Annotated in this window: 58 protein-coding genes, 1 tRNA gene and 1 riboswitch (1 of these 60 running past the window's edge); of the genes, 31 read left to right on the forward strand and 28 right to left on the reverse strand. The window is 62.2% G+C overall.

Annotated features, from left to right (window positions below; translation table 11 throughout):
* On the forward strand, window positions 1-207 hold a 207-nt coding region (locus O1W68_RS19790), incomplete at its 5' end, for a hypothetical protein (RefSeq protein ID WP_269306491.1).
* A gap of 25 nt (window positions 208-232) precedes the next feature.
* Here O1W68_RS19790 and O1W68_RS19795 read toward each other — a convergent pair.
* Entirely contained in the window at window positions 233-538 is a 306-nt protein-coding gene (locus O1W68_RS19795; protein WP_269306493.1) for a GNAT family N-acetyltransferase, read from the reverse strand.
* Between the two features lie 134 nt (window positions 539-672).
* Here O1W68_RS19795 and O1W68_RS19800 point away from each other — a divergent pair, with 134 nt between their 5' ends.
* Both O1W68_RS19800 and O1W68_RS19805 read left to right on the forward strand, forming a co-directional pair.
* Entirely contained in the window at window positions 673-1446 is a 774-nt protein-coding gene (locus O1W68_RS19800; protein ID WP_084346486.1) for a hypothetical protein, read from the forward strand.
* 240 nt (window positions 1447-1686) lie between these two features.
* Window positions 1687-1995 carry a homoserine dehydrogenase gene (locus tag O1W68_RS19805; RefSeq protein ID WP_186630000.1) on the forward strand — a complete coding sequence of 103 codons (309 nt, stop codon included), beginning with the start codon at window positions 1687-1689 and terminating at the stop codon, window positions 1993-1995.
* A gap of 7 nt (window positions 1996-2002) precedes the next feature.
* On the opposite strand, the gene O1W68_RS19810 is transcribed toward O1W68_RS19805, so the two are convergent.
* A complete protein-coding gene (locus tag O1W68_RS19810; protein WP_269306496.1) occupies window positions 2003-2368 on the reverse strand; it encodes a helix-turn-helix domain-containing protein in 366 nt (121 codons plus the stop codon).
* 57 nt (window positions 2369-2425) lie between these two features.
* Between O1W68_RS19810 and O1W68_RS19815 the strand changes: the two genes are divergently transcribed.
* Window positions 2426-3067 carry an FMN-dependent NADH-azoreductase gene (locus tag O1W68_RS19815; RefSeq protein WP_269306498.1) on the forward strand — a complete coding sequence of 214 codons (642 nt, stop codon included), beginning with the start codon at window positions 2426-2428 and terminating at the stop codon, window positions 3065-3067.
* Between the two features lie 2 nt (window positions 3068-3069).
* On the opposite strand, the gene O1W68_RS19820 is transcribed toward O1W68_RS19815, so the two are convergent.
* The 4 genes from O1W68_RS19820 to O1W68_RS19835 all read right to left on the reverse strand — a co-directional run bounded on the left by O1W68_RS19820 (window position 3070) and on the right by O1W68_RS19835 (window position 6353).
* Window positions 3070-3795 (reverse strand): ABC transporter ATP-binding protein, encoded by a 726-nt coding sequence (locus O1W68_RS19820; RefSeq protein ID WP_269306499.1) that lies wholly within the window; start codon window positions 3793-3795, stop codon window positions 3070-3072.
* Window positions 3792-4532 carry an ABC transporter permease gene (locus O1W68_RS19825; RefSeq protein ID WP_269306613.1) on the reverse strand — a complete coding sequence of 247 codons (741 nt, stop codon included), beginning with the start codon at window positions 4530-4532 and terminating at the stop codon, window positions 3792-3794. The genes O1W68_RS19820 and O1W68_RS19825 overlap by 4 nt, the downstream gene beginning before the upstream one ends.
* Before the next feature lie 70 nt (window positions 4533-4602).
* The gene (locus O1W68_RS19830) at window positions 4603-5616 is read right to left on the reverse strand and encodes an ABC transporter substrate-binding protein (RefSeq protein ID WP_269306501.1); all 1014 of its coding nucleotides are present in this window, start codon (window positions 5614-5616) and stop codon (window positions 4603-4605) included.
* Window positions 5613-6353: a TenA family protein gene (locus tag O1W68_RS19835; protein WP_269306502.1), complete on the reverse strand. Its 741-nt coding sequence runs from the start codon at window positions 6351-6353 to the stop codon at window positions 5613-5615. The genes O1W68_RS19830 and O1W68_RS19835 overlap by 4 nt, the downstream gene beginning before the upstream one ends.
* Window positions 6347-6446, reverse strand: a riboswitch (TPP riboswitch). It overlaps the preceding gene by 7 nt.
* Before the next feature lie 144 nt (window positions 6447-6590).
* Between O1W68_RS19835 and O1W68_RS19840 the strand changes: the two genes are divergently transcribed.
* A complete protein-coding gene (locus O1W68_RS19840; protein ID WP_269306504.1) occupies window positions 6591-6998 on the forward strand; it encodes a hypothetical protein in 408 nt (135 codons plus the stop codon).
* Between the two features lie 52 nt (window positions 6999-7050).
* Here O1W68_RS19840 and O1W68_RS19845 read toward each other — a convergent pair whose 3' ends face one another.
* On the reverse strand, window positions 7051-7716 hold the full coding sequence (locus tag O1W68_RS19845; RefSeq protein WP_269306506.1) for a hypothetical protein: 666 nt from the start codon (window positions 7714-7716) through the stop codon (window positions 7051-7053).
* Window positions 7717-7804: 88 nt separating this feature from the next.
* Here O1W68_RS19845 and O1W68_RS19850 point away from each other — a divergent pair, with 88 nt between their 5' ends.
* Window positions 7805-9364, forward strand: a complete 1560-nt coding sequence (locus tag O1W68_RS19850) for a carboxylesterase/lipase family protein (protein WP_269306508.1) — start codon at window positions 7805-7807, stop codon at window positions 9362-9364.
* 63 nt (window positions 9365-9427) lie between these two features.
* Window positions 9428-10945 (forward strand): ATP-dependent DNA ligase, encoded by a 1518-nt coding sequence (locus tag O1W68_RS19855; protein ID WP_269306510.1) that lies wholly within the window; start codon window positions 9428-9430, stop codon window positions 10943-10945.
* A 17-nt stretch (window positions 10946-10962) separates the two neighbouring features.
* On the opposite strand, the gene O1W68_RS19860 is transcribed toward O1W68_RS19855, so the two are convergent.
* From O1W68_RS19860 to O1W68_RS19870, 3 genes are all read right to left on the reverse strand, one after another.
* Window positions 10963-12345 (reverse strand): FAD-binding oxidoreductase, encoded by a 1383-nt coding sequence (locus O1W68_RS19860; RefSeq protein ID WP_269306512.1) that lies wholly within the window; start codon window positions 12343-12345, stop codon window positions 10963-10965.
* A gap of 67 nt (window positions 12346-12412) precedes the next feature.
* Entirely contained in the window at window positions 12413-12925 is a 513-nt protein-coding gene (locus O1W68_RS19865) for a DUF3558 domain-containing protein (protein WP_269306514.1), read from the reverse strand.
* A 9-nt stretch (window positions 12926-12934) separates the two neighbouring features.
* On the reverse strand, window positions 12935-13528 hold the full coding sequence (locus O1W68_RS19870) for a DUF3558 domain-containing protein (protein ID WP_269306516.1): 594 nt from the start codon (window positions 13526-13528) through the stop codon (window positions 12935-12937).
* 124 nt (window positions 13529-13652) lie between these two features.
* Here O1W68_RS19870 and O1W68_RS19875 point away from each other — a divergent pair, with 124 nt between their 5' ends.
* Window positions 13653-13964, forward strand: coding sequence for a hypothetical protein (locus tag O1W68_RS19875; protein ID WP_269306518.1), 312 nt, complete (start codon window positions 13653-13655; stop codon window positions 13962-13964).
* Here O1W68_RS19875 and O1W68_RS19880 read toward each other — a convergent pair.
* Both O1W68_RS19880 and O1W68_RS19885 read right to left on the reverse strand, forming a co-directional pair.
* A complete protein-coding gene (locus O1W68_RS19880) occupies window positions 13961-14599 on the reverse strand; it encodes a Type 1 glutamine amidotransferase-like domain-containing protein (protein WP_269306520.1) in 639 nt (212 codons plus the stop codon). The two genes, O1W68_RS19875 and O1W68_RS19880, sit on opposite strands and share 4 nt — an antisense overlap.
* Window positions 14596-15036 carry an HIT family protein gene (locus O1W68_RS19885; protein ID WP_269306523.1) on the reverse strand — a complete coding sequence of 147 codons (441 nt, stop codon included), beginning with the start codon at window positions 15034-15036 and terminating at the stop codon, window positions 14596-14598. Before O1W68_RS19885 ends, O1W68_RS19880 begins: the two co-directional genes overlap by 4 nt.
* A 335-nt stretch (window positions 15037-15371) precedes the next feature.
* Between O1W68_RS19885 and O1W68_RS19890 the strand changes: the two genes are divergently transcribed.
* Genes O1W68_RS19890 through O1W68_RS19900 form a run of 3 tightly spaced genes read left to right on the forward strand, consistent with a single transcriptional unit; the run spans window position 15372 to window position 18207 of the window.
* Window positions 15372-16448 carry a Re/Si-specific NAD(P)(+) transhydrogenase subunit alpha gene (locus O1W68_RS19890; RefSeq protein ID WP_269306615.1) on the forward strand — a complete coding sequence of 359 codons (1077 nt, stop codon included), beginning with the start codon at window positions 15372-15374 and terminating at the stop codon, window positions 16446-16448.
* Window positions 16448-16786 (forward strand): NAD(P) transhydrogenase subunit alpha, encoded by a 339-nt coding sequence (locus O1W68_RS19895; RefSeq protein ID WP_269306524.1) that lies wholly within the window; start codon window positions 16448-16450, stop codon window positions 16784-16786. Before O1W68_RS19890 ends, O1W68_RS19895 begins: the two co-directional genes overlap by 1 nt.
* On the forward strand, window positions 16786-18207 hold the full coding sequence (locus O1W68_RS19900) for an NAD(P)(+) transhydrogenase (Re/Si-specific) subunit beta (RefSeq protein ID WP_269306525.1): 1422 nt from the start codon (window positions 16786-16788) through the stop codon (window positions 18205-18207). The genes O1W68_RS19895 and O1W68_RS19900 overlap by 1 nt, the downstream gene beginning before the upstream one ends.
* A gap of 64 nt (window positions 18208-18271) precedes the next feature.
* On the opposite strand, the gene O1W68_RS19905 is transcribed toward O1W68_RS19900, so the two are convergent.
* The gene (locus O1W68_RS19905) at window positions 18272-18973 is read right to left on the reverse strand and encodes a hypothetical protein (protein ID WP_269306526.1); all 702 of its coding nucleotides are present in this window, start codon (window positions 18971-18973) and stop codon (window positions 18272-18274) included.
* Between the two features lie 90 nt (window positions 18974-19063).
* Complete coding sequence (locus tag O1W68_RS19910; RefSeq protein WP_269306527.1) at window positions 19064-20254, reverse strand: MFS transporter; 1191 nt, start codon at window positions 20252-20254, stop codon at window positions 19064-19066.
* Window positions 20255-20552: 298 nt separating this feature from the next.
* Between O1W68_RS19910 and O1W68_RS19915 the strand changes: the two genes are divergently transcribed.
* Window positions 20553-20930 carry a hypothetical protein gene (locus O1W68_RS19915; protein WP_269306529.1) on the forward strand — a complete coding sequence of 126 codons (378 nt, stop codon included), beginning with the start codon at window positions 20553-20555 and terminating at the stop codon, window positions 20928-20930.
* A gap of 70 nt (window positions 20931-21000) precedes the next feature.
* Window positions 21001-22026 carry a phosphotransferase family protein gene (locus tag O1W68_RS19920; RefSeq protein WP_269306530.1) on the forward strand — a complete coding sequence of 342 codons (1026 nt, stop codon included), beginning with the start codon at window positions 21001-21003 and terminating at the stop codon, window positions 22024-22026.
* Here O1W68_RS19920 and O1W68_RS19925 read toward each other — a convergent pair.
* Window positions 22023-22487, reverse strand: coding sequence for an acyl-CoA thioesterase (locus tag O1W68_RS19925; protein WP_269306532.1), 465 nt, complete (start codon window positions 22485-22487; stop codon window positions 22023-22025). The two genes, O1W68_RS19920 and O1W68_RS19925, sit on opposite strands and share 4 nt — an antisense overlap.
* 6 nt (window positions 22488-22493) lie before the next feature.
* Window positions 22494-23693: a benzoate/H(+) symporter BenE family transporter gene (locus O1W68_RS19930; protein ID WP_269306534.1), complete on the reverse strand. Its 1200-nt coding sequence runs from the start codon at window positions 23691-23693 to the stop codon at window positions 22494-22496.
* Window positions 23694-24107: 414 nt separating this feature from the next.
* Here O1W68_RS19930 and O1W68_RS19935 point away from each other — a divergent pair, with 414 nt between their 5' ends.
* Window positions 24108-24404 (forward strand): hypothetical protein, encoded by a 297-nt coding sequence (locus O1W68_RS19935; protein WP_269306536.1) that lies wholly within the window; start codon window positions 24108-24110, stop codon window positions 24402-24404.
* Here the strand turns inward: O1W68_RS19935 and O1W68_RS19940 are convergent.
* The 3 genes from O1W68_RS19940 to O1W68_RS19950 all read right to left on the reverse strand — a co-directional run bounded on the left by O1W68_RS19940 (window position 24393) and on the right by O1W68_RS19950 (window position 26940).
* Complete coding sequence (locus O1W68_RS19940; RefSeq protein ID WP_269306538.1) at window positions 24393-25205, reverse strand: shikimate 5-dehydrogenase; 813 nt, start codon at window positions 25203-25205, stop codon at window positions 24393-24395. The genes O1W68_RS19935 and O1W68_RS19940 overlap by 12 nt on opposite strands.
* Before the next feature lie 36 nt (window positions 25206-25241).
* Window positions 25242-25907 (reverse strand): HNH endonuclease family protein, encoded by a 666-nt coding sequence (locus tag O1W68_RS19945; protein ID WP_269306617.1) that lies wholly within the window; start codon window positions 25905-25907, stop codon window positions 25242-25244.
* A 115-nt stretch (window positions 25908-26022) separates the two neighbouring features.
* Window positions 26023-26940 carry an NADP-dependent oxidoreductase gene (locus tag O1W68_RS19950; protein WP_269306540.1) on the reverse strand — a complete coding sequence of 306 codons (918 nt, stop codon included), beginning with the start codon at window positions 26938-26940 and terminating at the stop codon, window positions 26023-26025.
* Between the two features lie 184 nt (window positions 26941-27124).
* On the opposite strand from O1W68_RS19950, the gene O1W68_RS19955 reads away from it, so the two are divergent.
* The 7 genes from O1W68_RS19955 (at window position 27125) to O1W68_RS19985 (ending at window position 36156) form a co-directional block, all read left to right on the forward strand.
* Window positions 27125-29938: a DEAD/DEAH box helicase gene (locus O1W68_RS19955; protein ID WP_269306542.1), complete on the forward strand. Its 2814-nt coding sequence runs from the start codon at window positions 27125-27127 to the stop codon at window positions 29936-29938.
* Window positions 29938-30696 carry an SWIM zinc finger family protein gene (locus tag O1W68_RS19960; protein ID WP_269306544.1) on the forward strand — a complete coding sequence of 253 codons (759 nt, stop codon included), beginning with the start codon at window positions 29938-29940 and terminating at the stop codon, window positions 30694-30696. The genes O1W68_RS19955 and O1W68_RS19960 overlap by 1 nt, the downstream gene beginning before the upstream one ends.
* 75 nt (window positions 30697-30771) lie before the next feature.
* Window positions 30772-32277 (forward strand): CoA-acylating methylmalonate-semialdehyde dehydrogenase, encoded by a 1506-nt coding sequence (locus tag O1W68_RS19965; RefSeq protein ID WP_186630026.1) that lies wholly within the window; start codon window positions 30772-30774, stop codon window positions 32275-32277.
* A 6-nt stretch (window positions 32278-32283) separates the two neighbouring features.
* On the forward strand, window positions 32284-33423 hold the full coding sequence (locus O1W68_RS19970; RefSeq protein ID WP_269306547.1) for an isobutyryl-CoA dehydrogenase: 1140 nt from the start codon (window positions 32284-32286) through the stop codon (window positions 33421-33423).
* Window positions 33420-34478, forward strand: a complete 1059-nt coding sequence (locus O1W68_RS19975; RefSeq protein ID WP_269306549.1) for an enoyl-CoA hydratase/isomerase family protein — start codon at window positions 33420-33422, stop codon at window positions 34476-34478. The genes O1W68_RS19970 and O1W68_RS19975 overlap by 4 nt, the downstream gene beginning before the upstream one ends.
* Complete coding sequence (gene mmsB, locus O1W68_RS19980) at window positions 34475-35374, forward strand: 3-hydroxyisobutyrate dehydrogenase (RefSeq protein WP_269306551.1); 900 nt, start codon at window positions 34475-34477, stop codon at window positions 35372-35374. Before O1W68_RS19975 ends, mmsB begins: the two co-directional genes overlap by 4 nt.
* A gap of 5 nt (window positions 35375-35379) precedes the next feature.
* Window positions 35380-36156, forward strand: a complete 777-nt coding sequence (locus O1W68_RS19985) for an enoyl-CoA hydratase (protein WP_269306553.1) — start codon at window positions 35380-35382, stop codon at window positions 36154-36156.
* 79 nt (window positions 36157-36235) lie between these two features.
* On the opposite strand, the gene O1W68_RS19990 is transcribed toward O1W68_RS19985, so the two are convergent.
* The 5 genes from O1W68_RS19990 to O1W68_RS20010 all read right to left on the reverse strand — a co-directional run bounded on the left by O1W68_RS19990 (window position 36236) and on the right by O1W68_RS20010 (window position 40603).
* On the reverse strand, window positions 36236-36769 hold the full coding sequence (locus O1W68_RS19990; RefSeq protein ID WP_269306556.1) for a MarR family winged helix-turn-helix transcriptional regulator: 534 nt from the start codon (window positions 36767-36769) through the stop codon (window positions 36236-36238).
* Window positions 36770-36870: 101 nt separating this feature from the next.
* Complete coding sequence (locus tag O1W68_RS19995; protein ID WP_269306559.1) at window positions 36871-37461, reverse strand: class I SAM-dependent methyltransferase; 591 nt, start codon at window positions 37459-37461, stop codon at window positions 36871-36873.
* Between the two features lie 48 nt (window positions 37462-37509).
* Window positions 37510-38655: a sulfotransferase family protein gene (locus tag O1W68_RS20000; RefSeq protein WP_269306561.1), complete on the reverse strand. Its 1146-nt coding sequence runs from the start codon at window positions 38653-38655 to the stop codon at window positions 37510-37512.
* Window positions 38656-38663: 8 nt separating this feature from the next.
* A complete protein-coding gene (locus O1W68_RS20005) occupies window positions 38664-39446 on the reverse strand; it encodes an SDR family oxidoreductase (protein WP_269306563.1) in 783 nt (260 codons plus the stop codon).
* Window positions 39443-40603 (reverse strand): hypothetical protein, encoded by a 1161-nt coding sequence (locus O1W68_RS20010; RefSeq protein ID WP_269306565.1) that lies wholly within the window; start codon window positions 40601-40603, stop codon window positions 39443-39445. The genes O1W68_RS20005 and O1W68_RS20010 overlap by 4 nt, the downstream gene beginning before the upstream one ends.
* A 91-nt stretch (window positions 40604-40694) precedes the next feature.
* Here O1W68_RS20010 and O1W68_RS20015 point away from each other — a divergent pair, with 91 nt between their 5' ends.
* The 4 genes from O1W68_RS20015 (at window position 40695) to O1W68_RS20030 (ending at window position 45543) form a co-directional block, all read left to right on the forward strand.
* Window positions 40695-41591 (forward strand): helix-turn-helix domain-containing protein, encoded by an 897-nt coding sequence (locus O1W68_RS20015; RefSeq protein ID WP_269306567.1) that lies wholly within the window; start codon window positions 40695-40697, stop codon window positions 41589-41591.
* A gap of 93 nt (window positions 41592-41684) precedes the next feature.
* On the forward strand, window positions 41685-42596 hold the full coding sequence (gene cysD, locus O1W68_RS20020) for a sulfate adenylyltransferase subunit CysD (RefSeq protein ID WP_331283599.1): 912 nt from the start codon (window positions 41685-41687) through the stop codon (window positions 42594-42596).
* A complete protein-coding gene (cysC, locus tag O1W68_RS20025) occupies window positions 42596-44437 on the forward strand; it encodes an adenylyl-sulfate kinase (protein ID WP_269306572.1) in 1842 nt (613 codons plus the stop codon). Before cysD ends, cysC begins: the two co-directional genes overlap by 1 nt.
* Complete coding sequence (locus tag O1W68_RS20030; protein WP_442972420.1) at window positions 44431-45543, forward strand: 3'(2'),5'-bisphosphate nucleotidase CysQ; 1113 nt, start codon at window positions 44431-44433, stop codon at window positions 45541-45543. The genes cysC and O1W68_RS20030 overlap by 7 nt, the downstream gene beginning before the upstream one ends.
* Here O1W68_RS20030 and O1W68_RS20035 read toward each other — a convergent pair.
* Together O1W68_RS20035 and O1W68_RS20040 are read right to left on the reverse strand one after the other, a co-directional pair.
* Window positions 45540-46424, reverse strand: coding sequence for a hypothetical protein (locus O1W68_RS20035; protein ID WP_269306576.1), 885 nt, complete (start codon window positions 46422-46424; stop codon window positions 45540-45542). The genes O1W68_RS20030 and O1W68_RS20035 overlap by 4 nt on opposite strands.
* A 35-nt stretch (window positions 46425-46459) precedes the next feature.
* Window positions 46460-46532: transfer RNA gene (locus O1W68_RS20040), tRNA-Arg, on the reverse strand.
* 143 nt (window positions 46533-46675) lie between these two features.
* Here O1W68_RS20040 and O1W68_RS20045 point away from each other — a divergent pair.
* The gene (locus tag O1W68_RS20045) at window positions 46676-49066 is read left to right on the forward strand and encodes a phosphoketolase family protein (protein ID WP_269306578.1); all 2391 of its coding nucleotides are present in this window, start codon (window positions 46676-46678) and stop codon (window positions 49064-49066) included.
* A 19-nt stretch (window positions 49067-49085) separates the two neighbouring features.
* Here the strand turns inward: O1W68_RS20045 and O1W68_RS20050 are convergent, their stop codons facing one another.
* Both O1W68_RS20050 and O1W68_RS20055 read right to left on the reverse strand, forming a co-directional pair.
* Entirely contained in the window at window positions 49086-49781 is a 696-nt protein-coding gene (locus O1W68_RS20050; protein ID WP_269306580.1) for a DUF305 domain-containing protein, read from the reverse strand.
* Entirely contained in the window at window positions 49778-50698 is a 921-nt protein-coding gene (locus tag O1W68_RS20055; RefSeq protein WP_269306581.1) for a DUF3105 domain-containing protein, read from the reverse strand. The genes O1W68_RS20050 and O1W68_RS20055 overlap by 4 nt, the downstream gene beginning before the upstream one ends.
* Window positions 50699-50920: 222 nt before the next feature.
* On the opposite strand from O1W68_RS20055, the gene argS reads away from it, so the two are divergent.
* The 5 genes in view from argS to thrB are tightly spaced (at most 17 nt apart) and all read left to right on the forward strand, a layout consistent with a single transcriptional unit that may run on beyond the window.
* Window positions 50921-52573 (forward strand): arginine--tRNA ligase, encoded by a 1653-nt coding sequence (argS, locus tag O1W68_RS20060; protein ID WP_269306583.1) that lies wholly within the window; start codon window positions 50921-50923, stop codon window positions 52571-52573.
* Window positions 52570-53991: a diaminopimelate decarboxylase gene (lysA, locus tag O1W68_RS20065; protein WP_269306584.1), complete on the forward strand. Its 1422-nt coding sequence runs from the start codon at window positions 52570-52572 to the stop codon at window positions 53989-53991. The genes argS and lysA overlap by 4 nt, the downstream gene beginning before the upstream one ends.
* Window positions 53988-55292: a homoserine dehydrogenase gene (locus tag O1W68_RS20070; protein WP_269306586.1), complete on the forward strand. Its 1305-nt coding sequence runs from the start codon at window positions 53988-53990 to the stop codon at window positions 55290-55292. Before lysA ends, O1W68_RS20070 begins: the two co-directional genes overlap by 4 nt.
* Entirely contained in the window at window positions 55289-56356 is a 1068-nt protein-coding gene (thrC, locus tag O1W68_RS20075; protein ID WP_084346439.1) for a threonine synthase, read from the forward strand. The genes O1W68_RS20070 and thrC overlap by 4 nt, the downstream gene beginning before the upstream one ends.
* Before the next feature lie 17 nt (window positions 56357-56373).
* Window positions 56374-56525: the 5' end (the start) of a homoserine kinase gene (thrB, locus tag O1W68_RS20080; protein ID WP_269306589.1), read on the forward strand. 781 nt of this gene lie beyond the right edge of the window; only the first 152 of its 933 coding nucleotides appear in the window; the start codon lies at window positions 56374-56376; its stop codon lies off the right edge, out of view.

The following is a 56525-nucleotide window of genomic DNA, read 5'->3' on the forward strand; positions in this document are numbered from 1 at the left end:
AGTAGGACACCGCCGAACATATTTTGCAGTGAAGCCCCCAACCGTCAGGTTGGGGGCTTTTCTGTGTTCATCCCCCCTTTTTTTTCTTTTGCTGCCGCCCGCTGCAGCGAAAGCGTCGGTGCATTCATACGGGTGCTTGATCGTCGCTTCGATGGCATCGTCGCCACTGTCGCTTCGATGGCGCTTCCACGCTATTTGATCGTATGAATGGACCATTCAAACGATAAGTGGGCTATTTTTCGTCGGTTGATGCAGACGACTGGAGTAGATCGTCATACCGACCCGCACTCGACTCGATGAACTCTCGAACGAACCAGCATGCCGGGATTACGGAGAACCCGCCTGCCCGGCTGTCTTCGAGGACGTGCTCTGTCAATACCGCAGCGAGTCCGTGGCCGCGATGCTCGGGAAGTGTCACCGTGTGATTGAACGTTCGCACGCCTTCGGACTGTAGGTAGTCGGAGAATCCGGCAAGTGATTCGTCGAGGTATATCTCGAATCGATGCTGCGCTGGCAGGTGGGCGATGCGGCGTTCCATAATGATCGATTGTGCACGGGTTCCTGTCGAGGTGGTTGGGCGACTAGGCTGAGGTGGACATACGAGTCGTGCGCGCCGCCCGTCGTAGGCACTTCTCATCATCTGCACGGGTAAGCAGACCAGAGGTGGCATAGGTGGAAGATGTATCGGAGCAGGGAATCAGGGCCTTCATCGGCGCTGTTGTATTGCGCGGCGGTCGGGCCGAACGGCTGACGACGTCGCGGCGTAATCCAGTTCAGGTCTGGGGTGTCGACGGTTCGAGCTGCGTGGTTCGGGTGCGGTCCAAGGCCGTAGGCGATTGGAAAGCTCGACGCCAGGACGAGTCGTTGGCAAGTGACGACACCGGATCGTCTTACTGGGTGTTCGTTGATCTGGGTGCTTCCGAGCCGTCGTTCTTCATGGTGTCTTCCGAAGAGATGGCGGCTGATATCCGCGGCGAAGTGGACCTGTGGGTACAGGATTCGCCGCTTCGAACTCGAACCGGTCACCACGCTATCGCGGTGGGACGAGTCCAACACGGACGTAACAAGTGGTCGCTGTTGGGTCTCCATGCGGCAGCCGATCCGAAGCTCGAAGAGGAAGCTCGCGCCGCCGCTGTCCACCGGGCCAAGCCGGCCGTGCGTCGCGGCCCGTCGAAGAAAGCTGTTGCAGCCGAGGAAGAGATCCCAGATCTGCGGGTCAGGGTCGTCGCCGATTTCGACGGCTACCGTCTCAGCGCCCGATTCGACCCGTCCAACAAGCGCCTCGAGATCATGCAGGGGCCGATGGAGGGTCGGAGGTTCGATGACCCCACTCAAGCTGCCAGCGCTGTCGCCACACATATAAGCGGCGATATCGAGGTAAGGGACGGCTGGAAATTCTGGGAATTGGACACTCCAGAGCGACTTCCGCTAGGGACTCTGCAGTAACGTACGCGAATCGGCTGATCTGGTTATTGTGATCGCTCACAACGATCTCAATAACCGGCATCGGGTCGTGTTTAGGTCGCTATCGTTGGGTGAAGAACAGGTTTTAGTTATTCGAATCTCGACACCCCTCACTCATGCGATCTTACTGATGTCGGAGTTTCGTCAACACTCTCGCCGGCTGTACTCGGCCGTACGTGGCGACAGTGGGTGGGTTGTCGACCCGCAGGAGAGGTCAGTCCAGTGGAGCAGTCGTCCCTTCACGCATCACGTTTCGTGATTTTGGTAGCGCAGTTCGTCGACCATCGGATCACGGCCGACTACTTCTCTTCGCAATTCCGGAACCTGGAGCGATCGGATGCCGAACACCTCGATCGGGATATAGCGACCGTTGTGGGCAAGCTGTCGGTGGACGTGGGGGCATATCGAGGAGATGTGAATCTTCTCGGTGTCGACTACATCGATGCAAACCAACTGTGGCGGGCATCAGGCGAAGCGTTCCGTGACCTCTTGACATTGCAGTCGGAGCTGCTCGGGCGCCAAGCCGGCTGACACGACGCTAGGGTGTGAACTTCTCCCGATGCCGTATGAGGTCTTCCAAGCGAAAGCGTCGGTGGGTTCCACGCATCTCGACGGTCAGTGACCCTGCGTCTGCGAGTTTGCGAACATATGTGTCGGATACTCCGAGGAGGTCTGCCGCCTGTGATGTGGTGAGCAACTCGCTGACCGGTCCGATCGTCACAGCGGTCCCTGACGCGAGTTGTCGGAGTAGTTCCATCACCGCGCGCCGACCGGACTCGTCGATATCGAGGTCGACTCCGTCCAACGCCAGGTGCGGAGTTCGTCCGTCCGCATCGGAAATCGACGACGTGACTCGACGCGCGTCCTGAGGTGAGAGCGCCGCTGCGATGTACCGGTGGTCCATGTCTGAACCCTACTGCGGCATATCCTGTTCGGTACCCCACGATCCCAGGAGTGCTCCATGCCGCAGTTGCTGCATCTCGATTCGTCCGCTGACCTGAATAACTCCGTTTCGCGTGCGGTCACGGCGCATTTTTCGGATGTGTGGCATGAGCAGAGTCCTGATCACTCGGTGATCCATCGCGATTTGCACCGAGATCCGCTGCCGCATCTTCCGACGTCAGCGATGCATTGGGCCCCACATCTGCGGACTCCGGACGAGGTTGTGGCGCCCGACGCCGAGGCACTGCAGAAGACATTGATCGACGAGGTGGTCTCGGCTGACGTCGTGGTGATCGGTGCTCCGATGTACAACTGGTCGGTTCCGTCGACGCTGAAGGCATGGATCGACTATGTCCATGTTCCCGGTGTCACGGTTCCGTTCGACGGTCCGACTCGTCCGCTCGAAGGCAAGCCGGTAGTAGTGGTGTCGAGTCGTGGCAACGAGTATGGGCCGGGGACACCGGACTTCGGTACCGATTACGCCGTTCCGGTGCTACAGCAGGTTCTCGGCACCGCGCTCGGAATGGATCTGTTCGTTGTCCTCGTCGACCTGACGTTGTCGACCCGGGTGCCCGTGATGGCGCCCCTGGTTCCGCGGTCCAGAGACAGCCTGGACGCAGCATGGGTCGCGGTCTCGGACCTTGCGGCACGGCTGGGCTGAGATCAGCGGCCGGTGCTGCCGATCAATACCTCCAGCAGTTCTGCTTCCAGCGCAGCGAAGTGCGGTGTCGTGACGACGTCGAGTTTTCGTGGTCTGGGGAGCGATACTGTCACTTGCCGTCGTACATGTGCCGGCTTGTCGGATAAAACGATCACCCGATCCGAGAGATAGACAGCTTCCCGGATGTCGTGGGTGATCATCAGGACAGTCCATCGGTAGTCGAGCCAGACTTCCTGCAGCCACGCTTGCATCCCGGTGCGTGTCAGCGAATCCAGGGCTCCGAACGGCTCGTCGAGCAGTAACACCTCGCGTTCTTGAATCACCGTGCGCAGCATTGCTGCTCGCTGCCGCATCCCACCGGACAATTCGGAAGGCCGCGCTTTCTCGTATCCCTCGAGCCCAAAGGCGGGAAAGAGTTTCTGCGCCTGGACACGCGCTTGTTTCTTGCTCATTCCTCGAACCTCGAGGCCGAGTGTCGTGTTGTCGAGCACGGTGCGCCACGGAAACAGCAGGTCCTTCTGTGGCATATAAGCGCACGGGGGTGCCTCGACGATTCCGCTGTCGGGGGTGTCGAGACCAGCAATCATATTGAAAACTGTGCTCTTGCCCGAGCCGCTCGGACCGATGACGGAAACGAACTCTCCGGGTTCGACGTCGAAGCTGACTCCGTCGAGAATTGTCCGATCGCCGTAGGACTTCGTGAGTCCGGACAGATGCACGGCCGTCATCGCGGCCGACTGTCCTGCGCCCATGGGGCGACTACCCGTTCGACGGCGTAGGTCAGAAGGAAGAGCGTCACGCTGATGACGGCGGTGACGAACACCGCGGCCAGGACGAGGTCGGTGCGGAACGAATTCTTCTGCTGGCTCATGTATATCCCGAGTCCGGCGCTTGCTCCTGCGTATTCGGCGAAGATGGCACCCACGACGGCGTATGTGATACCGATACGAAGCGAGGTGAAGAAGCGGGGCATCGCAGAGGGCAGCCGAATATATCGAAACTGCTGCCAGCGGGTTGCGCCCATACTGGCAAGGAGCGCGCGCGCATCTCGGTCGGCTGCCGCGAATCCTTCGATGAGGCCGATGGCCATGGGGAAGAACGTGGCGAGCGCGATCACGAGAATTTTGGGAAGTAGTCCGAAGCCGAACCAGATGATCAGTAGTGGGGCGATAGCGATGATCGGAAGAGTCTGCGAGATCACGAACAGCGGCACCACTGCTCGTCGGAGCCATGGTGAGAAGTCGACAGCGACGGCGAGTGTCCAAGCGACCAGCAGCGATACCGCAAATCCGAGAACGGTGACTTGTAGAGTTGCTGCCGCCTGTTCGGCGATGGCTTCGCGCTGCGACCAACCCTGAGCCACGATTCTCGACGGCGAGGGCAGTACCTGCGGTCGGATCCCGCTGAGTTGGACGTAGACCTGCCATCCGATGACGAGCACCACGACGATGGTGACCGACGGCATGGCCCACCTGACCGCAGCCCCGATTCGCGGTCTACGCTTCGCCGGCCGTTCGACAGCGCCGAACGCCGCGCTACTGAGCGCCGAGGTAGTCATCGGTGAAGTAGGTGGACCAGTCGGGCTCGGTGTCGACGGCGTTGCCGGCTTCGTCGACCAGGACACCGTTCTCGTACAGGAATTTCGAATATTCGGTCCATTTGTCGAGGTTCTGTCGTCCGACTGCGCCCGACTCGTCCAGCATGTAGTGGTCGGCGAGCATCTGTTGGCTTTCGAAGACCAACTGCTCGTCCGTGAAGACTCCTGGATTCGCATCGATGATGTCCTGCGCGGCGCGGACCGGATCGTCGGCCGCGAGTTGGTAGCCGCGTTGAAGCGCCTGGACGAACTGCTTGGCCTCGTCGGGATGGCTTGCCAGCCAGTTTTCGTTGCCGTTGACCGTGAGGGTGTAGGCGTCGGGGAAGCCGTAGTCGGTGTAGTCGAAGTATTTCATCGGATTACCGCTGCGCTCGGCCTCGATACCCTCCCACGCCAAATAGGACACGGTGAAGTCGGCTGTGCCCGAATACACTGCCTCGTAGGCCGACGTTCCGAGCACGACGGTCTCGTACTCACCTGCGCCGCCGTCGTTCTGAATGACCTGGCGTAGTCCTGCCTTCTCGCCGGTATCGCCGAAGCCTGCGTAGACCTTGCCGTCCAATGCTTTCGGGCTCGGTATGTCTGCGCGATCGGCTTTGACACCGATTCCGGTGGCCCAGTGTTGTAGCGGAGCCAGTACCGAAATAATTTGGGCCCCGGCAGTTTTCGCGAATGTAGTCGAACTCTGAGTGCTGATGCCGAACTCGGCATTGCCCGCGTCGACCAGCGTGTCCGGAGAAGTGCTGTTGTAAGGCAGTACTTCGACGTCGAGTCCGGCGTCGGCGAAGTACCCCTCCTGAATGGCAACGTACAGCCCGGTGTGGTTGGTGTTAGGCGTCCAGTCGAGTGCGAAGCGGATGATGTCGGAGTCAGTGGATTGTGCACACGAAGTCAGTGAAGTAATGGTCGCGACGGCAACTGCGATGGCGCCGACCCTTCGGAAAAGTGTCACAGTGCTACCTCCAACGCAGCAATCTCGGAAGAGGGAAGTGGCCACGGTGTCGGGTGAAGTGCACTGTCCCAGAACATCGATTCGTACCGCGTCGCGATGACGAACGAGTCGATCATGGCGCTTCGTTGAGCATCGGTAGCGAGCCGAGCGGCGTCGTCCACCAGGATGCGCGCGCAATCGACGGCATCACGGAACTCATCGGATTCGTACGCCGAAACCCATTGTGCGTAGGGATGATTCGGATCATGATGGAGAACCCGTTTGGCCGATGTCGAAAGGCGAACGGCCACGTCGGCATAGATCCAGAAGCATGGCAGGATCGCCGCCGCCGCAACGGGATAGGGCTCGGTGGCGGCGGTTGCTACCAAGTACGAGACGTACCCGAGGCAGGTGGGTGAATGCGTGGCCTGCGCGTTCGTCGTGGGGAGCGCGTCACCGGAGAGCAGTGACTCGTGAAGCGTCGCCTCCTCGACTGCGCTCGCCGCGGAGGTGGCCCAAAAGGCGGCAGTCGCAGTATCCGGCGCTTTCGATGCCAGAATGGCCAGCGCCTTCGCGTATCCCGCCAGATACAGCCGATCTTGCTCGAGATACGTGCGGAACGCGTCGAGCGGCAAAGTGCCTTCGCCCAGCAGTGTCAGAAATTCGAGTTGGTCGATCGAGTGACGCAACGAAGTCGTTGCGGTCCACATCAGATCCGTGTGACGGACAGAGTCCATCGAGTTTACAGGCGCAGTCATCGCCTTGACATCCCTTCGTCAGCATTACCTGCATCAGGTTCGACGGGTGTGATCTCAGCATCCGCATGTACGGACGCACCCCGTGTCAGAACATCGCCGACCCTAGCACCCTTGGTCGGCGATGCAGTGTGAGCGGGCCGTAGACCTCTCCACGACCAACCCTGTCGCCTATGACCGAACAGGTAGGTGGTGGCCGATCCTGTGATCGTGCGTACAACGGGCGCTTACGATGGCGGCATGAGTGCACCGAGGAGATGGACGAAGTCAGCAGCAGTCTTGGGTTTCACGGCCGCGGCGTTACTCGCAGGAAGCGGAATTGCGACTGCCGACGAGTGGCCGCCGATACCGAATTACCCGAGTCCGAGCGTTCCGTTCGAGACAAAGGGCTTCCTGACGCCGACCGATCCGGCCTATTGGAATCCCTTTCTCGCCGAGAATCGGCTGACGTCGCCGTACGGAACGAGCACCAGGATCGTCTGCACCGCTTTTCACGGAGTGCTCACCGGATGCTGGCAGGCCGACGCACAAGGCAACCCACACAAGTTGGTTGCGCTTCCGTTCGACTTCCCGAACGTGACCGGATCCTCGATGCCAGGAGGTGGCCCGCAGCATTTCGTCTATCCAGGATTCATACCCGGAATCTGATCTGATTTCGTGAGGTCGCCCGCGCTTGCGGAACACCCCCTCGGAATAGCGGCTACTTCAGCTCGAATGCCTTGTCCGACACCGTGAATCTATGGCCGACCTGATCCAGGCAGGTGACCCCGGACGACTCTTCGACTCGGCATTCGAGCCCATTGGAACGTCCACTTCCAGGTACGGCGAGTGTGACGCCGTACGGCAATTCCTTCGCCGTCCCGTCGAATCGATGAAAGCGTGGATCGCCAGAGCTGAGAAACCTGGCAGGGGATCCGGCAGTGATCTCGATGGTGTTGGGAGCGACCGAAGACTCCGGAGCACCACTTCCCGCCACTCGCGGGGCCGAGCGAGGGAACTCACCGTGACACCCAGCGACGGAGGTCTCGGTGACGACGATCGCGCATTCGAACTTGCCACTCGGGCTGGCGAAGTAGAAGAACCCGGCAGTGCTTTCGTACTGGGACGGGTCGGCGGTCGGTGGAGGACTGCTCGTCGTCGACTTTTCGGGGGTCGACTTTTCGGGGGTCGACTCGGTGGTTGTCGGGGCGGGCGAGGTCGTCGGCGAGAGTGGAGTCGCGGGAGTCGTGCGGACCACTGACGGTGGGTCGGTGTCGACGGTGGCAAGTGGCGCCGTCGCACTGCCGTCGACATCGGACCCGCATCCGAAAAGAACCAGGACGGACGCTGCAGCCACGGCAGCGCCGTATGCGCGTAGTCGGTTCATATTGCCAGCTTAAAGCGGACGGGCAGGTCTCAGTAATTGGTACCTTGACCGGTATCGGATGTGCCTACGTCGGATACGGAGGAACGCCATGACCGAAGTCGAGCAAGCCGGCATGTGGACATGTCAGGTGCACACTCCGGACGGCGATGTGGTCGGGTACCGCGACGGCACGCACTTCGTGTGGAAGGGAATCCCATACGCGGCTCCGACCGCAGGCGATTATCGCTTCAGGTCTCCGCGGCCTGTGGAACCGTGGGCAGGAGCCCGGGATTGTCGACGTTTCGGTGATGTCGCACCCCAGGGCAAAGCTAATCCGGTGCCGATCGATCCGGCGATCCCGATGTCGGAGGACTGTTTGTCGGTGAATGTCTGGGCTCCCGAGCCCGACGGTCGACCTCGGCCGGTGATGGTGTGGATTCACGGGGGTGCCTACTCGCTCGGTTCCGCCGCACAGAGCGTCTACGACGGCAGGCGGCTGGCCGAACTCGGTGATCTGGTGCTCGTCACCGTCAACTACCGCGTCGGGGCTTTCGGATTCCTCGACTTGTCGTCGTTCTCCACAGCGGAGACGGTCTTCGAGACGAATCTCGGCTTGCGTGATCAGATCGCGGCACTCGAATGGGTGCAGCGGTGCGTGGAATCGTTCGGTGGTGATCCGTCGAACGTGACCGTGTTCGGCGAGTCCTCAGGCGGCGCGTCGGTCACGACACTGATGACCTCGCCGAAGGCCGAGGGACTGTTTCATCGCGCTATCGTGCAAAGTGCGCCCGCGACGTCGGTGTACGGACCGGAACGCGCGGCGGCCGTGGCCACGAGATTCCTCGAACTCGTCGATATCACTCCGGATCGAATCGGAGAGTTGAAAACCGTCGACTTCATGCGGCTCGTGGAGGCGGGCGACACCCTGTGTTACGAGGTTCCGACGCGGGTGCCGGGCACATTGGGGCTCGCGCCGGTGGTCGACGGAGATATCGTCCCGCGGTATCCAGTGGCAGCGTTCCAGAAGGGATACTCGCACCGCATCCCGTTGATCATCGGAACGAATCACGACGAGGCATCGATCTTCCGATTGATGAAGTCACCGTTGATGCCGGTCACGTCGGACACCGTCACAGAGATGTTTCGTGCGATCGCGAACGATCACTCGGACCTGCCGGCGTTCCGGATCGCAGAAATCATGTCGGCTTATCCGGATCGATCGAAATCAGCTGGTGCACTTGCGATGTCGCGAGATGCCGGATTCCGAATGCCGACCATGTGGATCGCGGACGCACACAGCAGGTTCGCGCCGGTCTGGATGTATCGATTCGACCATGCGACACCGATGCTGAAAGCTGCTCGTATAGGCGCGGGGCACGCGACCGAGTTGCCTTATGTATTCGGCAATTTCGGAACGTTGAATCGAGATCCGACATTCTGGCTCGGTGGCCGTAAGGCAACGACTGCAGTGTCGCTTCGTGTGATGAAGCGATGGGTCGCCTTCGCTCAGCACGGAGTCCCAGCCACCCTCGACGGTGCGAAGCATTGGGCGCCGTACGTCGAGCCGACGCGCTCCACACTTGTCATCGACGCCCCGGATTCTCTTGTCGAAGATCCGGACGCCGCTCTCCGCGCGGCATGGGGAGATCAAGTACTCGGCTTCACCTGACGATGCCCGGGGTCGGTGGTTCGAGGTGGATTGAGGTGGTCCACTTCTGGATACTCACATCTGGTGTTGTTCATCCGAATCGTCGAGACCTCGTTGGCCGTGGGTGCCACTCGCTCCCGTAAGGCCAAGACCGAGGCGCTGAGGCTGTTGCTCACCGAGGTCGACCCGTCCGAGATTGCCACCGTCGTAGCGTGGCTGTCCGGTGAATTGCCGCAGGGCCGAATCGGCGTGGGCTGGCGGACCTTGGCCGATATCGACGTCGATCCGTCGGACAAGGGGACACTCACCGTCGCCGAGGTCGACACGAAGATCACGAAAATTGCCTCGACCTCTGGTCCGGGTTCGAGCGCCCGGCGTCGCGAGGTCCTGACGGATCTTCTTGGGCGGTCGACGAGCGACGAGCGAGTGTTTCTGGTTCGGTTGCTGACCGGCGAGTTGCGCCAGGGTGCGCTCGAAGGTGTCATGACCGACGCAATTGCTGCGGCGGCGGGACTGAAAATCGACCCGGTCCGACGGGCATTCATGCTCTCCGGGAATCTATCGGCAACGGCGTCCGCTGCACTCGCCGGAGGCGAGACTGCGCTGGCGGCCTTCGAACTCGAGGTGGGACGCCCCGTGCGTCCGATGTTGGCCTCGCCCGTGGAGTCGTCGGCCGCGGCATGGACCGAATTCGCCGGCGAGGTGAGTTTGGAGTACAAACTGGACGGTGCTCGCATCCAGGTCCATCGAGCGGGTGAAGATGTGCATATCTACACCAGGACCCTGCGGGAGATCACCGACAGCGTGCCAGAGCTCGTCGAGTTGATCCGGGCGTTGCCGTGCACCAGCGTCGTACTCGATGGGGAAACCCTCGCACTCACCGACAGCGGCAGACCGCGTCCTTTTCAGGAGACGATGAGTCGGTTCGGTGCCCAGAGTGCCCACGAGTTGCTGCTGCAGCCGTACTTCTTCGACTGCCTGCATCTCGACGGCGTGGATCTGCTGGACGAACCGCTCGAACGGCGGCGGGCAGCACTCGAACAGGTTGCACCCACTCATCGGATTCCGTCAGTGGTACGCCCGGCCGCCGAGGCCGTAGAAGAGTTCTTCGAGGAGGCATTGGCCGCCGGACACGAGGGTGTGATGGTCAAGTCGTTGTCGGCGCCTTACGCCGCTGGTCGACGCGGCCGCACGTGGCTGAAGGTCAAGCCCGAGCACACGTTGGATCTGGTGGTGCTCGGTGCGGAATGGGGCTACGGCAGGCGGACGGGCCGGTTGTCCAATCTGCACCTCGGGGCGCGCGATCCGGACGGTGGGGATCCGATCATGGTCGGCAAGACATTCAAGGGGCTCACCGATGCACTGCTGCGATGGCAGACCGACGAGTTTCCGAAACACGAGAGTTCTCGTGACGAGCACACCGTGTACGTTCATCCCGATCTTGTCGTCGAGATCGAACTCGACGGCGTGCAGCGGAGCACTCGCTACGCAGGCGGAGTGGCGCTGCGATTCGCCCGGGTGCTCCGATACAGGCCCGACAAGACACTTGCGGAAGCCGATACGATCGATACCGTTCGCGCGCTCCTCCTGCCGTCCACCTGAGCGCTCGACGAGCTACGTCAGAGGATCGCGCCGGGATTGAGAATGCCGCTGGGATCGAGGGCGGTCTTGATCCGTTGAGTGAGCTGCATAACGTCCGCTCCTACCTGGTCGGGCAGCCATGCCTTCTTCAGCCTGCCTACTCCGTGCTCGCCGGTGATGGTGCCGCCCAAGGTCAGTGCCAGGTCCATGATCGCCCCGAATGCGATGTTCGCCCGACGCGTCATATCGGCATCAGCAGGATCGAACACGATGAGCGGGTGAGTGTTTCCGTCTCCGGCGTGGGCAATGACCGCGACGAGTACGGCGTACTTTTCGGAGATTCGTTCGATACCTTCGACCAGATCGGGTAGCGCCGGAAGTGGCACACCGACGTCCTCGAGAAGCAGACTGCCGAGACGTTCGACAGCGGGAATCGCGAATCGCCTTGCAGCAGCGAAAGCCTCGCCCTCGTCCGGATCTTCGGTTGTGAAGACTTCGGTTGCACCAGCCTCGGTGCACGCGGCCGCCATGATCTCGATTTCATGCGCGCGGTCGTCACCGGGGGAGTCCGAACGGGCAATCAGCATCGCTGCGGCTCCGCGGTCCAGGCCCATGTTCATCGCGTCCTCGACCGCGCCGATCGACGCTCGATCCATGAACTCGAGCATCGATGGCCGAAGCGAGCGGGTGATCGCGAGGATGGCTGTGGTCGCGTCACGAACCGAGGAGAACGACGCGACGACGGTGCTGGCCGGCGGTTGGGCCGGAATGAGGCGCACGGTGATCTCGGTGATGATGCCGAGCGTTCCCTCGCTGCCGATGAATAGTTTGGTCAGTGAGAGGCCTGCAACATCTTTCAGGCGCGGTCCGCCGAGTCGTACCGCGGTGCCATCGGCGAGAACAACCTCGAGACCGAGCACATAATCGGCGGTCACCCCGTATTTGACGCAGCACAGACCGCCAGCGTTCGTAGCAGCATTCCCGCCGATCGAACACATCTCGAACGATGACGGATCCGGCGGGTACCAGAGCCCATGTTCGGCAGCAGCCTTCTTGACTTCGACGTTGAACAATCCGGGTTGGGTGACCGCGATGCGGGTGACCGGATCGACCGTGATGTCACGCATCAGTTCGGTGCTGAGCACGATTCCGCCGTCGACGGCCGTCGCGCCACCGGACAGTCCGGATCCAGCTCCCCGAGGAACTACCGAAATACGATGTGTGCTGGCCCATTTCATGACGTTCTGAACATCGAGAGTGCAGGTGGCTCGAACTACCGCCAGGGGTGTTCCGGCATCCGGGTCCTTGGCCCAATCGCGGCGGTAGCCCTCCATCAGATCAGGATCGGTGAGGACCGCGCCGTCGGGCAACGACCGCTTCAACTCGAGCAGCCGCGGATCCAGTTCGATCGGTGCACTCATCGCTCATCCTCGTCTCGATCTCGGCTCTCGCTGTCGAGGGTATGGGTCGGATGGGGATCGCGAGTCGTTACTGATTGCGTTGCAGCGTCAGTTCGGCGAGCTTCGTCGCACCTACGCAGGGGTCGACGGCCCCGCCGCGATATTGCACCCACCAGGTGATTACGCCGGTATACGCGGCGGTGATCCCACACGATGCGGGATCACCCGGCCGGCGTGAGAGAAAAGCGTTCGTACCGGCAACCGTGACGGGTTCGACTGCGTAGTTCAGCTGTTCGGCCAGTGCCCGCTCACGACCGAGAGAATTGTTCTCGAACCAGGCGAATGTGACGTCGACCAAGCCTGCGGCCCCGGTGCCCGTCCACATGCACACTGCACCGTAGAAGTACTGTTCCACGACATCCGCCTGGACGGATTCGGCGATCTTGTCGTTCGGGACGGCCGTGCATTCCTGCAGCAATTTGTCGAACTGCGAATCGCCGCCCAATCCGGCAGGAGTGGGTGTTCCTTCGATGGTGGTACTGCAGCCGGTGAGTAGCAATGTTGCTGTCACCGCGGCAACTCGCGTGCGAGTTCGGTTCATCGCTCTCACCTATTTCGCATTCGCTACGGTTGCGCGGGCCAGGTCCTCGACAACCTCGCAACTGTCCCGAGGGGGTACTGCAAAGGCATAGTTCAGCGACCAATGCAGAAATCCGTCCCCCGATTCGACTCCCGCTTCACATGAAGTGTCGGCGCCCTTGGCGGTGAAACCGGGGTGTCCCTCGACGTCGATGTACGCGATCTCGCGACCGATCTGTGCGGCGACGGATCGTTCACGGTCGATCGGACTACCTCGATACCACGTGAACATGGCGTACGCGCCGGAATTGGAAGCCTCCCACCTGCAGCGGACACCATTTTTGGACGAGGAGGCAATAGCGGGGACTCCGGTGATCGAACCCAACTGCTCGTCTGTCATCGAACCGCACTCTCCGACGAAGAGTTCCTCCGTGGCTGGTGTCGGGGCTGCCGTGGAACTCGTCGAATCGAGAGTGGATGCCGAGTTCTCCGCCGAACAGCCGGCGGCAGCAAGGACCAGCACTGCGACGCCCAACGGAATTCCGCGCTTCCACACGTCCAGAACCATACCGATTCGGCAGATTCGACGCGGAGAGGACCTGGCCAGTGAAGTCACATCTGTCACATCAGCCACTCTGTTACCCGATCGATGCAGCGACGACACGAAAACGCGTGGCTGTTGAGGCTAGCGTCCACCACTAGTGGTAGCTGCTCGGCGACCCGGCCGGGTACCAAGGAGGGCGAGAAACATGATGGATTCCACCAGCAAGTCCTGGACTTTCGTCTCCGCGATCTTCTCGTACGAATTCCAAGGCGGCGGAGTCGATTACGACACCATCGAGATGATCCATCGCGGCGACGTTCACGAGTGGATCGTTGCGCTCGAACTATCCGGACTCTTCGATCGAGCGGTCGTCGAACACGTGGAGATCACGTGGAAGCGACAACCTCGGCTACTCCTGGACACTCTTCTCGTCGACGCGGACGAGATGACCCGCAAAAGATGCGATATGGCATGGGCGTCGCTCGACCGTCTCGCGCCCATCGCCCAGTCCGGTTAGAGAAAGATAGGTAGTTCGCCGTCGATCACGACTACCTGCTCGTCGGTCAATGTCCGGTACGGGATGTTCTCTAGCTCGTACTGCGACACCATCTTCGGTCCGGAACCGTTGTCGTCGAGGATCGATCCGAAATGCGGCACTACCGCGAAATCGATCAGGCCGAGCCCGTCCCACACAACTTTGGTGCTGGTTGCCGGTAACACCTCGTCCGGATCGTCGGCCACCTCGACGCCGCGCAAGGTGGTCGACACGACACACGCGCCTGCGCTGTAACCGCCGTAGGTGAGGGTCCCCTCGCGCACTCGACGCGCGATTGCCCCGTCCGCCCCGCTGCGGCTCAATTGCGCACGTAGAACAAAGGTGTTGCCACCGCGAACCCAGACGGTGTCGTAGCGATCGAGCTCTTTCGCCAGTTGCGCAGGGCGGTCGACGAACGAGCGTAGGTCGAGTTCGTGTGGATCGAATCCGAGTTTCCGCAGATCTCGTACTTCGGTGGCGACTGCCGACTGACGGGCGGTGCTCGGCCATCCGTCGGCGGCGGAGGCGATGACCGCGATCCGTCCCGGCATTCCCGTCAACGCCAAGAACTCGTCTACGTGATCACCGAACCGGTACGACGCCAGGAACATTTTCATGGTCGACCTTCTTGGGACAATCGAAGGATGCCCTCCTTGATCGCGTCCGCGGTCTCCTCCGGTTTGCGTAACCGTCGAAAGACGAACCCTCCCGCGAAGCGCAGCTTGTCACCCGCCCACCTGGGAACGACATGAAGATGGGTGTGGAAGACGGTCTGGAAAGCAGCCCGCCCATCGTTGACAACGAGATTGGCGCCGTCGGCATTCAGATCCGAACGCCGAAGTGCGCGTGAAAGGTGATGACCGGCTGCGAATACAGCCGCGCCGAGTATCGGATCCAACGAGTCGAGATCAGCGGCGTGCGCTTTCGGGACAACCAGTACGTGCCCCCTGGCGACAGGGCGAATATCCAGAAACGCCAACACGTCGTCTGTTTCGAACACGATCGTCGCCGGTAGGACGCCTTCGACGATGCCGCAAAAAACGCACTCGATCATTGGGTCTACAGTAGGCGAGCCTCTACCTGTCGGGCACCTATGACGTCGATCACGTTGGGTGGCATACCCGCACGTCGCGATACATCGCGCTCGCTTCCGGGTGGAACTTACTGTGGCGTGGGTTACCTAAGATCTATCGACTCTGGCTATCATCAGTGACCTTGTGCCTTTTCGCATGGATTCGCCTCCTCGTCGCGTGGATGAAGTAGCCATTCGACGAAACCGTAGGCGCCAATCAACTCACGAAAGTCGGAGATTTGGAAACATCGCAGAGCACTGAGAACAATCCGAGCACATCGGGCACCAGCGCTGAAGGAACGAGCACAGGTAAATCGGTGCGAGTGGGCGTAGTCCGCGAGTCCGGAGAGGGCGAGCGTCGCGTCGCGTTGGTTCCGAAGATCGTGGCGTCGCTGATCGGCAAAGGCGTCGAGGTGATCGTCGAATCCGGCGCAGGCTTGGGCGCACTGATTCCGGACGAGCTGTACGTTTCGGCAGGCGCGACGATCGGGGACCCCTGGGGTGCCGATGTCGTCGTCAAGGTCGCACCGCCCACCGATGCCGAGGTCGCGAAGCTGTCTTCGGGTTCGACGTTGATCGGATTCTTGGCGCCGCGTAATGCGGAGAACAGTATCGGCGCGCTGAAGGCAGCAGGCGTTCAGGCGTTCGCCGTCGAGGCGATTCCCCGCATTTCTCGCGCGCAGGTCATGGACGCGTTGTCTTCACAGGCGAATGTCGCAGGCTACAAGTCGGTGCTGCTTGCAGCGTCCGAGTCGACAAGATTCTTTCCGATGCTCACCACCGCCGCGGGCACGGTCAAGCCCGCGACAGTGTTGGTTCTCGGTGTCGGTGTCGCCGGCTTGCAGGCATTGGCCACAGCCAAACGTCTCGGCAGTCGCCCGACCGGGTACGACGTGCGCCCCGAGGTTGCCGATCAGGTTCGCTCGGTCGGTGCTCAATGGCTCGACCTCGGGATCGACGCAGCAGGCGAAGGCGGTTACGCCCGCGAACTGACCGAGGAGGAGCGTACGCAGCAGCAAGACGCCCTCGAAGAAGCAATCAAGGGTTTCGACGTCGTCATCACGACCGCGTTGGTGCCCGGGCGTCCGGCGCCGCGTCTGGTGACGGCCGCGGCCGTCGAGGGCATGAAGCCGGGAAGTGTCGTGGTCGACCTTGCCGGTGAGACCGGCGGAAACTGCGAGTTGACCGAGCCCGGTCAGACCGTCGTCAAGCACGCTGTCACCATCGCCTCGCCGTTGAATCTGCCTGCCAGCATGCCCGAGCACGCAAGCGAGCTGTACTCGAAAAACATTTCGGCGTTGCTCGAACTCATGCTCGTCGACGGCGGCCTCGCTCCCGATTTTTCGGACGAAGTCCTCGCCGGTGCATGCGTGACACGTGAGAAGGAGAACTGATGTACACCCCGCTGTTGGCGAATATCGCGATCCTGGTGTTGTCCGGGTTCGTGGGCTTCGCGGTGATCTCCAAGGTGCCCAACACCTTGCACACCCCGCTCATGTCCGGCACCAACGCCATTCACGGCATCGTTGTGCTCGGCGCACTGGTCGTGCTGGGCAAGGTCGAGGATCCATCGATCGGTCTGCAGATCATCCTGTTCGTCGCCCTGGTGTTCGGAACTGTCAACGTGATCGGTGGATTCGTCGTCACCGATCGCATGCTCAGCATGTTCAAGTCCAAGCCTGTGCCAGCCAAAGTTGCCCCTGAATCCGTCGAGAAGGGTGCTGACTCCTGATGGACAATCTCGTCAATATTCTCTACATCGTTGCCTTCGGCATGTTCATCTACGGCCTGATGGGACTGACCGGTCCGAAGACAGCTGTTCGCGGTAACCAGATCGCCGCGGTCGGCATGTTCGTTGCAGTCGTCGCGACGCTGATCGCGATTCGGGACACCGAGAACTGGATCCTGATCATCGTCGGCCTCGTCGTCGGTGTCGCTCTGGGGATTCCGCCCGCACGCCGAGTCAAGATGACCGGTATGCCTCAGCTGGTGGCACTGTTCAACGGTGTCGGCGGCGGCACGGTCGCGTTGATCGCTTGGGCAGAGTTCCTCGACACGTCGGGATTCTCGGACTTCAACCATGGCGAGTCGCCGACGGTGCACATTGTCATCGGTTCGCTGTTCGCGGCGATCATCGGTTCGATCTCGTTCTGGGGTTCGCTCATCGCGTTCCTCAAGCTCCAGGAAACATTGCCGGGCTCTCCGATCACGATCGGAAAGCTGCAGCAGCCGATGAACGCACTTCTGCTCATCGGCGCCGTCGCCGCAGCGGTAGTGATCGGAATCAACGCAGCCCCTGGCGAAGGTGTCTCGCAGTGGTGGATCGTCGCAGTCCTGGTGCTGGCAGGCATTCTCGGTCTGACGGTGGTGCTGCCGATCGGCGGCGCGGACATGCCGGTGGTCATCTCGCTGCTCAATGCACTGACCGGGTTGTCGGCTGCGGCAGCAGGTCTGGCTCTGAACAACACGGCAATGATCGTGGCGGGCATGATCGTCGGCGCGTCGGGCACAATCCTGACGAACTTGATGGCCAAGGCCATGAACCGGTCGATTCCGGCCATTGTTGCCGGTGGATTCGGTGGCGGCGACGCTGCGGTCGGACCAGCGGGGGCCGCTGGTGGCACCGCGAAGGCGACGTCGGCTGCCGATGCTGCCATTCAGATGGCATACGCGAACCAGGTCATCGTTGTTCCCGGTTACGGACTCGCAGTGGCACAGGCGCAGCATGCCGTCAAGGACATGGCCAAGTTGCTCGAAGCGAAGGGCGTCGAGGTCAAGTACGCGATTCACCCGGTCGCCGGCCGTATGCCGGGACACATGAACGTGTTGCTCGCCGAAGCCGACGTCGAGTACGACGCGATGAAGGAAATGGACGACATCAACGACGAGTTCTCTCGTACCGACGTCACCTTGGTGATCGGTGCGAACGATGTCACCAACCCGGCTGCTCGCAATGATTCGTCGTCCCCGATCTACGGGATGCCGATTCTGAACGTCGACCAGTCCAAGTCGGTAATCGTGCTCAAGCGTTCGATGTCCTCCGGATTCGCGGGAATCGAGAATCCGCTCTTTTTCGCCGAGGGCACTTCGATGCTCTTCGGGGATGCCAAGAAGTCGGTGTCCGCAGTGACCGAGGAACTCAAGGCGCTGTAGCAGTCAGGTGGCTGGAGCCCGAAAAACGACCGAGCCTCGAAGTGAGGCTCGGTCGTTTTTCGGTTCAGCGCAGCCGCCGCTGCACGGCCATGGCTGCCGTGTCGAGTGGGTTGCGTGCTTCCCGCTGGGCGGCGACGGGTGAGTAGAGCATCACTGCGGACGCCGCAGCCCACCATCCGGCGACTATCAGCAGGGTTGTGGCGACGCCGATGATCGTCGCCGCTCCGCTGATGACTGCAGCGGCGCCGACAGCGAGCACTGCGACCGTTCCGAGGCCCCACACGATCGGTAGATGCCTGTTGGCGGCGACGAGTGTTGCAGCGCACATCAGCGCTGCGCACGCTGTCACGTAGCCGTTGGGGAGCGCGGAGGCAGGAACCCAGCCGTCCGCCCATGTCCGAACGGCAGCGGTGGTCAGCGAAGCGCCGATGGTCAGAGCGATCACCGCGCCGATTCCGTAGTGAAGTTTGCGCATCAGGGCGACGACCGTGAGGGCGGCGACGGCAATCAACACCGGTGTGATGCCGAAGGTGGCGAGGACTTTCTCCGATAGGCCGACAAGTTCGGCCACGACTACGCGTGAGTGCGGGTAGGTGAATCCGAGCGTAGGTAATACGACCAGGATGGTCAGCAACATCAGAGCGGCTGCTCCGGCCGCGATTGTTCGCACAGTCGTGCCACGTCGGCGGAAGACTGCGTCCAGTTCCTCGTTCGATTCGTCGTCGTTCAGTTCGACAAATTCCATGCTGTCGGTGTTCGTGGTCATAGGCCCAGCACCGCTTGGTCTGCACGATTCATGGCCACGACAATGCATCATGACCCTGAGCACTCGATGTGAATGGGTCGTGAACTCCGTTCAGGTCCTCTCTGCCTCGACGTGAGTCGGACGAACGGTTCCGGCGGTTGCAGCCGCGAGCAAGGTAAGAGCCAAGGGAACTGCCATCGCGGCGGTAAGCGGAACGACGTGCGACAACCAGCCGATGACGGCAGGACCGGCGAGGAACCCCACATATCCCATGCCGACGACGCGCGACATGTTCGTCGCTGGCGCGCCTGATCCGAGGTTGCCTGCGCTGGTGAATATTTGTGGGATGCTCCCGGACAATCCGAGGCCGAAGGCCGCCCAGCCTGCCAACGTGAGCGGTAGCGACTCGGACACTAGTACCAGGAGCATCCCTGCTGCGGCCACGAGATTGCCATAGCGAACGACGGCGACCGGGCCGAATTGCGCGCTGATGCGGTCGGCGCAGAAGCGGCCAATGGTCATCGCCGATGCGAAGAACCCGAACGCGAGCGCCGCGATCCCGTCCGAGGTGCCGAGATGTTCCTTCACCTGCAATGTGCTCCAGTCGTTTGCGACGCCCTCGGACAGAAACAATGCGAATGCCAGTGCACCCAGGCCGAGTACCCGCGGAGAGAACCAGCCGAGCGCGGGCGAGTCGGAACGATCCGGTGACATCGCGGGGTGAGTCGCGCGCAGCAGAAACGACCGGCACGACGCGATGGCGATCAGCCCGAGTACACCGGCGCCGCCCACCGATATCTCGATCGGAAGCTCGGCCCCCAGTGTCACAGCCCCTATCAGTGATCCGAGTACACCACCCACAGAGAACAGGGCGTGAAAGGCCGACATGATCGGTCTCGGATACATGCGCTCGACTTCGACTGCTTGAGCGTTCATTGCCACGTCGAGAGCGCCGTTGCACATTCCCAGCACGAAAAGGGACGCGCCGAGAGTGACTACGCCGGTCGACAGTGCCGGGCCCATCAATGCAACGGCCAACATCGAAGCCGAAACCATGACTAGTCGGTTACTGCCGAAGCGATCGGAGAGGCGTCCAGCGGCCTGCATTCCAACGATCGCTCCGATCGCGAGAAGGAGCAGCAACGATCCCAGTGTGGCGTGCGAGGTGTCGGTGCGGCGTTCGACCATCGGAATGTGTACGACCCAGACGGCAAAGAGAAAGCCGTTGACCGCGAATATCGTGAAAATTGCGACGCGTGCTCGTTTTACGTGCGGGGATACGCGAACCGGTAAATCGACCACGATGCTCGACGCTACCCTTTGCTCTTGCCGTGCTGGGTTCGGTTGTCTGCGGCGGTAGATCTGGTTCAGTCGAAGCATTCGTTGCCGAGCAGGTTCCGGATTGCCTCATGACTGTGACGCTTGTCACAACAGGCGGTTTGGTCTGGCGGCTCCCATCGCCGGGAGCGTAGTTTCTTCTCATCGGCCATGAGCGGTAATCGTTACAGGTTGTGCGTAACGATCCAGAAACGGTCTCGACCAGGTCAACGCTTCGTGGTCTCATCTGAGTCACGAGACGAAGCCGCTCGAAGGAGAAGTCATGACACTCGCAGACTCCCGCACCTCGGACACTGCCCTCATCAGCACCAGTGGATTGCCTACACTTTCCAGCAATCAGCTTGCCATGATGCGTGCCTTCTTTTGCTACGAATTCGAGATCGACGAACTCGAACGCACCGCACTGCCCGACGCTACCGTCGAGGTCGTATCCGAATGGGTCGGAGCGCTCGAAATGAGCGGATTGTTCGCTCCCGCCGAGCTGCGGACCATGTCCGAGGCCTGGCTCAGTGAGCCCGACCAGCTCGTCTCGCTCCTCGTAGGAGACGTCGACGAGATCACTGCGCGCCGTGAGGTAGTTTCGACAGCAGAAGCCACAGTCTCCGGCGCAGCCGTTGCAGATTTGCTGCGCGCCAGCTGATTCAACCCCCGTTTCCGGGGTCTTGGCTACCATCCTTCCAACCGAGTAAGTGCTGGAAGGACGGAAGCGAATGACCACAGCAGGTGTGGACGAACCCGCAGTCGCCGGGTGGATCGGAAGTCTGGGAATCGGTGCGGTCTCGCCGTTGAATTTCGAGCGCGTCGGCAATGGACAGTCCAACTTGACCTATTCCGTCAGTGATGCAGGCGGAAGCCGGTGGATCTTGCGTCGACCACCGCTCGGCCACCTGCTGGCATCGGCTCACGACGTCATCCGCGAGCATCGCATTATGTCTGCGCTGCAGAACACAAGTGTTCCGGTACCAAAGATGCTGGCAGTGTCGGACGATCCCGTCATATCCGAAGTACCCCTCGTGCTGATGAGCTTCGTCGATGGCGTCGTCCTCGACTCGGTCGCTACTGGCGAGCGGTTACCCGAGCAAGTGCGTCGAGCCGTCGGCCTCAACATGGTGGGGGCCTTGGCTGCCATCCATCGCGTGGATCTCGAGAGCGTCGGGCTTCTCGACCTTGCGAGCCACGGCTCGTATGCGGCCCGTCAACTCAAGCGTTGGATAAAGCAGTGGGAGCAGTCCAAATCTCGTGAGGTGCCCGCAATCGACTCCCTTGCCGAGCGATTGGCGTCGAACATTCCAGAGCAAGGCGAAATTTCGCTTGTACATGGCGATTTTCATCTCAACAACGTGATCGTGTCACCGACCAGAGGTTCGATCCTCGCCGTGGTCGACTGGGAGCTCAGTACGCTCGGTGACCCACTCGCAGACCTCGGCGGGCTTCTGGCCTACTGGCCCGAGGCCGGAGACGCCGTCGCGGGCCCCTTCATGGCGTCCACTGCGGCAGGATTCCCGACGCGTGAGGAATTGATCGCCGAATATGCGGCCAAAACAGGTCGTGATGTTACGTCGGCAGGGTTTTGGCAGGTGCTGGCGCTGTGGAAGCTGTCGATCATCGCTGAGGGCGTCATGCGTCGGGCCGAGGCCGATGTCCGTAACCGCGCCGACGCCGGATCGCCCACGACTTCGTTGATCGACGACATCGTGGGGCGGGCCGTCTCGACCGCGGACGCTATCGGTATCTAGCTCGGTATCACCAGAGTGCGTGCTGCTGCCTCGATTTGGGTGGGAATCGGCACAGGTCGACGGGTCTGGGCGTCGACGTAGACGTGTACGAAGCGGCCGGTTGCAGCAAGCTGCAATTCGTCGCCTACTGCGTCACGAAAGAGGGCGAGTTTGTAGACGATGCTGCGTGTTCCGAGTTTTTCGACCGACAGTCCGACCTGGAGTCGATCGGGAAACGACAGTTCGCGGTGGTAGTTGCACGAAGTTTCTGCGACGACGCCGATCGCAGACAGTTGCCGAATGTCGATTCCGGTTGTGGCCATCAGCCACCCGTTCACCGCAGTGTCGAAATACGAGTAGTACGTGACATTGTTGACGTGGCCATAGTGGTCGTTGTCGTCCCACCGCGTCCCGACGGGCCACAGAGCGGGGTATTCGGATGCCGGGTTGTGCTCGGCGCGCTGATCGGCAGAGGCAGTCATGCATGCTTACTCTATCGGCTTCCGCGCTAGAACCCCGCGCAGGATCAGGCCGACAACCAGAGCCCAGAATGCCGATCCGATACCGAAGATAACCACGCCCGAAGCGGCGATGAGGAAGGTGAGGATTGCAGCCTCACGGCCAGTCTCCGCTTTCAATGCGCCGGCGAGCGACGCACCGAGCGTTCCGAAAAGTGCAAGACCGGCAACCGTTTCGACGACGCCGGGCGGAGCAACCGCGACGAGGGTAGCCACGGCTGCCGAGCACAGTGCGAGGAACAGGTAGAACCACCCTGCCGAAAAGGCTGCGATCCAGCGACGTTTCGTGTCCGGATGGGCACTGGGACCGGCGGCCAGCGCAGCGCTGATAGCGGCCAAGTTGATCGCGTGACCGCCGAATGGGGCGCCGAGGACGGTGCCGATTCCGGTGATGCTCAGGACCGATCGCCACGGGACGTCGTAGCCGAACGAGGTCATCACTGCCACTCCCGGGATGTTCTGCGACGCCATGGTCACGATGTACAACGGCAGCGCTATTCCGATGATTGCCTGCCACGTCCAGTGCGGCATCGTCGGATCGATTCGTGGAATCAGATCGAGTGCGCGAGGAATTCGATCCTGACTCCACACATCGATGGCGATGACGATCGCAGCCGCGCCGAACGCAGCAGGAACCGCCCAACGCTGGGAGAATCGTTGCAGGACAAGCCATACCAAAACTACTGGAGCGATTACCGCCGGTGAAGTAGCAAATGCTGTGACCGGTTGCAGGCACAACGGCAGCAGTACCCCGGCGAGCATCGCCTGGGCGAGTGATGTCGGAATCGATTGGATCAGCTTGCCCAGTCGGGGCGAGAGCCCCGTTGCGACGATCAGGACACCCACCACGACGAAGGCTCCGACGGCTGCAGGCCAGCCGCCGACGACAGTTCCGGTACCCGCCAGCAGCGCTGCGCCAGGAGTCGACCAGGCGAGCGTGATGGGCTGTCGATAGCGGCGCGAGAGATACACCATGCCGACACCTTGTGTGATCATGACGGCGAGAAGACCTGAGGCTGCTTCGGTCGGCGTTGCTCCGACGGCACGAAGTCCGGTGAGGACGACGGCGAACGAACTGGTGAATCCGACGAGCGCGGCGACGATGCCTGCGAGGATCGGCTGCGCTCGACCCGCATCGGGCGCAGTAGTGATGTCTGGGTGATCGGGCACGAATGTAGATGATGCCCTGTGGCATGCGATGGCGCACGATCGGCGAGTTCGAGAAATAAAGCATGCGGAGGCGCATACTCTTCACGTGTTGGTCCGACACCTGACAAGCGTCGACCGAGGACTTCTACGGCCGTCAGCGCCCCGACACCCCGCATCGATTCGATGCGCTGTCGGACTCGGCCGACCTGTTCACCCAGATGATCTGGGGGAACGACAGCGACTTTTCTGCCGGTGCGATGTCCTCCTGCGTCAGTGCGGCATGAGATCGCCGGGCGCCGACAGCCCGTGCGCAGATCAGTACGGCGCATGTTTCGAAGACACCATCACCTCGCGGACCTACCCAGCCATTCGGCAGACGCTCGGCGATATCGAGCGACGCGCTCCACGGGCGCGCGTGGTCGTCGTCGGTTATCAGTGGCTCCTCCCGCCCTCGATCGGGTGCGCGCCGCGGATGCCGGTCGCGCCGGGGGACGTCCCTACCTGCGCAGTCTGCAGCGGGCACTCGACACGAGCATCGCCAGCGCGGCCGCCGAGACCGACACGACGTTCGTCGACATGTCCGTGGTGTCCGAGGGGCACGATGGATGTCAGGCCGTCGGAACGAGGTGGGTCGAACCGCTCGTGTTCTCGGATCAGTTCGTACCGGTGCACCCCAACGCTGATGGAGAAGCTGCAATGGCCGCGGAAGTGGAGAAAGCTCTAGCGTCGTGAGTATTCGGATGCACGGGCGATTTGATCGCTCGTAGGCCGAACACCGGTGTAGAGGAAGAACTGTTCCGCTGCCTGCAATGCGATGACCTGTGCACCCGTTACTACCGGCTTGCCTGCGGCGCGGGCTGCGGCAAGGAACGGCGTCTCCGACGGCATGGCCACGACATCGAATACTGCTTGTGCAGAATGGATCTGGGCGTCGGTGAACGGTGACGCGTCGGCATCGGGTCCGCCTTCCATGCCGATGGGGGTGACGTTCACCAAAAGTTCCGCAGCCACGGGCTCCGGTGCCCAGTCGTACCCGTAGGACTCGGCGAGCGCATGTCCGGTCTTGGAGTTGCGCGCAACGACGGTTCCCTTGGTGAAACCGGAATCGCGAAGCGCCGCGACGACAGCTTTGGCCATTCCACCGCTGCCGGTGACTGCGACGGTGAACTCGGATGAAAAGCCCGAAGCAGCAAGTAGATCCGCGACGGCCTGGTAGTCGGTGTTGTAAGCGTGCAGGACGCCGTCCTCGTTGACGATGGTGTTCACCGACTCGATGGCGCGCGCCGACTCGTGCATCACGTCGACCAGCTCTATGACAGCTTCCTTGAACGGCATGGACACGGCGCAACCACGGACGCCGAGCGCGCGGACACCGCCGATTGCCGCGGGCAGGTCGGTGGTGGTGAAGGCCTTGTACAGGTAGTCGAGATTCAACTCGTCGTAGAGGTAGTTGTGGAATCGGGTGCCGATGTTGCTGGGACGCCCGGACAGTGACATACAGAGTGTGGTGTCCTTGGTCAACGAGCGAGTCATGACCCCAAGTCTATTCCGGCCGGCCGAGGAGCAGTATCAGCAGTTCTCGGCCACCGTGGCCAGGGCGCGATGATCCGCCTGCGTGATGGGTAGCCCGTATTGAGCGGCCACGGAGAGATATTTCCCTGCGTAGAAGCAGTGATATGCCTTGTTCGGGGGCAGCCAGTGCGAAGGTGTGTCGTCGCTCTTCGACTGGTTGTCGTGTCCGTTGACAGCGAGAAGATTGAAATCGAGGTCGTTGGCGAAGCGCACTCGCTTGTCCGGTAGCCACCCGTTGGCGCCCATGTCCCAGGCTGCAGACAACGCGTACACGTGATCGATCTGAACCGCGCTGGCATCCGATTTGCTGAACTTCACGACCTCACCCGAGTACGGGTCGGCAAGAGAGCCCTCGAGGACCACACAATTGTGGGTGCCTTCCCGGAACACCAACGCGCTCATACTGCGAGCAAGGACGTTGTTGCGGGTGTCGCAACCGTCGTGACCGCCGGGTCCGTCGTAGTCGTCGGTCCATGCTGGACCGAAGACGCAACCTTCACTCTTTTTGCACCCACGCTCGTAACCGAGGGCATCCGGCCTCGCGGCAACGACCGGCACCTGGGCGAGAAGTTCCTCGATCTGCACGCGGGTGGGGCTGCCCGGCGCAGGAGGTGGAGGTGCGAAACCGGGTATCCCGCTATCGCAGGAACCGAACGCCGCCATCGCGAAAGTGACCGCCACCAACAGCAGCGCGATACGCAGCTTCTTCACACACACCCAATCCTCGAACCACAGTTGACTCTCGAGAGTGTGCCGTATGGCACCGACAAGTGTGCAATCAGTCGACTTCCAGGACAACCTTGCCCGCAACGTGCCCATCTTCTACGAGGGCCAGCGCCGGGCCTGCTTGCTCCAGAGGAAAAACATGATCGATACGCGGACGCAGAACTCCCGAGGCAACCAGTTCTGCCAGACGTGTGAAGGCGACAGCAGTGCGATCCCGCACCACCGAAGTGCCGCCCAACGAACCCGCGAGAGTCGGGTCTGCCACGCTGATGATCGGGGCACCAGGTTTCGCCAGCTTTGCGGCAGCTCTCAATGTGTCGCCACCGACCAGGTCGAAAATGCCGTCCACTCCCTCCGGCACCGCAACCCGGATCTCGTCGGAGAACGTGTCCCCGGACTCGACGAACTTCGCACGCATACTCTCCACCCACTCACGCTTCGCCGGGCTCGCTACTCCGACCGCGGCGATTCCGTCGGCGTGAGCCAACTGCAATGCCGAGGATCCGACGCCGCCGCCGGCACCGAGTACCAGCAGGGTGTCCTTCTTACGCAGCCCCAACTGATCGAGCGCGTCGTACGCCGTGCCGGCCGCGACTGCGAGGGTGGCGGCGGTGGTGAACGGAACGCTCTCCGGCTTGTGCGCTGCATTCGCTGCGTTCAACACGGTGTACTGCGCATAGCCGCCGTGGCCGGAGGCCGTCGCGCCGAAGACGTGATCTCCGACCGAGAATCCGTCTACGTGTGGGCCGATCTGAACGACGGTCCCCGCTACCTCGCGTCCCAGAACCGCAGGCAGAGGCGTCCGAACAGTGTCCTTGCGGTTACCTGCCCTTACCTTCCAATCAGCCGGATTGACCCCAGCGGCGTGGACGGCGACGAGTAGTTGTCCCGGCCCAGGATCGGCGATGGGAATGTCGAGAAAGTACTCGGTTTCGGGGCCACCGTACTCACTGAATCCGTAAGCGATCATCTACATACTGTGCCTTAATGTCCGGTTCTTCCGTTACCGAAGTCGCCTCGGTCCGCCGATTTTTCGGTCTACGAATGGGCATGGTGTTCCAATTACGCACGGAGCGGACTGGATCCCGTCGGAAATGGCTGCAACTGGAACACCACACCCAACTGCGCTGATACCGCCCTGCTTGGATGGACCAATGCTGCATGGTCTCTGGTCTCCAGGTTCGGGGCTGATGCTGTGGCAGGAAGAGGCGTCCGGCAGTGAGCCGGATCTTCCGGCCACGCACGCCCGGGCGGTGGCCCGGACCTTCCGTCACAAGGTCGACATCGCGTTCCCGCCCGCCGGTGCGGGCGACCCGCGAGTGGTACGAGTGCCTGCCCTTGCGCTGGCGCCGGTCGATGCTGCCGAGCTTCTACTGCGCACCCCGGCCTCGCACGCCGCGATGTCCGGGGACCTTCGGTATCTCGGGCATGTTGCGCGGGGAGTCGAGCGATGGGTGCGGGCCGGACGCGTCGTGCCCGCGCTGGTCCTCATCGAGGGGCACTGGTGGCCCAGGTGGCGTCTCGTCGGTGGGGAACGGCAGCGCGCGTGGCTCAGCGAGCTAGCTGTGACGATGCCTTCGGTTCAGTGCCACGGCAACAGGCCGAAGAAGTTGCTCGAGGACTTCCTCGAAGAGATCACCGATCCGATCGTGAGGTCGATACTGGGAAAGCCTGATTCGGATCATCCGTTGTTGGCTGCCCTCGTTCGCGACGATTCCGTCGAAGACGGTACGACGCAGACCGCAACGTTGTTGGACAAGTGGCGGGCAAGCCTCACTGTCGACGAACCCGCGCTCGTGTTGCGTCTGCTGGAGCCAGACGACGAGGCCGCGGAGGCAGACGAGAGCGAAGGGGCGTTGTGGAAGCTGCAGGTGTGCCTGCGGGCCGATGGGGAAGCTCCGATTCCGGTGCCCATGAGCCGAAAGGTCGACGCGAGCCTGTTGAGCACGGCTGTACGCAAGCTCGGTGAGGCGGTCGCGGCGTACCCGCGGTTGCGTGACCTCCCGTCCCACCCTGGGACCCTGGATCTTCTGCTGCCCACCTCTGTTGTGATCGATCTCGTCGAACACGGCGCGAAAGCCCTTTCGGAGTCGGGGACGACCGTTCTGCTGCCCAGGGCGTGGAGTCGACTGGACCCGTCGATGCGACTGCGGGTCGATTCGCCTGCCGTGACGAAGGCCGCCGAGAATCGCGCCGTCGGGATGGATGAGCTCATTTCGTACGACTGGCAACTGCAACTCGGCGACATGGTGCTGACCGAGGCCGAGTTGAATCGGCTGGCAGTGTCCAAGGGCGACCTGGTTCGTCTTCGTGGGGTGTGGGTGCTGGCCGACGGAAGCCAGCTCGCCGCCGCCGCCAAATACGTTGCGCAGCATCATGGCGACGGAACCGAACTGGGCAAGTTGATGCGCGAAATGACGATCTCCTCGCCGCCGCCTGCACCCGTCGAGGAGATCACCGCCACCGGGTGGGCGAAGACGCTGCTGCAGCCCGACGCCGTCCCGGAGCGGATTCCGTTGCCAGCTGGGGTGAATGCTGTTCTGCGGCCATATCAGGAACGTGGTTTGGACTGGCTGACATTCATGTCTCGGCTGGGGTTGGGCGCAATCCTGGCCGATGACATGGGTTTGGGGAAGACGCTGCAGGTGCTGGCTCTGCTCGCGCACGAGAAGAGCCCGACGCCGACGCTGTTGGTCGCACCTATGTCGGTCGTCGGCAACTGGCAGCGTGAAGCCGCGAAGTTCACTCCTGACTTGCGGGTCCTGGTTCATCACGGTCCGGCGCGGTTGCGGGACGACGCCCTCGAGCAGGCGATCAATGAGCACGACCTCATTGTCACGACGTACGCCCTGATGGCCAAGGACCGCGCGCAGTTCGCGGCTCGGACGTGGCGCCGGGTGGTTCTCGATGAGGCTCAGCACATCAAGAACGCAGGGACGGTTCAAGCCAAGGCTGCTCGCGCGATTCCCGCCGATCTGAAATTGGCATTGACCGGCACGCCCGTCGAGAACAGGCTGGACGAGCTTCGATCCATTCTCGATTTCGCGAACCCTGGAATGCTCGGTGCGCCTGCCGATTTCCGCAAGCGGTTCTCGGTGCCGATCGAGCGTGAGCAGGACGAGAGTGCGGTCACACGCTTGCGCGCGATCACCTCGCCGTTCATTCTTCGTCGCGTCAAGACCGATCCGACGGTCATTGCCGATTTGCCGGACAAGGTCGAGATGACGGTTCGCGCGAATCTGACGGCCGAGCAGGCGGGGCTCTACAAGGCAGTGGTGGACGAGATGATGGCTCAGATCGCGGACGCGAAGGGCATGAAGCGTAAGGGGGCGGTGCTCTCAGCCCTCACTCGCTTGAAGCAGGTCTGCAATCATCCCGCGCATTTCCTGTCCGACGGTTCGCCGGTGCTCAAGCGTGGTCAGCATCGGTCAGGCAAGGTCGGATTGGTGGAGGACATTCTCGATTCGGTTCTCGGGGACAACGAAAAGGTGCTGCTGTTCACGCAGTTTCGCGAATTCGGTGAACTCGTCGGACCGTATTTCGCCGAGCGTTTCGGTACCGAAGTGCCGTTCCTGCACGGTGGCGTCAGCAAGACGAACCGTGATGCGATGGTCGAGAAATTTCAGGAGGACGGCGGGCCGCCGATCATGATGCTCTCCCTCAAGGCAGGCGGCACCGGTCTGAACTTGACTGCGGCCAATCATGTTGTGCATCTTGATCGGTGGTGGAACCCGGCGGTGGAGAATCAGGCTACCGATCGTGCGTTCCGAATCGGCCAACGCAAGAACGTTCACGTGCGAAAGTTGTTGTGCGTGGGCACCGTCGAAGAACGTATCGATGGGATGCTGGATTCGAAACAGGATCTTGCGGACCTCGCCGTCGGGACGGGTGAGAACTGGGTGACCGAGATGGACACCGGCGAATTGCGTGAGTTGTTCCGCCTCAGCGAAGATGCGGTGGGGGAGTGATGGCGGACTTCGGTCAGTACGGTAGACGTCGTAAAGTCAAGGGCGGCATAGAATCACAGAACAAGCGTGGAGCTTTCGGGCAGACCTGGTGGGGCCGCCACTTCGTCACCGCCATGGAAGAGCTGGCAGATCCGGGTCGGATTGCGCGGGGGCGTACGTATGCCCGAGGTGGTCAGGTGCTGACGCTCGGGGTCGAACGCGGTCAGATCTACGGCGAAGTTCAGGGAAGTCAGCTCGAACCGTTCTCGGCATCGGTGACCGTGGATCCGCTGTCACAGGGCGAGGTTTCGGCTCTGGTGGGCAGGGTGCGCTCCAATCCGGGGATGCTCGCGGAACTTGCGTCCAATGCGATCCCGCAGGCACTTGCCTCGACGCTTCTGCCGCACGACAAGGGGCAGCTCGATTTCGATTGCACATGCCCGGACGACGGGTGGCCGTGCAAGCATGCGGCCGCGCTGATGTATATCGCGGCCGAGCACATCGACGCTTCGGCGGCGACGATTCTGACGTTGCGTGGCGTCGATCTGGAAATGTTGATCGAGGATGTCGGGGAATCCGAGGTCGAGTTCGATCGCGAGGACTGGTTCGGCAACGAGATGCCGTTTCCGTCGTTGCCGCGCGTTGAATTTTCTCCGGCGATCGACGATCTCGACCCGTTGATCCTGCGCCGCGCCTTCCGCTCGGGTGGCTACGAGGAGTTCGAGGTCAGCTCCGCTGTCGCCGATCTCGTGGGGTTCTATCGGAGGTTGGGCGAGTAAGCCTCTAGACATGCATGGATGTCCGACTATAGGATGACAACACATCATCTTCTCGTATCGGTTAGGACGGATCTCATGACTCGCGAGCTCTCGCACTTCATCGGCGGCAAGCACGTCTCCGGCACCTCGGGCAACTTCGGTGACGTTTTCGATCCGAACACCGGCGAGGTGCAGGCACTCGTGCCGCTGGCCAGTGATGCCGAGGTCGAGGCCGTGATCGCGGACGCAGAGAAAGCCCAGGTCGAATGGGCCAAGTGGAACCCGCAGCGTCGCGCCCGCATCCTGATGAAGTTCGTCGAGCTCATCAACCGGGACATGGACGAGCTGGCCCGGTTGCTCTCGAGCGAGCACGGCAAAACCGTCGCAGACGCCAAGGGCGACGTCCAGCGTGGGCTCGAGGTCATCGAGTTCGCGATCGGTGTTCCGCACCTGCTCAAGGGCGAATACACCGAGGGTGCCGGTGGAGGCATCGACGTCTACTCCATGCGTCAGCCGCTCGGCGTCGTTGCAGGTATCACCCCGTTCAACTTCCCCGCCATGATCCCGCTGTGGAAGGCCGGCCCAGCCATCGCTACCGGCAACGCATTCATTCTCAAGCCATCCGAGCGCGACCCCTCGGTGCCGCTCAAGCTGGCCGAACTTTTCCTCGAAGCAGGCCTGCCGCCGGGCGTCTTCAACGTCGTCAACGGTGGCAAGAACGCCGTCGACGTTCTACTGAACGACGATCGCGTCAAGGCCATCGGCTTCGTCGGCTCCACGCCGATCGCGCAGTACATCTACGAGACCGCCGCCAAGAACGGCAAGCGTGCGCAGTGCTTCGGCGGCGCCAAGAACCACGCCCTGATCATGCCCGACGCCGATCTCGACCAGGTCGCCGACGCACTTCTCGGTGCCGCGTACGGCTCGGCGGGTGAGCGCTGCATGGCCATTTCGGTTGCTGTTCCAGTCGGTGAAGAGACGGCCGACGCACTGGTGGCCAAGTTGACCGAGCGTGTCAAGAACCTGAAGATCGGCCGCAGTGACGACGAGAACGCGGACTTCGGTCCACTCGTCGGTAGCGATGCACTGAAGCGAGTCAACGACTACACCCAGATCGGCGTCGACGAGGGGGCCGAACTCGTCGTCGACGGGCGCGGTTTCAAGCTCGCGGGCCACGAGAACGGATTCTTCGCCGGCGCAACACTGTTCGACAAGGTGACGACGGACATGCGCATCTACAAGGAAGAGATCTTCGGACCCGTCCTGATCGTCGTCCGCGCCAAGGATTACGAGGATGCACTGCGTCTGCCGTCCGAACACGAGTACGGCAACGGTGTCTCGATCTTCACTCGCGACGGTGACACCGCGCGTGACTTCTGCTCACGCGTTCAGGTCGGCATGGTCGGCGTCAACGTCCCGATTCCGGTGCCGATCGCGTACCACACCTTCGGTGGTTGGAAGCGTTCGGGATTCGGCGATCTGAACCAGCACGGCCCCGATTCGATTCGCTTCTACACCAAGACCAAGACGGTCACGCAGCGTTGGCCTTCGGGCAAAAAAGAAGAGACTGCGAACCACTTCGTCATCCCGAACATGGACTGACCGCCGATGTTCACATTGACCGAGGACGAACGGGCGATCAACGAAACAGCGCGCGATTTCGCCGACGAGTTCCTGGCACCGAAGGCCGTCGAATGGGATCAGAACAAGCACTTTCCCGTCGACGTACTGCGCAAAGCTGCAAGCCTGGGTATGGGCGGAATCTATATCGGTGAGGACGTCGGCGGGTCGGATCTGACGCGCGTCGACGCCGTGCGGATCTTCGAACAACTCGCCACCGGTGATCCGTCGATCGCGGCATACATCTCCATTCACAACATGGTGACGTGGATGATCGACACCTATGGCAACGACGAGCAACGTCGTCAGTGGGTGCCGGGGCTGTGCTCGATGGACCAGCTCGGAAGCTACTGCCTCACCGAACCAGGTGCCGGATCCGATGCCGCGGCACTGACTACCAAGGCTGTGCGCGACGGAGACGACTACATCCTCAACGGAGTGAAGCAGTTCATCTCCGGAGCAGGGGTATCCGACGTCTACGTCGTGATGGCGCGAACGGGTGAAGCTGGTCCCAAGGGCATTTCGGCAATCGTCGTACCGAAAGACTCTGCAGGCCTGTCGTTCGGAGCGAACGAGAAGAAGATGGGCTGGAATGCCCAGCCGACCAGGCAGGTCGTCTTCGAAGATGTCCGTGTTCCGGCCGCCAACGTGCTCGGAAACGAGGGCGACGGTTTCCGTATCGCGATGAACGGCCTCAACGGCGGACGCCTCAACATCGCCGCCTGCTCGATCGGTGGCGCACAGAGCGCTCTCGACAAAGCGGTGTCCTACCTCGCCGAGCGCAAGGCCTTCGGCAATCGATTGCTCGACGCGCAGGCTCTGCAGTTCCGACTGGCAGATATGAAGACCGAGCTCGAAGCCGCCCGAACTCTACTGTGGCGCGCTGCGGAGGCGTTGCAGACCGGCGCCGAGGACAAGGTCGAACTCTGCGCCATGGCAAAGAGATTCGGAACGGACACCGGATTCGACGTCGCGAACGCCGCGTTGCAGTTGCTCGGTGGCTACGGCTACCTCGCGGAGTACGGTGTGGAGAAGATCGTCCGAGACCTTCGTGTCCATCAGATCCTCGAGGGGACCAACGAGATTATGCGAGTCGTCGTGGCTCGCTCGATTGTGGGAGCAGCATGAGCGAACCCGAGGTGTTGTTCGACCTGCGCGGTGGCGTCGGCCGAATCACGCTCAACCGTCCGAAAGCCATCAACGCGTTGAATCACGCGATGGTGCTCGACATCGCGCCGCAGCTCGAGAAGTGGGCCGTCGATGACGAGGTCGAACTGGTGCTCCTCACCGGCGCAGGCGAACGTGGCTTGTGTGCCGGTGGTGACATCGTCTCGATCTACCACGACGCAAAAGAGGGCGGTAGCGGGTCGAAGGTATTCTGGCGCGACGAGTACATCCTCAATGCGGCTATCGCTCGATTCCCCAAGCCGTACGTGGCAATCATGGACGGGGTGGTGATGGGCGGCGGTGTCGGCCTGTCCGCCCACGCCAACACCCGCATCGTGACCGACCGCTCGAAGATCGCGATGCCCGAGGTCGGTATCGGTTTCATCCCCGACGTCGGCGGGACGTTTCTGCTGTCCCGTGCCCACGGAGAGTTGGGAACACACCTCGGCCTCACCACCGCACGCATGGACGCCGGTGACGCCATCGCGGCAGGTTTCGCCGATCACTACATCCCCTCCGACAAGTTGCCGGACTTCTACGCTGCACTCGAAACCAGAACCCTCGCCGATGCGTTGGCTTCGTTCACCGAACCGGCACCCACATCGAGTCTCGACGCGGCACGCAGCTGGATCGACGCCGCGTACAGCGCCGATACCGTCGAAGAAATCGTGAACCGCTTGCGGCGCAGTGAGGTACCCGACGCACACAAGGCTGCCGATGATATCGAATCGAAGTCACCGGTCGCCCTGAAGGTCACGCTGAAGTCGCTGCGGCGGGCCGCCGAAGCCGCCTCGCTCGAAGAGGTGCTCGACGACGAATATCGGGTGTCCTCGGCAAGTCTGGATTCACATGACCTCGTCGAGGGAATCCGCGCACAGGTGGTGGAGAAGGACAGAAACCCGAGGTGGTCTCCGTCGACACTCGCCGATGTCACCAGCGAGGACGTCGATCGCTATTTCGCCCCGTTGGGTGCCGCTGAACTGGGATTGAGCAACGAACTTGGAGGGCAGCGATGAGTGAGAACACGATCGGTTTCGTCGGTCTCGGCCATATGGGCGGACCGATGGCAGCGAACCTGGTGAAAGCGGGATACACGGTTCAGGGCTTCGACCTCGTCCCTGCAGCGCTGGAGCAGGCAACGAAGGACGGCGTGACCGTCGTCGAATCTGCCGTGGCTGCAGTGTCGAACGCCGATGTCGTGATCACGATGCTGCCCAACGGCAGACTCGTGCTCGATCTGTACAAGGATCTACTTCCCGGTGCCGCGCCCGGAACCCTGTTCATCGATTCCTCGACCATCGATGTCGCCGACGCGCATGCTGCGCACAAGCTCGTCGACGACGCGGGCCACCGCGGTCTCGACGCTCCGGTATCGGGTGGTGTGGGCGGTGCGGCTGCGGGCACGCTGACGTTCATGGTCGGCGGGTCCGAAGATGACTTCGCTTCGGCTGCCGCTGTTCTCGACGTCATGGGTCGCAAAGTTGTCCACTGTGGCGCCGCGGGCAACGGCCAAGCCGCCAAGATCTGCAACAACATGATCCTCGGGGTGTCGATGATTGCGATCAGCGAGGCATTCGTGCTCGGTGAGAAGCTCGGTCTCAGTAATCAAGCGTTATTCGACGTCGCATCCACCGCATCCGGGCAATGCTGGGCGCTGACTACCAATTGTCCTGTGCCAGGACCGGTTCCGACGAGTCCGGCCAACAACGACTACACACCGGGTTTCGCGGCAGCATTGATGGACAAAGATCTCGGTCTTGCTGCGAAGGCGCTGCGCGACAATGGTGTCCACGGCGTTCTCGGGCTCAAGGCCGCGGAGCTCTATTCGGAGTTCAAAGAAGCGTCCGGCGGCGGAGCGGACGTAGACTTCTCCGGCATCATCAACGACATTCGCCAGCGTTCGACAGAGTAGAGCAAGTGAGCGACTACGAAACCATCCTGCTGGAGCGACGAGGTCGAGTCGGGATCATCACGCTCAATCGGCCGAAGGCGCTCAACGCGTTGAACTCTCAGCTGATGCACGAGGTGGTGTCCGCCGTCGAGGACCTCGACGGAGACCTGGGTATCGGAGCCATCCTGATCACCGGCTCGGAGAAGGCGTTCGCTGCGGGTGCGGATATCAAGGAAATGCAGCCGAAGTCGTACATGGACGTGTATATCGAGGATCTGTTCAGTGCCTGGGATCGACTGTCGGCAGCGCGCACACCGATCGTCGCGGCCGTATCGGGATACGCGCTCGGTGGAGGCTGCGAGCTGGCGATGCTGTGCGATGTCCTGATCGCTTCCGACACCGCGGTATTCGGTCAGCCGGAGATCAAGCTGGGGGTCATCCCCGGAATCGGTGGGTCGCAGCGTCTGACTCGCGCTGTCGGTAAGGCCAAGGCCATGGAGATGGTCCTGACCGGGCGAAACATGAAGGTCGACGAGGCCGAGCGAGCCGGGCTCGTCTCACGAATCGTGCCCGCCGCGGACCTGCTCGACGACGCTATCGCTACCGCGACGACCATCGCCGAGATGTCGCTTCCGATTGCGATGATGGCCAAGGAAGCGGTCAACCGCTCGTTCGAATCCTCGCTAGCCGAGGGTGTTCGGTTCGAGCGTCGACTGTTTCATTCGACCTTCGCGACCGAGGATCAGAAGGAAGGCATGTCTGCCTTCATCGACAAGCGTAAGGCGACATTCGTCAATCGGTGACCGATGTGTTCAGCCCTGCTGCCCGGCGGACAGCAGGGCTGCTTCGTGCGTGGATACCGCGAAGCTGGGCACGCTCCGTTCACCAGGCCGGTGACGACCCGATGTCCTCGAAGTCACCGGCTGTGCGCCTCAGTTCGGCGAGAATGCGCACCAGCGACGTCAGACGGTCCTTCGACAGACCAGGCTTGCTGAATACCTGTTCGTTGAGTTTTTCGGTGGCGTCGACGGCCAGGGTGCGACCCTCTTCGGTGATCTCCACCAACGTAGTTCGACGATCGCTCGGGTGCGGCGTTCGGCGCACGTACCCCGCCGCTTCGAGGCGGTCGACAGCGTTGGTGACACTCGTGGGGTGCACCTGGAGTCGCGCACTGGCCTTCGCCATCGGCAGTGCACCGTTCTTGGTGAACGTCAGCAGGGTGAGAAGTTCGTAGCGGGAGAACGTCAATCCAGTGGGCTTGAGCGTCTCTTCGACTCGCGCGAGCATGATCTGCTGCGCCCGCATCAACGAAGTGACAGCGGCCATTCCGTCGGCGACGTCACCCCATCCATGTGCGGTCCACTGACGGTGGGCCTCTGCAATGGGATCGAGGGGAAGTGGCGACGGTGCTGGCATTCCTTCATCCTCCCATGGGACGCCGCGACGATGCCCGGCTCTTCCCATCGGTCGCGGACCTGTCCTTGCGCGTAGGGCGCGTACTGCATCTCGAGTTCGAATCAGGCGAGCAGCGAAGGAGCCCTGGCTACCGTCACTGCCCAGTCCGCATTTTCGTGCCACGGTCGCAGATCCCACGTCGAGAAGCGGTGCTCGTGAAGTAAGCCGGCCGACTTCAGGTCGCCGTCGAACTTCTCCACGGTGTACTCCCTGTCCGTGGCGAATCCGGCGACGAAGACTCCTCCGGGCTTCAGGTGCGCCGTCATCCGCTCGAGAGCCGATGGTTCGGTGCCCGGTGTCATGAAGACCATCACGTTGCCGGCGACCACGACGGCATCGAATGTCTCGCCGAGGTCGAGTTCGGTCAGATCGGCTTGATGAACCGTCAGGTCAATGTGCTCTCGTGCGGCTTCGACGAAGACCGGATCGAGATCCACCGCGGTCACTCGATGTCCGCGCCGGGCGAGTTCGGCGCCGAGACGGGCTGTGCCACAACCCGCGTCGAGGACCGAACTCCCCGGCGCGAGGAGTGCGTCGACCATCCGAGCCTCGCCGTGTAGGTCGACGCCTCGCGCTTGGAGTCGCGCGAAGCGTTCGACGTACTCCCTGGACTGGTCCTCGGTGTTGTCGATCTGCCAGCGTGTCGGAGCCATCCCGCCACCCTAGCGTTCACCGGAGTCGTGCAACACCGACCTGCGGAGTCACCTCGTCCCGAACCGGCGGTCGATGTCTTCGCCGTCGAGGCCGAAGTCCTCGAGCGTGTACTTGTGCGCCGGCCGCCGTTGCCCACTTCGGCTTTCGGTGTGCATGGTGTCCATCGCTGAGCGTGCATTCTCGGTGAGATCGAGTCCGAAGTTCTGGTACACCTGCTCGACTGTGCGGAGGGGGTCGGCGACGAAGTCGTGATAGTCGACGTCGTAGAACTGCGCCGAGTTCGCACGGGACCTCGCGGCCGAGAAACTGTTGAGCCCACGCTCCCACAGATCGACCTGGGTGCGCCCGATGACGTTGCCGCGGAACAGGTCCGACCAACCTTCGGTGGCGTGCTCGGCGAGGCTGCACATCGACGGCATGATCGTGCGGGGTTCACGGTGGCATTGGATCACCAGCGCATCCGGGTAGACCTGTAGCAGCTCTTCGAGAGCGAACAGGTGGCTCGGATTCTTCAGAACCCAACGGCGATCGGTGTCGTTCATACCGATGAGCTGCAGATTCTTCCGGTGTCGCTGGTAGGTCGAGAGCCAGCTCTGTTCGGCCAGCCACGTCGAATAGGTCGGCAGGTACGCGAGGCATTCGTAGGCTACGGAATGGACCGATTGCCGCAGAAGCTGCCAGCATTCCTCGACTTCGGCTGCGGACATGTAGTGCACGCCCATGAACTCGGGGTGTTCGACATGGTGTTGCGCAAACCCTTTTTCGATCTGCGCGAACAGCGGATTGGATTCCCAGGTCTCACGCGGCGGCCGAGGTTGCGGCATCTCGGTCAGCCACATCTCCAAACCCTGATGCGACGGGTCGGCGGTGAGCAGTCGATGCAGCGCAGTCGTGCCGGTGCGAGGAAGACCGGTCACGAAGATCGGCCGCTCGATCGCGACCTCGGCGTGCGTCGGATTCTGCTTCCATGCGAGCTCGCTGAGTGAACGCGCGACCAGCGCGCCGCGCAGGAAGTACCGGCTCATCTTCGATCCGAGTGCGGTCAGTTGTGCATCACGGTTGTACGAGTCGAGCAGCACGCCGAGGGCTTCGACATAGTCGTCGGAACCGAAATCTTCGAGGCCGGTGAATTTGGTGGCAGACGCGTGTAAATCTTCGACGGTACCGACGTCGGTGCGTTCGGTGCTGGTCATGTGCGCTCCTAGTGGTGGTATTCGCCGCAGTTGACGTCGAGGCATTGGCCGGTGATCGCGCGAGCCGACGGGGAAGCGAGGAATACGACGGCGTCGGCGATCTCGTCGGGTTCGGGCAGCCGTCGTAGGTCCATTGTCGCGGCAGTTTGCTCGTAGATCTGTTCGCTGGTGATGCCGTACTTCTTCGCCATGTGGTCGAAGTAGCCTTTCAGTGACTCGCCCCAGATGTAGCCGGGCGCAACAGTATTGACCCGAATTCCCTGCGGACCCAGCTCGCTGGCCAGGGTTTGCGACATGGCGAGCAATGCTGCTTTGGCGATCTTGTAACCGCCGTACTTGGGCTGGGAGTGCCGTATTACGGCCGAGTTGATCATGACGATCGAACCGGTCGACTCGGCCAACGCCGGGGTGAACAACTGCGAGAGTCTCAGCGTTCCGAACAGAGACAGTTCCAAACCCTGCCGGATGACCGCGGGATCGGTGTGGGCGAGGTCTTTCATCGACGGTATCGCGAAGGCATTGTTGACCAGTACGTCGACGTGGCCGAACTCCTCGACTGCACGGGTGAGCAGCGCTTGGGAAGAAGCTTCGTCGGTGATATCGGTCGGGACGGTGATCGCCGTTCGGCCGAGTTCGGCAACTTCTTTGCCGACTTCGAGAAGGTAGCTTTCGGTGCGTGCGGCCAGCACCAGATCGGCGCCCGCGGCGGCGCTGCGTAGTGCGATGGATCGGCCGAGGGATGGTCCGACGCCGGAGACGACGACAACTTTGCCGTCGAGATGTCCCGTCATCCGAGCATCCTTCGTCCGACAGCGTCGCGACGGGCTGCGATACGCAGGGCGAAGTCCGCCGGTGAAATCTTGTTCGCGTCGTAGTGCGGTAGATGCGAGGAAATGTCGTCGAAGTCGACTACTTCTACGGTAGGTCCGTCTGCCGCGGTCATCTCGCGGGAGACTCGTTGCCATCGAAACTGCGCGTAACCGCGGGCATGACCTGTCGTTTCGATCCAGTTGGTCACCTGCGGGTTTCGCTCGCTGACCACAAGCCTGATGTAACCGTCCGGATCGGTCTGCGCCTGCTCTGCGGTCAACGAAGTTTGGTGGTGGATGTAGTCGAGGGAGATATACCACATGCTGCCCAGCTGGAACCCTTGATACGGTGCGTCTGACACGGGCACCGTGATGATCATGGCCTGGTCCTCGCGCAGCTCGTAATGACCGGCCGAAGAATACTGGGTGCTCAATCCTCCCGGCGTGAGCCGCGGTTCGGTCAGGGTGTTGACGTCGAGATTGAGGTAGAACCACTGCGGGAACTGCAAAAATGTGTGGATGCGGCCGAGGAGCATCTTGCCTGCGATGGAATAGCGCTTCGCCACAGATTCTTTCGTGGGCGATGCGGGTGATTCCCCTGAGGTGTCTGCTCGATGGATGGTGAGCGTGCCACGGGTCGCAGACCAGTCGTTGTAAACCTCGCGGACGACCAGCATCGAGGAACCCTCGCCGAGGGTGAAGTGGTTGGGGAGGTCGGAAGGACGACCGAAGTGTACTTCGAACGATCCGTCGTCGGCGATGTCGATCGAGCGATCGTCGAAGGCGGTCAAGCTGTCCGGGACATCGACCGGGGAGTAGTCGCCCTTGAGTATCTGGAAGCTGAGATCGGTTGTGTTGCCTCGTGTTCCGCGTACGATATATTCCGCATCGTCACGAATGTTGGCGTGAAAGTACAGCGTGTCGGGGTTGTCGAGGCCCATCTTCGTGTACGGGCCTGTCGAGCTCGCGAAGAACGGAAAGTCCTTGTCGTACGCCCAGGCCATCTGGATGGATGCGCGGATGCTGCCGGCGAGGTAGTCGTATCCCTCGAGCAGGTCCTGTTCCGTTCGTATGTGCGGAGCGTCTTCGATAATCTTCTCGGCCGCTGCGATTGCTTCTGCGAGTGAATCGGTGAGCACACCCATCTCCTCGTGCTTAGTGGTACAAATATGTACCGATGTGGTAGAACGAGTTCTGTATCGACAATAGAACGTGTTCTAGGAAGGGTCAATGACCAGTCGCAACTCGCCCCCCACGGACCGCGTCGTCGCGGTCCTCGACTTCATGGTTGCCAGGAGTGACCGACGATTCGGGCTCTCGGCGCTGGCACGTGAGCTCGGTCTGAGCAAGCCCACCTGCCTGGGCATCCTGACCTCGCTGGTCGGCGCGGGATACCTGGTTCGCGACCCTGTTTCGGTCACCTACGGTCTTGGTCCCGCGCTGATAGTCGCCGGACGTGCAGCGCAGCAGGGGTTCGCCGTCGGCCCGCTTGCGCGCACGCACCTCGAAGCGCTCAGCGCGAAATTCGACACGACGTGCACGGCTTCGGGTGTGGTCGGCGATCGCATCACCATCCTCGAGTTGACCTGCCCCGACGGTCGGCGGGCTGCCGCGAAGGTGGGGCAGGTCTACCCGTTCGCGCCACCGGTAGGCCTCATGTACGTGCTGTGGGACACCGATGAGCGGCTCGATTCGTGGCTTGGTCGTGAACCGACCCTGCCGGTCCGGATGGACGTCGCGCACCTTCGGCACGTGGTCGACGAGTGCCGTAGAACCGGGTATCTCGTGGAGACGTTGACAGCTGTGGGGCAGAGGTTGCATACCGTCATGGCGGGTGTTGCCGCACACGATCTTCCGGGGGAGGTCCGCGAACTCCTCGGTGAGATGGTGTCCGGCCTGGGTGAGCGGGTGTACCTGGGCGCGGAGGAGGCTGGTGCCGACGCTACGCACGAGGTCAGTGTCATCGCGGCTCCGACGTACGACGCTCGAGGGCATCAGTCGTTGGTCCTGACTCTGCATGTCGGAGCGTCGATCTCGGGCGAGGACATTGCCGAGCGTGGGCAAGCACTCGCTGCCGCCGCCGGCGCGATCACGGCAGAAGTGGGCGGTCGTGCACCGACCCGTTGACCAATACTGAAACACGTTCTATTCTTCGAGCACGGATTTGAACCGCACCGGTCCAAATATGGACCGATGCGTTGTGATCGGAGGACTTCACCGATGTCGACCTCGTACGAACTCACGCACCTTGCTGCGCTCGAAGCGGAAGCCGTCCATATCTTCCGTGAAGTCGCGGCCACCGCCGAACGTCCGGTGCTGCTGTTCTCCGGCGGCAAGGACTCGGTGGTGATGCTCCATGTGGCAGCCAAAGCCTTCTGGCCCGCCCGACTCCCGTTCTCCGTCATGCACATCGACACCGGACACAACTTCGACGAGGTCCTGTCCTTCCGTGACCGAGCGGTCGAGCATTTCGGCGTCAACCTGACCGTGGCCAGCGTGCAGGACGACATCGACTCCGGACGCTCGATCGAGGAGAGCGGGCCGGGGGCCAGTCGAAACCGACTCCAGACCGCGACACTGCTACGCGCGATTGCCGAGAACTCGTTCGACGCCGTATTCGGTGGTGCCCGTCGGGACGAGGAGAAGGCGCGTGCCAAAGAGCGCGTCTTCAGCTTTCGTGACGAACATGGCCAATGGGATCCGCGTCGCCAGCGCCCGGAACTGTGGCAGTTGTACAACGGCCGTCACCGGCGCGGCGAACATTTCCGGGTGTTCCCACTGTCGAACTGGACCGAACTCGACATCTGGCAGTACATCGAGGCAGAGCAGATCGAACTCCCGCACATCTATTACGCGCACAATCGCACGGTCGTGCCCAGAGCTGGAATGCTCCTGGCCGTTTCGAGATTCGTGCCGGTGCTGCCCGGCGAAGAACCCTTCGAGGAGACGGTCCGCTTTCGTACCGTCGGCGACGCGACCTGCACCGGGTGTGTGCAGTCCTCGGCCGCCGATGCGCACGACGTCGTACTGGAAGTCGCCGCCAGCAGAATGACCGAGCGCGGCGCGACACGGGCCGACGACCGTATATCGGAGGCCGGAATGGAAGACCGCAAGAAGGAAGGGTACTTCTGATGTCGCAACTGCTTCGAGTAGCTACGGCGGGAAGCGTCGACGACGGCAAATCGACTCTGATCGGTCGGCTCCTCTACGACTCGAAAGCGATTTTCGAGGATCAATTGGAGGCCGTGGAGAAGACCAGTCGTGAACGAGGCGGCGACACAGTCGATCTCGCGCTGCTCACCGACGGACTGCGCGCCGAGCGGGAACAGGGCATCACGATCGACGTCGCGTATCGCTACTTCTCCACGCCGAGAAGAAAATTCATCATCGCCGATACGCCGGGGCACCAGCAGTACACCAGGAACATGGTCACCGGCGCTTCGACCGCCGATCTTGCGCTGATACTCGTCGATGCCCGTCACGGGATCCTCGAACAGACGAAGCGACATGCGTTTCTCTCGTCCTTGCTCGGTATCCGACATCTCGTGTTGTGCATCAACAAGATGGATCTCGTCGACTATTCGTGCGCTCGATACGAAGAGATCAAAGCGGAGTTCCGCGAGTTCGCAATGAAACTCGAAGTACCAGACCTCACGTTCGTACCGATGTCGGCCATCGATGGGGACAACGTTGTTCATCGCACCGCGCAGATGCCCTGGTACGAGGGGAGCTCGCTTCTGCACCACCTCGAGGACGTCCACGTTGCTTCCGACCGCAACCTCATCGACGCCCGATTCCCGGTCCAGTATGTAATTCGACCGAAACACAGCTCCGGTGAGCATGCCGACTTCCGGGGCTACGCAGGAACCGTCGCCAGCGGAGTGTTCAAACCCGGGGACGAAGTCGTAGCGCTCCCCTCCGGATTCGTCACCAGAATCGCAGCGGTGTGGGGGCCGGGTGGAACGCCGGTCGACGAGGGGTTCGCGCCGTCGGCGGTGTGTATCGAACTCGAGGACAAGGTCGACGTCGGGCGCGGGGACATGCTGTGCCGTCCCAACAATCGTCCGCTCGTCGGAACAGAGCTCGATGCCATGGTCTGTTGGCTCGCAGAGGGCGCACAGTTGCGCAGTGACGACCGGTACGTGCTGATGCACACCACGGCGTCGACACCAGCGCGGGTGGAAAAACTGGACTACCGGCTCGACGTCAATACTCTGCATCGTGACGAAGCTGCACAATCGTTGGGTATCAACGACATCGGTCGAGTGCAGATCCGCACGCACAATCCGATCCTGTTCGATCCGTACCGACGCAACCGAGTCACCGGCAGCTTCCTACTCGTCGACGAGTCGTCCGGAGCCACGGTCGCCGCCGGGATGATCACCGGGCCCACGTTGTCGGCAGCGAAAGTCGTCTGGCACTCGTCCCGGGTTGCCCGCGAGGAACGTGCAACGCTCGGTGCCACGATCTGGTTGACCGGCTTGTCGGCTTCGGGAAAGTCGACCGTGGCAGCGGAACTGGAACGTTTGCTGGTGGCGTCCGGGCGACCGGCATATCGGTTGGATGGAGACAACCTGCGTCACGGGCTCAATTCCGATCTCGGGTTCGATGCAGCCGACCGCACCGAGAACGTAAGACGAGTGGGGGCCGTGGCCCAACTGATTGCCGACGCCGGGGTTGTTGCGATCGCCTGTCTCATCAGCCCGTACCGCGAAGACCGCGACGACGTGCGGAAGGTGCACGAGAAGGCCGGACTGCCCTTCTTCGAGGTCTTCGTAGACACCCCGTTCGACGTCTGCGCAGCGCGCGACCCGAAAGGTATGTACGCCAAGGCTATCGCCGGTGAGATCACCGGCTTCACTGGAGTGGACGACCCCTACGAAGCGCCCGAGCACCCCGAATTGGTGCTGGCGGCCTCCGACGGTGATCCGGCAACACAGGCCGCTCGGATTGTGGAAATGTTGGGATCGTGAGCGCCCTCCACTCGGCCGAAGACGATGCCCGATTCGCCGCCGACCTCGCCGAGTCCGCAGGCCGATTGCTGCTCGAAATTCGCGAACGCGAAGGACGAACGACTCAGGGGCGGGAGCTCGGCAGGCTCGGCGACACCGAAGCCGACGCGCTGATCCTGGGCCGATTGGCAGGCGAACGCCCCGGCGACGCAGTGCTCTCGGAAGAGTCGGCCGATGATCTCCGCAGGCTGGATGCTGCCCGTGTCTGGATCATCGACCCACTCGACGGCTCACGCGAATACGGCATCGAGGGTCGAGCCGACTGGGCAGTGCACGTGGGCCTGTGGGAAAAAGACCAGGGGATGACAGCGTCGGCAGTTGCCCAGCCTGCGCTCGGCGTCGTCTACTCGTCGGCCGACGTCGCCGGCCCGCCGCCGCAGTCCGGTAGGCCCACGCTTGTGGTCAGCGACTCTCGGCCGCCGTACTACATGGACGATCTCGCGCGCTCGGTCGATGCCGACGTCGTGACCATGGGTTCGGCAGGTGCCAAAGCCATGGCGGTCGTACGCGGGGAGGTAGACGCCTACGTGCATTCCGGTGGTCAGTGGGAGTGGGACTCGGCAGCGCCCGTCGGCGTCGCACTCGCAGCGGGTTTGCATTGCTCGCGTATCGACGGAATGCCGTTGCGGTACAACCAGTCCCATCCGTACCTTCCAGACTTACTGATCTGCAGGCAGGAGCTCGCACAACCACTTCTGGCGGGAATTGCCACCTATGCCACGCGCGAGGTGGATTCCGGTCGCGCCGCGATGGCACGTGAATACATCAAGGCTCTGCTCAGTCACGATGCCACCAAGGTCCGTCTCGCCGACGACTGTCGGCGTGTGGAGAACGGACAGCAGACCGGTGACACCGGAGCATTCATCAGGGACGAACTCGAGAACGGCGCCCAGTACACGCCGATCATCGCCATCGGGGAGATAGAGATTCGAGAATGGGGCACCAGCGTCGTGGCACGTTTCTCCCTCGAGTTCGACGGCGGTATGTCGGTGGCAGTGACCGAGCATTTCGACATTCCGGCCGGAGATATCGTCGCCATTACGGCGATCATCGAACCGGTAAGTTAGCGGCCGAGACCCTCTACCGTGCTGCGCAACTCGGCAGTTCTCGCCTCGGCATCGGCAAGGACTCGTCGCAGGCGTCGCGCTTCGCGATCCGCCGACTTCTCGGCCGTGCGGGCCGCTGCCTCTTCGACCTCGGCGTCGTGGAGTTCGGCACGTAGGCGGGCCAATCGCTCCTTGATCTCGGAAAGGTCCGTGGACGCGGCTTCGGCGGCCGAATCGGCAGAGTCGACGGCCTCGCGGGCCGATACCTCGTCCTCCTGGGCCTCGGGGAGCTGTTCGCGGGCTTCCTCGAACCGCTTCAGGGCCGCGTCGTCACGCGGTTCGGCTTTCGGCTCCGCTCGTGATTCCTGGGGGGTGTTCTCGGGCTCGGGTGCCAAGGTGAGCACTGCGGGCCCGAAACCGCTGTAGGACTCCGCAGTCACGACGCGGCCCGCCTGCACCCGTGCGCCGATCTCGGGTTCCGCGAGCGCGGCACCCAGTGTCTGTCCGACTTCTCGTGCCGCATTCTCCGTGCTCGGGTGGCCGTGTTCGCGAGCAATCTCCACGGCCCGACGCGTCAGCGCGCGAATCGACTGTGCACGCGCGGCCGAGAGTTCCTTGAGTTTTTCGGCCGATGATCTTCGCTGCGCGTCGCGCAGGCTGTTCCCGATATCGAACAGCTCGGCAATGTCATCGGGTTCTTCGCGAACGAGGAGATTGACCATCCACGCGACAGTCGTGGGTTTACGGAACTTGCCGATCGAGGCCGCGAGCTTTCGATTGCCGGATTCTTTCGCCGCTGCAACCGCAGCTCTGCGCGCGGCGACGAAGTCCTGTGGGTCGACGGCATACAGTTCGGATGCGGTGTTGTCGAGTTCGGTATCGGCCACAACCCATGTTTGCATCAAGGGTGGCAATAGGAAAGCGTGTGACGCAGGTGTGCCCCCGGCAGGATTCGAACCTGCGACCTTTCGCTCCGGAGGCGAACGCTCTATCCCCTGAGCTACGGGGGCGCGCCGGACCTGTGCGTACTGAAAATCCGGCGTGCCTGTGGGCGGGTCCAAGACTAGCGCATCCCATCCGTCACCCGAAATCACCCTCATGTTGGCTTAGAAGGAGGACAGTCGGGGGCATCTACGTAGAGGAGAGGACCCACGTGACCGATCACGACTATTCGAGCGAAGATCTGGACCTCGATCTGAGGTGGTGGGCAGCTGCCAACTACCTGACCGTGGCCCAGATCTACCTGAAGGACAACACGTTGCTGCGTGAGCCCCTCACCGCGGCGCACATCAAACCGCGTCTGCTGGGACACTGGGGGACCAGCCCGTGCCTGTCGATGATCTACACCTTGCTCAACCGAAACATCAGGAACACCGGCACGGACTGGCTGTACGTGACGGGCCCCGGCCACGGCGGGCCGGCACTGGTCGCTTCGACCTATCTCGAGGGGACGTACTCGGAGATCTATCCGCATATCTCGCGAGATACCGAGGGTGTGCACCGCCTGTGCCGCCAGTTCTCCTCGCCCGGTGGCATTCCCAGTCATGTGAGTGTGCAGACACCGGGCAGCATCCACGAGGGCGGCGAACTCGGGTACGCGCTCGTACATGCCGGTGGTGCAGCGTTCGACCGGCCGGATCTCATGGTGGCGTGTGTGATCGGCGACGGTGAGGCCGAGACCGGACCACTCGCAGGCTCGTGGAAGCTGCCGGCGTTCCTCAACCCGCGCCGCGACGGTGCCGTGCTGCCGATTCTGAATCTCAACGGAGCAAAAATTGCAGGGCCCACGGTATTCGGACGCAGCAAAGACGAGGACATCGTCGACTTCCTGCACGGGCAGGGTTGGGACCCGGTCGTCGTTTCCGGTGATGATCCCCGCCTCGTTTTTCCAGCCCTCGAAGAAGCAATACGAAACTCGCACAGCAAAATTCGGGCCATTCAAGAGGCAGCACGATCAGGCGGTGCCCCGGTGGAGGTGCGATGGCCGGCCATCATCGTGCGCACCCCGAAGGGGTGGACAGGGCCGCACACCGTCGACGGGGTCCTGGTAGAGGGGACCTTCCGGGCCCACCAGGTGCCGCTGTCCGGAGTGCGGAGCAACCCCGCACACCTGGCGCAGCTCGAATCCTGGATGCGCTCGTACGAGCCAGAGGCGCTGTTCGACGCCGACGGCGCTCTCGTTCCCGAACTCGCTGCATTGGCACCGTCGGGGGACAAGCGAATGGGATCGACGCCGTACGCCAACGGTGGCAGACTCCTTCAGCCTCTGCGGATTCCACCGCTCGAGAAGTACGAGATCGCGATCGAATCACCCGGAGCAGGTTTTCACGAGACGACCCGGGTCCTCGGCGAACTCATGCGCGACATCTACGCCGACAACAAACGCCCCGACGGCGGTGGCAACTTCCGACTGTTCTGCCCGGACGAGACGTCGAGCAATCGGCTGGCGGCGGTGTTCGAGGAGACCGATCGATGCTGGCAGCTGCCGACCGAGGCGTGGGACGATCACCTTTCCGCGGACGGTCGCGTCATGGAGGTGCTCAGTGAGCACCTGTGCGAGGGATGGCTGGAGGCATACGTTCTCGCAGGCGGGCACGGCGTTTTCGCCAGCTACGAGGCGTTCGCGATGGTAAGTGTGTCGATGATGATCCAGCACGTGAAATGGCTACAACATGCCGCCGACCTGCCGTGGCGCGAACCCGTCGCGTCACTGAACGTCCTGTTGACCAGTACGTGCTGGCGAAACGACCACAACGGATTTTCGCACCAGGGCCCAGGAATGATCGACGCCGTCATCCCGCTCTCACCTGCGGTCGTTCGAATTTGGCTGCCGCCGGACTCCAACACGCTGCTGTCGATTTCCGATCACTGCCTGCGCAGTCGTGATCATGTCAATCTGATCGTCGTCGACAAACAGCCCCATCTGCAGTATCTGACGCTCGAGCAGGCCAACGCACATTGCGCGGCGGGAGCGTCGATCTGGGAATGGGCGGGAACCGAGACCGACTCCGACGGCGCCCCGAACGTGCCCGACGTCGTCCTCGCCGCGGCGGGAGATGTTCCCACGCAGGAGGTACTGGCGGCGGCGCAGATCTTGCGGGAATGGGTTCCGTACCTGCGTGTTCGGATGGTCAACGTCGTCGATCTGATGGCGTTGATGACTCCGGACGAGCATCCGCACGGCTTCCCGGAGGACAAGTTCGTGGGTCTGTTCACCGCAGATACCGATGTCGTATTCGCATTCCATGGTTACCCACGCGCAGTCCACGAGCTACTGCACGGCCGCACCGGCGCGGGTCGCTTCCACGTCCGCGGATTCAATGAGCAGGGCACCACCACAACGCCGTTCGACATGGTCGTGCTCAACAAGATGAGTCGCTATCACCTCGTGCTCGAGGCCCTCCGACGATCGCGTCGAGTACCGGAGAACGGCAGTGAGCTCGAGAAATTTTGCTCAGCGCAATTGGTTCGGCACGCGAGCTACATCGTCGAGCACCTCGAGGATATGCCCGAGGTGACCGACTGGACGTATTCCGCGCGCTGACGCAAGCCGAAGGGTCGACCTAATTGAAAGGAAGTGGTTCGGCGCCACGCTCGGCGAGCATCTGCTCCATGAGCGTGGCTTCACCTTCCTGCGTCGAGATCATCGACTGTGCGAGCCGAACCAGCGCAGGCGTTTCCGCGTGATCTGCGGCGTATTCCATCATCGCAAGCCCACCCTGATGATGCCGCAGCATCAACTGCAGGAACTTCACGTCGACGGCTGGGCCGGTCGCCTTTCGCAATGCGGCCAGCTCCTCGTTGGTTGCCATGCCGGGCATGGCTGCCATCGATCCTGATTCAGCCGGCGTCATCGATGCCATCGAATGACCGTGCTCGTCACCGGACATCCAGCTCATGTAGCCATCCGGGCCCACTGGGGAGCGGTCCCAAACCGCGAGCCAGCCCTGCATCTGACCGACCTGGTTCTGCTGGGAAGTCAGCATGTCGAACGCCAAAGTCTTCACGGGCTGATCCTCGGCGTTGGTCAACGCGACAGCGGACATGTCTATCGCCTGGTTGTGATGGACCGACATGTCCTGCGCGAAACCGACATCGACCGAGTCCGCGGCAGGTACCGAGTCGTCCCCGCCGAGAAACGTAGTGCGCGCAAGGAAGCCGAGTGCGAAACCGATCGCAATCGCGGCGACGATGCCGAGAATCAGTAGCGCCGTCTTCTGGCTCCGTACGGCCCGGGGCCTCTCCTCTACCGACGTCATGGTGTCGGAGCTTGCTGCAGCTCGGGGGGTAACTGCAGATCGGACGGAAGCTGCAGATCGGCCGGTAGACCCGCGGTGCCTGCACCCGCACCCGATATCTCACTCGCGTCCGGAGTGATCCCCGCACCATCCATCGGCACAGCGTCAGCGCCGGGTGCAGACGGATCGAACGGCAGTGGGTTGTCCGGATCGAACGAACCGGGAATGGTCGCGCAACTCGCGCCGACCTCGGGGTACGCGTAACGGTTCAGGCGGAGCGCTGCGATGAACTGGTCGATCCGCTCGTCGTCGACACTGTCCAGCTTGAGCTGGTGGCCCCAGGACTGCAAAGAAACCGGTGTATCCATCCCTGGGTACGGCGACATCATCATGTACGACTCGCCGTCCACCTTGTCGGCCAGCTGAGAAATTTCGTCCTCGCTGAGTTCATCAGGGTTGTACGTGACCCAGACGGCACCGTGCTCGAGGCCGTGGACGGCGTTTTCTGTGCGGATGGCTTCCGGATAGACGACGCCGGTGCAGGTAGCCCAGACAGCATCGTGCGGACCACCGAACGGCGGCGACTGGTCGTACGCGACGCGTTGCTCGGGCGAGACGTGCAGCGCAGCCGGGTAGTCCATTTTCACTACATCGGCGATCGCCGACGAGGGGTCCTGGTTGCTTTCGCTCGGCGCGAACTTCTGCGCCTCGGCCTGGTTCTGATACTTGGGGAAGAGGTTGACGGCCAGGATCGCGACCAGGCCGACTATGACCACCACGGCACCGATGGTCAGCCAGGGAACCTGCGGTCCGCTCTTGGCCAATCCGCCTTTGACGGCTGGTATGCCTCTGTTCTTCTTCTTTGCGCCTTTGATGGCCTTGTTGGCTTTGGCGGCCGACTTCTTGCCCTGACCGCCGCTCTCTTCACCCGTGGGCATCGCTGTCGTCGCTCTTTCCGTTGTGGGGCGTGTGCCGGAGCACACAAAGCTGGCAGGCTCCGCGACAAGTTGGCGACCGTTATCGCAGAGCGCCACTACTGTACGTTCTCCGCTCCGAGCGGACCCTTCGAGGGAGCTGCAGCGGTGACGGTGGTCTCGAGTGGGTCTGGTGTAGGTACTGGCTGCGAACCGGCCGTGCTCCAGACCATAAGATGGTTACCTGTGACTCCCGCCGACCTTGCCGAACTGCTACGCGCGACCGCCGCGAAGGTGCTTGCCCAACGCGGCCTCGACGTGTCCGTGCTCCCCCCGACGCTGACGGTCGAGCGTCCGCGCAACCCTGAGCATGGCGATTACGCCACCAATGTTGCTCTCCAGGTCGCCAAGAAGGCGGGCGCGAATCCGCGTGACTTCGCCGGGTGGCTCGCGGAAGCACTAGCCGCCGAGCCCGCTGTCGCCAGCGCCGAGGTCGCCGGGCCCGGGTTCCTCAATATCCGCCTTGCCGCCGATGCTCAGGGCGCGATCGTTGCGCAGGCTCTGGCAGAGGGCGCATCCTTCGGTAGCGGAACTTTGCTCGACAACGTCAAGGTCAACCTCGAATTCGTCTCCGCCAATCCGACAGGTCCTATCCACCTCGGTGGTACCCGGTGGGCCGCCGTCGGTGACGCCCTCGGCCGCATTCTTTCGGCACAGGGAGCCGAAGTGGTGCGTGAGTACTACTTCAACGACCACGGCGCGCAGATCGATCGCTTCAGCCGCTCGCTCATCGCGGCGGCACAGGGCGAACCCGCACCCGAAGACGGATACGCGGGTGCCTATATCGGTGAGATCGCAGCGGCTGTACTGGCCAAGAACCCGCAAGCACTCGCCCTGTCCCCGGACGACGCGGCCGAGACATTTCGGTCCATCGGCGTCGAGCTGATGTTCGAACAGATCAAGAAGAACCTGCACGAGTTCGGTGTCGACTTCGACGTCTACTTCCACGAGAACTCGCTGTTCGAATCCGGTGCCGTCGAGCGCAGCGTGGAGTACCTGAAGAATTCCGGCAGCCTGTACGAGGCCGATGGGGCATGGTGGCTCAAGAGCACCGACTACGGCGACGACAAAGATCGCGTCGTCATCAAGAGTGACGGCAACGCCGCGTACATCGCCGGCGACATCGCGTACTTCCAGGACAAGCGCCGCCGTGGCTTCGATCTGTGCATCTACATGCTCGGCGCCGATCACCACGGGTACATCGGTCGACTCAAGGCCGCTGCGGCTGCCTTCGGTGACGATCCGAACACCGTCGAGGTGCTGATCGGCCAAATGGTCAACCTGGTGCGCGACGGTGTTGCCGTGAAAATGAGCAAGCGTGCGGGCACGGTCATCACGTTGGACGATCTCGTCGACGCCATCGGCGTCGACGCGGCTCGGTACGCCCTGGTCCGGTCCTCCGTCGACTCGAGCATCGATATCGACTTGGAACTGTGGGCCAGTGAGAGCAGCGAGAACCCGGTCTATTACGTCCAGTACGCGCACGCCCGGCTCGCATCGCTCGCTCGCGGCGCCGTCGAATTGGGAGTCACCGCTGAAAACCCGGATCTGAGCCTGCTCACGCACGAGCAGGAAGGTGAGTTGATCAGAACCATCGGCGAATACCCGAGAGTCGTCGCCAGTGCCGCAGACTTGCGTGAACCGCACCGCATTGCCCGCTACCTGGAAGAATTGGCTGGTACTTACCACCGTTTCTATGGAGCATGTCGTGTACTTCCCCAAGGAGACGAGGAGCCAGGCCCAGTGAACACCGCACGTTTGGCGTTGGGTAGTGCAACCAGGCAGGTGCTGGCCAATGGCCTTGCTCTGCTCGGTGTCAGTGCACCGGAGCGAATGTGAGCGCGCATCCCGCCGGTCCGAAACATGCCGCAACCCCGATCGGAGACACCGTGACCGAGAAGCCGACAACTGCGTCGGACATGACGGTGCTTCCCTCGCATGTCTATCCACGCAACGCCGAACGCGCTGACGACGGCGTTGTCTGCTTGGCCGGAGTGCCGGTCACGGAGTTGGCAGCCGAATACGGCACCCCGTTGTTCGTCATCGACGAGGATGACTTCCGTTCGCGTGCAAGGGAAATGGCTGTTGCCTTCGGTGATCCCGCACGCGTTCACTATGCCTCCAAAGCGTTTTTGTGCGGGGAAATTGCGCGCTGGGTCGCCGACGAGGGGCTCTCGCTCGACGTCTGTTCCGGCGGCGAGCTGAGTGTCGCCCTTGCAGCTGGATTTCCTGCCGACCGAATTGCCATGCACGGCAACAACAAGTCCGTCGCAGAACTTGCCGCCGGCGTCACCGCCGGTGTAGAGCACGTCGTGCTCGATTCGATGATCGAGATCGATCGGCTCGACGCGATCGCCGGTCAAATGGACGTCGTGCAGGACGTCCTCGTGCGTGTGACCGTCGGTGTCGAAGCACATACGCACGAATTCATCGCAACTGCGCACGAGGATCAGAAGTTCGGCTTCTCGCTCGCCGACGGCTCGGCACTCGAAGCTGTACGCCGAGTATTCGCAGCCGGCAACCTCCGGCTCGTCGGATTGCACAGCCATATCGGGTCGCAAATCTTCGAGGTCGACGGATTCGAGCTGGCTGCGCACAAGCTGATCGGCATGCTGGCAGAGGTGGTCTCCGAGTTCGGTGTGGACAAGACCTCCCAGATTTCGACGATCGACCTCGGCGGCGGCATGGGTATTTCGTACATACCGAGCGACGATCCGCCACCGATCGATGAGCTCGCAGCCAAGCTGAAGTCGATCGTCGCGACCGAATCCGCTCGGGTCGGTCTGCCTGTTCCGAAGATCGATGTCGAACCGGGTCGCGCCATTGCAGGTCCTGGAACGGTGACGCTGTACGAGGTCGGAACCATCAAGGACGTCACCGTCGATGCCGCGAAGCGCAGACGCTACATCAGTGTCGACGGCGGAATGAGTGACAACATCCGTACCTCGCTGTATCAGGCGGAGTACGACTGTCGGCTTGCCTCGCGGGACAGCGCGGCCGAGGGAGTTCTGGCACGTGTTGTCGGAAAGCATTGCGAGAGTGGCGATGTGGTGATCAAGAACACTTGGATGCCGAGTGATGTCGGTCCTGGTGATCTGCTGGCGGTAGCTGCGACGGGTGCTTACTGCTACTCGATGTCCAGCCGCTACAACCTGCTTACTCGACCTGCCGTGGTGGCAGTGAAAGACGGAAAGTCCCGCCTCGTTCTGCGCCGGGAGACATTGCAAGATCTGCTCAGCTTGGAGGTGCAACCATGACATCGAAGAAGACCATAGGCATCGCCGTACTCGGACTCGGGAACGTCGGCAGCGAGGTAGTACGCATACTGACGGAGAACGCGTCGGATTTCGAGGCGAGAGTCGGTGTTCCCGTGGAGATCCGGGGTATCGCCGTACGTCGAATCGATGGAGATCGCGGAGTCGACCCGGCTTTGCTCACCGACAACCCGGCCGCGCTGGTGGATCGTGACGACGTCGACATCGTGGTCGAGGTCCTCGGTGGGATCGAGGTTCCGCGCAAACTGATCCTCGCTGCGCTGGAGAAGGGCAAGTCGGTGGTGACCGCCAACAAGGCGCTGCTGGCGGAATACACCGGAGAGTTGGCAGACGCCGCCGAGAAGTCGCGCGCCGACCTGTACTTCGAGGCTGCGGTCGCCGGTGCCATTCCCGTCGTCCGTCCGCTCATGCAGTCCCTCGCCGGCGACCGTGTCAACAAAGTGGCCGGAATCGTCAACGGCACCACCAACTTCATCCTCTCCGCGATGGACGAGACCGGTGCGGACTACGCCGAGACATTGGCCGAGGCAGGACGACTGGGCTACGCCGAGGCAGACCCCACCGCCGACGTCGAAGGCTACGACGCGGCATCTAAGGCAGCCATTCTTGCGTCGATCGCATTTCATACTCGCGTGACGGCAGGCGACGTCTACCGTGAAGGCATCAGCAAGATCACCTCGGCCGACCTGGAGATGGCGCGCTCGCTCGACTGCACCATCAAGCTGCTCGCGCTCTGCGAGCGCATCACCACACCCAATGGCCAGGACCGAATCTCGGCGCGTGTGTATCCGGCATTGGTTCCGCTGGACCACCCGCTGGCCACAGTGAACGGCGCGTTCAACGCCATCGTGGTCGAGGCCGAGGCTGCCGGACGTCTCATGTTCTACGGTCAGGGTGCCGGCGGCGCTCCGACCGCGTCGGCCGTGCTCGGTGACCTCGTCATGGCTGCCCGAAACAAGTTCTACGGTGGCCGTGGGCCGCTGGAATCCAAGTACGCAAAACTGAAGATTGCTCCCATGGGCGACATCACCACCAGGTACTACGTCAACATGCAGGTGGCCGACCGCCCAGGTGTGCTGGCAACCGTTGCTGCGGAATTCGCCAACCACGACGTGAGTATCTCGACCGTGCGTCAACAGGGTTCGGGCGACGGCGCCTGCCTTGTCGTCGTCACTCATCTGGCGTCGGATTCCGCGTTGTCCAAGACTGTGTCGGCTTTGGAAAAGATGGACGTCGTCACCTCCGTTTCAAGCGTTCTCCGATTGGAAGGCACCACCGTATGAGCGTCCACACCCCCTGGCCAGGCCTGATCGAGGCGTACCGTTCTCGCCTCGCGATCGGACCCGACTGGAAGACCGTGACGCTGCTAGAGGGCGCAACTCCGCTCATTCATGCAGAGCGACTGTCCGAGCTCACCGGCTGCGAGGTGCATCTGAAGGTCGAGGGCTTGAACCCGACCGGGTCGTTCAAGGACCGCGGTATGACGATGGCAGTCACCGACGCGCTTGCGCGCGGGCAGGAGGCTGTTCTGTGTGCCTCGACCGGCAACACCTCGGCATCCGCTGCGGCCTACGCGGCCAAGGCAGGCATGGGCTGCGCGGTCCTCGTCCCTCAGGGGAAGATTGCCATGGGCAAACTTGCCCAGGCCGTCATGCACGGCGCGAAGATCATTCAGGTGCAGGGCAACTTCGACGATTGCCTGGAACTCGCACGCAAGACCACCGCAGAGTTCCCGACGATCGGACTCGTCAACTCGGTCAACCCCGTTCGTATCGAAGGCCAGAAGACAGCGGCATTCGAGATCTGTGACGCGATGGGAAATGCTCCCGACGTCCATGTGCTGCCGGTAGGCAACGCAGGCAACATCACGGCGTACTGGCGCGGTTACTCGGAGTACTTCCGGGACGGCCTCACCACGGTCAAGCCGCGGATGCTCGGAGTGCAGGCCGCAGGTGCGGCCCCGCTCGTACACGGAGCGCCCGTCGCCGAGCCCGAGACGATCGCCACTGCCATTCGCATCGGGTCCCCGGCGTCGTGGAACGGTGCAGTCTCGGCCAAGGAGGAGTCGGGCGGTGCATTCCGTGCCGCTACCGACGAGGAAATCCTCGAGGCTTACCGTCTCGTGGCAAAGACCGAAGGCATCTTCGTCGAGCCTGCGTCCGCGGCGAGCATCGCGGGCCTGATTGCGGCGCGGAAGGAAGGTTGGCTCGACAGTGGCCTGACCGTCGTCTGCACGGTCACCGGCAACGGACTCAAGGATCCCGACACGGCTCTGGCGGGAATGCCTGTGGTCGAGCCGATTCCGGTCGATCCAGTAGCTGTCGCGTCGGCCCTCGAGCTGGCCTAGTGGCGAAGACTCAGTCCATGACGACAACACTCCCGCAGGGTTTGACGGTGACGGCCCGGGTTCCCGCGTCCAGCGCGAACCTCGGGCCCGGCTTCGACACTCTGGGAATCGCGCTGGGACTCTACGACGAGATCTCGGTGACGACGACTGCGTCCGGGCTGAGCATTCG

Origin of the sequence: Rhodococcus sp. H36-A4, assembly GCF_027158005.1 — a bacterium.
Classification (GTDB): Bacteria; Actinomycetota; Actinomycetes; order Mycobacteriales; family Mycobacteriaceae; genus Rhodococcoides.

Coding starts and splice junctions, on each gene's coding strand:
- O1W68_RS19795 (WP_269306493.1), bottom strand. CDS start 538: ATGGAACGCCGCATCGCCCACCTGCCAGCGCAGCATCGATTCGAGATA.
- O1W68_RS19810 (WP_269306496.1), bottom strand. CDS start 2,368: ATGGACCACCGGTACATCGCAGCGGCGCTCTCACCTCAGGACGCGCGT.
- O1W68_RS19815 (WP_269306498.1), top strand. CDS start 2,426: ATGCCGCAGTTGCTGCATCTCGATTCGTCCGCTGACCTGAATAACTCC.
- O1W68_RS19820 (WP_269306499.1), bottom strand. CDS start 3,795: ATGACGGCCGTGCATCTGTCCGGACTCACGAAGTCCTACGGCGATCGG.
- O1W68_RS19825 (WP_269306613.1), bottom strand. CDS start 4,532: ATGCCGTCGGTCACCATCGTCGTGGTGCTCGTCATCGGATGGCAGGTC.
- O1W68_RS19835 (WP_269306502.1), bottom strand. CDS start 6,353: ATGACTGCGCCTGTAAACTCGATGGACTCTGTCCGTCACACGGATCTG.
- O1W68_RS19840 (WP_269306504.1), top strand. CDS start 6,591: ATGAGTGCACCGAGGAGATGGACGAAGTCAGCAGCAGTCTTGGGTTTC.
- O1W68_RS19845 (WP_269306506.1), bottom strand. CDS start 7,716: ATGAACCGACTACGCGCATACGGCGCTGCCGTGGCTGCAGCGTCCGTC.
- O1W68_RS19850 (WP_269306508.1), top strand. CDS start 7,805: ATGACCGAAGTCGAGCAAGCCGGCATGTGGACATGTCAGGTGCACACT.
- O1W68_RS19860 (WP_269306512.1), bottom strand. CDS start 12,345: ATGAGTGCACCGATCGAACTGGATCCGCGGCTGCTCGAGTTGAAGCGG.
- O1W68_RS19865 (WP_269306514.1), bottom strand. CDS start 12,925: ATGAACCGAACTCGCACGCGAGTTGCCGCGGTGACAGCAACATTGCTA.
- O1W68_RS19875 (WP_269306518.1), top strand. CDS start 13,653: ATGATGGATTCCACCAGCAAGTCCTGGACTTTCGTCTCCGCGATCTTC.
- O1W68_RS19880 (WP_269306520.1), bottom strand. CDS start 14,599: ATGAAAATGTTCCTGGCGTCGTACCGGTTCGGTGATCACGTAGACGAG.
- O1W68_RS19885 (WP_269306523.1), bottom strand. CDS start 15,036: ATGATCGAGTGCGTTTTTTGCGGCATCGTCGAAGGCGTCCTACCGGCG.
- O1W68_RS19895 (WP_269306524.1), top strand. CDS start 16,448: ATGTACACCCCGCTGTTGGCGAATATCGCGATCCTGGTGTTGTCCGGG.
- O1W68_RS19900 (WP_269306525.1), top strand. CDS start 16,786: ATGGACAATCTCGTCAATATTCTCTACATCGTTGCCTTCGGCATGTTC.
- O1W68_RS19905 (WP_269306526.1), bottom strand. CDS start 18,973: ATGACCACGAACACCGACAGCATGGAATTTGTCGAACTGAACGACGAC.
- O1W68_RS19915 (WP_269306529.1), top strand. CDS start 20,553: ATGACACTCGCAGACTCCCGCACCTCGGACACTGCCCTCATCAGCACC.
- O1W68_RS19920 (WP_269306530.1), top strand. CDS start 21,001: ATGACCACAGCAGGTGTGGACGAACCCGCAGTCGCCGGGTGGATCGGA.
- O1W68_RS19925 (WP_269306532.1), bottom strand. CDS start 22,487: ATGACTGCCTCTGCCGATCAGCGCGCCGAGCACAACCCGGCATCCGAA.
- O1W68_RS19940 (WP_269306538.1), bottom strand. CDS start 25,205: ATGACTCGCTCGTTGACCAAGGACACCACACTCTGTATGTCACTGTCC.
- O1W68_RS19945 (WP_269306617.1), bottom strand. CDS start 25,907: ATGGCGGCGTTCGGTTCCTGCGATAGCGGGATACCCGGTTTCGCACCT.
- O1W68_RS19950 (WP_269306540.1), bottom strand. CDS start 26,940: ATGATCGCTTACGGATTCAGTGAGTACGGTGGCCCCGAAACCGAGTAC.
- O1W68_RS19955 (WP_269306542.1), top strand. CDS start 27,125: ATGCTGCATGGTCTCTGGTCTCCAGGTTCGGGGCTGATGCTGTGGCAG.
- O1W68_RS19960 (WP_269306544.1), top strand. CDS start 29,938: ATGGCGGACTTCGGTCAGTACGGTAGACGTCGTAAAGTCAAGGGCGGC.
- O1W68_RS19965 (WP_186630026.1), top strand. CDS start 30,772: ATGACTCGCGAGCTCTCGCACTTCATCGGCGGCAAGCACGTCTCCGGC.
- O1W68_RS19970 (WP_269306547.1), top strand. CDS start 32,284: ATGTTCACATTGACCGAGGACGAACGGGCGATCAACGAAACAGCGCGC.
- O1W68_RS19975 (WP_269306549.1), top strand. CDS start 33,420: ATGAGCGAACCCGAGGTGTTGTTCGACCTGCGCGGTGGCGTCGGCCGA.
- mmsB (WP_269306551.1), top strand. CDS start 34,475: ATGAGTGAGAACACGATCGGTTTCGTCGGTCTCGGCCATATGGGCGGA.
- O1W68_RS19990 (WP_269306556.1), bottom strand. CDS start 36,769: ATGCCAGCACCGTCGCCACTTCCCCTCGATCCCATTGCAGAGGCCCAC.
- O1W68_RS19995 (WP_269306559.1), bottom strand. CDS start 37,461: ATGGCTCCGACACGCTGGCAGATCGACAACACCGAGGACCAGTCCAGG.
- O1W68_RS20000 (WP_269306561.1), bottom strand. CDS start 38,655: ATGACCAGCACCGAACGCACCGACGTCGGTACCGTCGAAGATTTACAC.
- O1W68_RS20005 (WP_269306563.1), bottom strand. CDS start 39,446: ATGACGGGACATCTCGACGGCAAAGTTGTCGTCGTCTCCGGCGTCGGA.
- O1W68_RS20015 (WP_269306567.1), top strand. CDS start 40,695: ATGACCAGTCGCAACTCGCCCCCCACGGACCGCGTCGTCGCGGTCCTC.
- cysD (WP_331283599.1), top strand. CDS start 41,685: ATGTCGACCTCGTACGAACTCACGCACCTTGCTGCGCTCGAAGCGGAA.
- cysC (WP_269306572.1), top strand. CDS start 42,596: ATGTCGCAACTGCTTCGAGTAGCTACGGCGGGAAGCGTCGACGACGGC.
- O1W68_RS20035 (WP_269306576.1), bottom strand. CDS start 46,424: ATGCAAACATGGGTTGTGGCCGATACCGAACTCGACAACACCGCATCC.
- O1W68_RS20050 (WP_269306580.1), bottom strand. CDS start 49,781: ATGACGTCGGTAGAGGAGAGGCCCCGGGCCGTACGGAGCCAGAAGACG.
- O1W68_RS20055 (WP_269306581.1), bottom strand. CDS start 50,698: ATGCCCACGGGTGAAGAGAGCGGCGGTCAGGGCAAGAAGTCGGCCGCC.
- O1W68_RS20070 (WP_269306586.1), top strand. CDS start 53,988: ATGACATCGAAGAAGACCATAGGCATCGCCGTACTCGGACTCGGGAAC.
- thrC (WP_084346439.1), top strand. CDS start 55,289: ATGAGCGTCCACACCCCCTGGCCAGGCCTGATCGAGGCGTACCGTTCT.